Here is a 54,936-nt window from a genome sequence, read left to right on the forward strand (position 1 = left end):
GCGGTCCTGTCGCTGCGCAGCAATCAAGAGCTGCATCAGATGAACCTCACCCCGGTTCATGCCGAGTTGGAACGTCAGGGCGTTCGGATCCACTGATGGACACGATCCCCACGATCGATATCTCACCGCTGCATCGCCCGGGCGATCCACAATACGATCCGACGGTCCGGCAAATCATGGATGCTTTCACTGGTATCGGATTTCTGTCGATCACCGGCACCGGTGTAACTCAGGACACGATTGAACGTATGCGTACCTGTGTGCAGGACATCTTTGCCGTCGAGGAGCGCAGCAAGTGGAACCGTGCCATCACGCGCGAGAATTATCGCGGCTATATTCCGATGGGGTTCTTCACACCCAACGACGGCTCTGGGCAGGCCGACAAATACGAAGGGTATAAGCTGCATCATGAGACCCCTCGTGATGCGGCTGTCTGCGTTGAATGCCCGCTTTACGGCCCCAACTTGTGGCCCGACGAAGTGCCCGATGCGCGCGAGACCATCTTGGAATACTGGCGCCAACTGGACGAGGTTGCCGGGCTGATACTGGGCGCGCTGGAGATTGGTTTGGACCTCAGCCCAAACCTGCTGAGGGATGCATTCCGGGACCCGATGACCAACATGACGCTGTTGCACTATCCCCCGCAGCAACCGGATGAAGCTGGCTATGGCATTCATCCGCATAAAGACACCGACGCCCTGACCATCATCGCCCCCGACCCGGTCGGTGGGCTTGAGGTTCAGACACGTGATGGCACCTGGATCACACCCGACTGCCCGCAAGGCGGTTTTGTCGTCAACATCGGGGATATGCTTGAATTGTGGTCGGGGGGACTGTTGAAATCGACACCCCATCGCGTTGTCAATCGCTCGGGTCGGGAACGATACTCATTCCCTTATTTCGCCGTGCCTCGGCATGATGTGGTGGTTCAGCCACTGCTGCCTGCGCAACCTGGATTCAACCGCCCGTCCGTGCATTGTGGCCATTGGTCCGCAGAAATCTGGCGCACCAATTGGCCGGATGAGGATGCGACAAGCGACACCCCTGAATTGGGTACGCTCAGCGACTGAACCGGGAATTCACCAGAGGCATGAAGCGCTTGCATCGCAGGCTGTCATGCGCCAAGAACACGGCAAAGTGACGCCACAAGGGAATGCGACATGGCTTTACCGGTCAGGGATCAGCTCAGGTACTGGGGTATAGCCGCTGCACTTTTCGTCCTTGTCCTGTGGTTTCTGGGCGATGTCCTTCTGCCCTTCGTGATCGGCGGTGCCATCGCCTATTTTCTGGACCCTGTTGCGGACCGGCTGGAACGGCTGGGCCTGTCTCGCATGGCCGCAACCGGTATAATAACAGTCGCCGGCATCCTGGTTTTTGCCCTGATGATCCTGATGGTGGTGCCAGCGCTGATTACCCAGCTGCTGGACCTGATCGATATCATGCCAAGCCTGTTCCAACAGTTGCGGGCCTTTATCGAGGCGCAGTTCCCCGAAATCCTGGACCGCGAATCCCAGACCCACCAGATGCTGGTTTCGTTTGGTGAGACGCTGAAATCCAAAACAGGTGACGTGCTGCAATCGGTTCTGGCCTCGGTCGGGTCGGCCATCAACGTGGTCGTTCTGCTGGTCATCGTCCCGGTTGTCGCCGTTTACCTGCTGATGGACTGGGATCGCATGATCGCCCGGATCGGAGAGCTGCTGCCCCGCGATCACGCCCCCACCATCAAGCGTCTGGCCTCCGAAATCGATGATGTTCTGGCCTCGTTCGTACGCGGGATGGGCACCGTGTGTCTGATCCTTGGCACCTATTATGCGGTTGCTTTGATGGCGGTCGGTCTGCAATTCGGCCTGATTGTCGGCTTCATTGCCGGGCTGGTGACCTTTATCCCCTACCTCGGTGCGCTGATCGGGGGCGCATTGGCCATCGGGCTCGCGTTGTTTCAATTTTGGGGGGATTGGGCACATATCGGGCTGGTTGCCGGGATCTTTGCAATCGGACAGGTGGCCGAAGGCAACTTTCTGACCCCCAAGCTGGTCGGCAGCTCGGTCGGACTGCACCCTGTTTGGCTGTTGCTTGCCCTTTCGGTATTCGGCGCATTGTTTGGCTTTGTCGGCATGCTGATCGCCGTGCCTGTTGCCGCAGCCCTTGGCGTGCTGGCACGGTTTGGAACGACGCAATACCTGCAAAGCCGCCTTTACAACGGGCTTGAAGGTTCGCCCGCGGACACAGACGAATAAATGGCCACACAGCTAAGCTTTGAGCTGCCCTCAAAGACCGCACTCGGTCGCGAGGATTTCTTTGTCTCGCCCGCCAACGCGTTGGCCGTGGCGATGATCTCGGCCACGTCCTGGCCCGGCAACAAGCTGGTTCTCAGCGGACCGGCCGGATCGGGGAAAACCCATCTGGCCCATGTCTGGGCGGCCGAAACCGGCGGCCGGATCATCGGCGCGGCGGAGCTGCGACATCAGGATGTGCCGGAATTGGCGCAACGCCCCATCGCGGTCGAGGATGTGCCTGTTATCCGGGACAGTATCGAACAGCAAAAAACAATGTTTCATCTGCATAATCTGGTTCTGGCCGAAGGGCACGCGCTGTTGATGACGGGGCGCGCAGCGCCGAAGACTTGGCATCTGCCACTGCCTGATCTGCAAAGCCGGGTCGAAGGGGCCCATCACGTGGCGCTGGACAGCCCCGATGACGCGCTTTTGGGGGCGGTCTTGACCAAGCTCTTTCTGGATCGGCAACTCAACCCCGCACCAGATGTCATCGCCTATCTCGTCAAACATATGGATCGCAGTTTTGAGGCCGCCGCCTGGGTCGTTGATCGGCTGGATCACCTCGCGCTCAGCGAAAAACGGGACATTACGCGGGCTCTGGCCGTTCGCGTGCTCAGCGATGATCCCAATCCAACCGCCCACAACGATTGACCGAAGATCAGCGATTTCGCATCTTGTTGAGAAAAACGACTGGGGACTCGATGGAACAGATCGCCGCGACTGATGCGCAGGGTTACGGCCCGTTCGGAAAACCGCTTGTGGACGACCCCGGCGCGCGGGCCCTGTCGCGTGTCGGTGTGGTCGATATCGGATCGAACTCGGTTCGAATGGTCATCTTTGACGGCGCGGCGCGATCTCCGGCTTATTTCTACAATGAAAAAGTCATGTGCGAACTGGGGGCTGGCCTTTCGGAAACCGGGCGGCTCAACCCCCGAGGGCGCGAACGCGCCTTGGCTGCGTTGGACCGGTTTCAGCATCTGGCAAAGAATCTGGGCTTGCCCGCATTGCACGCGGTTGCGACTGCGGCGGTGCGCGAAGCCGAAGACGGGCCCGAATTCTGTGCGCAGGTCGAGGCCGAAACCGGCCTTAAGATCAATGTGATCAACGGCGCGGAAGAGGCCCGATTGTCCGCCCAAGGCGTGTTGCTCGGCTGGCCCGGCGCCTATGGCCTGATCTGTGATATCGGGGGATCATCGGTTGAACTGGCCGAGATTGGCGAGGGCGAGGTTGGCCGCCGCATGACCTCACCCCTCGGGCCGCTGAAACTGCGCGATATCAAAGGGGGGCGCAGGGCGCGCAAGGCGCATATCAAGCAGACCCTCGAAGAGATGCGTGATCAGATGGGGCCGCAACGCGACCGCCTGTTCCTGGTGGGCGGCAGTTGGCGGGCCTTTGCGCGGCTGGATATGTTGCGGCGCGGCTACCCATTGGTCGTTTTGCATGAATACCGCATGACGCACAAACAGGTGCGCGAGACGATCAAGTTCATTGAAAAAGGCGATCCGGAAAAGCTGCGCAGTTTGGCAGGCGTGTCAGGTTCGCGGATGGCATTGATCCCCTTTGCAATGGACGTGCTGGCCCGGCTGATCCGCACGTTCAAACCCAAGGACATTGCCATATCCAGCTATGGCATCCGCGAGGGGTTGCTGTACCAGCAAATGCCGCAACGCCTGCGCGACCGCGATCCGCTGATCGAAGCCAGCCGCTTTGCCGAGGCAAAAGACGCCCGTTTGCCCGGCTATGGCAAACACCTGTTCGATTTTGTTATGCCCCTGTTTCGGTCGGCCCCGCCGCAAAATGTGCGCCTGATCAAGGCCGCCTGCCTGCTGCATGACGTTAGCTGGCGTGCGCACCCGGACTACCGCGCCGAGGTCTGCTTTGAATACGTCACCCGCGCCAATATGAGCGGGCTGAAACACTCGGAACGCGTCTTTATCGGCCTCGCCCTACAGCATCGGTACCGCAACAAGCGGGAAGGAAACCGCTTTACTCCGCTTTATGAGCTGTTGGACGAAAAGGGTCAGAAACAGGCAGAAATTCTGGGCAAAGCCATGCGATTGGGCGCGATGTTGTGGATGCAAAACGACGCAACCATCGGCAAGCTGCGCTTTTTTCCCAAAAAACAGCAGTTGGAACTGATCCTGCCCAAATCCGCCAAACCCCTGTTTAATGAAGTGGCCGAGGCACGCCTCCGGTCACTTGCGAACGCTTTGAAATCAGAATCCCGGGTGATCATGCGGCGCTGAGCGTCGCTTAGATGTCCGTGACACCGTCTGCGGGGGCTTCGGGATCAGCCTTTTCCGGCAGCTCATCCGGTTGCTTCTTTCGCAGAATGATATCTCCGTTCGGCAGAATCTCAGGCGCTTCATAGGCGCTCCAGTCCTCGACCTGAGCTGCGATTTCCGCCAAAGCCGGGCCCATTTCCTGCAAAAATGATTGCATCGCCGGCCCTATCTGATCCGCCAGCCCCAGAAAATCGTCCAGGGCAGGCTCCATCTCTTTCCGCAGGCCTTCCATAAACAATTCAGCGCCACGTTCCATGAGGGACTTGCCCTCGCTGTCCTGCGCCACGGCGGGACCAGAGGCGGTGACACAAATCGCACTTATGAGCAAAAGTTTCCGCATATGGAAAATATAGGCGATGCGCGCGACGGTTGAAAGGTTACAGATCGATGTCCAGCGTTACCGGAAAATGATCCGACGCGGTCAGCAGGGCGCGCTGCAAATCAGGCATCTTGTTAATCTCGGCATCCCGCAAAGGATGCCATATCCGCCAGCGCGGGTTCAGATCGCGCAGATCACCGCTGATCATGATGTAATCCAGCAGTGCCTCAAGAAAGCGGCCTTGGTCTCGCTTTTCAAACCGCGCGGTCGAAGGCTGAGGCCCGTCGCCCTGATCGCGCGCCGCATGTGGATCATACAGTCCCGGCTGCATTGCAATCTCAACCGAGGACCGTCCGAAAAGGTCTTCGAATTCATCCAGTCCCGGCCCGTCGTTCAGATCGCCCATCAGCACCACGGGATCACCGTTGTGCAGATGATCCTCAACCCGCTGCGCCAGCCAGATCGCCTGTGCCAGTTGTTTGCGCCGGTTTGAAATCGACATGCGAATGGCCTCATCCCGCGATTTGGCGCCATGCGGGGCTTTGGACTTCAGATGCGCCCCAATCAGGCGCAGCCGCGTTCCAGAGGCGGTTTCAACCGCCAATTCCAGCGGCGGTTTCGAAAATTTGACGTGATCCTCAGTGGCATCCACATCCAGATCGATATGAAAGACGGAATCAAACCGCGGCGCCCGCGACCCGGATGCCTCTCCCACAGGATCATGTCGAACCGTCAGGGCCGAGGGATCGTAGATCAACCCTAACTCCTGATGCGTGTCATTGGGAAACCCCATCACCGCGTGGGACATGCGCAATTCAAACGCCTCGGCAAAGTGTTGCAAAGCGCGAACGGTGTTCTGAACCTTGCCTGTGTTCGGAGCCTCGACAATCAGAACCGCATCAGCGTCCAGCGCCGTCAAGACCGTGGCAATCGCCTCGACCTGTTGCGCCTTGGTCACGTTGTGCCGTCCGGACCAGCTGTCGTCGACGATCAATGTATCATTGCGGTCAAACAGATTGGCGAACCACTCGATATTGTAGGTCGCCAGACGCATCGGATCAGACCGTGGCGCCGTTGATTTCATCCCAGGCACGGTTGATGTCGATCATCTTCTTTTCGGCCAGCCGCACCGCCTCTTCCGGCACGCCACGTGCCATCATCGCGTCGGGATGCGTGTCCCGCACCAACTGCCGCCACACCTTGCGAATTTCCGGCAAGGGCATATCGCGGTCGACACCCAGCACCGTGTAGGGATCGTTTGGCGCATCCGGCACAAAGCGCGCACGCAGTGCCATGAACTGAGCATCTGTCTGGCCAAAGATCTGGCTGACCTCTTCCAGAAACTCGTTCTCGTTCGGATGATAAAACCCATCCGCCATCGCGATGTGGAACAGACCTTCCATCAAGTCGCACAGCGTCGTTGTGTCATCACCAAACATGCGCGAGATTTTTCGAGCATAATCCTGATAACCCGCCACATCCGTGCGCGCCATGTCAAAGACCCGTGCAGCACCGGCCTCATCTTCACGCGCGATCTGAAAGACCTCACGAAAGGCGGTGACCTCATCGCGGGTGACCTGACCATCCGCCTTGGCCATCTTGGCCCCCAGAGCAATGACAGCGATGGCAAAAGCGACCGAGCGCTGCGGCGGCGTGCGCAGTTTCTCAAAAACAGCCGTCAGGCTTTCGCCTTGGGCCAATGCGCTGATGGCGTCAGATATGCGTGTCCAGATCGACATGAGCGCACCCTAACGCGCCACGCCGCAACTGTCAGGTGCGACAGATCGCTTTCAGGCAAGAATTTTCTGCATCAGGATCAAATCCAGCCACTGACCCCTCTTGCGGCCCACTTCGGGCATGCGCCCGACCTCGGTAAACCCCAGCGCCTTGTGGAAGGAAACCGCCCCCAGATTGGCCGAAGATATCCCGGCAACCAGCACATGGACCTTATCCGCTTTCGCTGCGGCCTCCAGCCTCGTCATCAGTGCACGCCCCACGCCCTGCCCTTGTGCTGAGGGTTTCAAAAGGATTGAGTGCTCAACGGTCTGTGCATACCCCGGACCGTTTCGAAACGGCCCATAAGTGGCAAAGCCAACAACCTGCCCGCCTGTCTCGGCGACAAAGTAGCGCCCGGGTCTGCAGCCGATATCCTCGGCAACACTGGTTTCACCGCGTTCATCCGTTGTGAACGTGACCAGAGTGTCGCGCACGACCGCATTGATGATCGCGGCGACCGCGCTTGCATCCTCGGCCCGGGCCGGCCGTATCTTCATTCCAGAACTCGCATCCCGCTGGGCGTATCAAACTCGGCCCGCATGGCGGCGGCTCCGGTGTCAAAAACCACTGTGTCAATGGGGCCCAGGATACGCGCCAGCTCCAGCGCTTCGGGATGGTAGACAACCAACCGTCGCAACCTGCATCCGCTTGCTTGCAGCATATTCGCCGGATGCAGATCGCCCTGCCATTGGATCAGCGCCGGATACAGATTGTCGAATGGCAAACGCCCCGAGTCCGGGATCGCCATCCGCCACCGCAGCGCGCCGCGTTCCAGATCGACAGGGCGGACAGCTTCCTCGGGCATGGTGACCGAGGTGATGTCAGCCACCCGGCAAATCCAGTTGGTCAATCGGGCTGGGCCTTTGAACCGATCCAAATCAAACCACCTAGGCATGGCGGGATTGGGGGCTTCGGGATCGACGGCGATTGCCTCAAGATACAAGCCATCATCCAGCCCAAGCAGGCGGTTATATGTGCCGAACTTAGCATGTTTGCCGCCGGGTAGCAGCGAAACGCCCAAAGCCTGTTCGACATGCGCGGCGGCCTCTTCCAGCGTTTCGCCTGCGACAGCGATATGATCCAGCCTCATCTGCGTTCCTTCCAGCAAGTGGGTGCCATGACACTAACAAAGGACCCGATTTTGGTCTGGTCAAGATACCCTTCGTGGGAAATCGCGGCCTCAGCTGCGGGCGCCGCGGATCAGCTGCAAGATATCCTGGGCGGCCTCGGGGATATTGGTGCCTGGTCCAAAGATCGCCTTGACCCCGTGATCATAGAGGAACTGGTAATCCTGCTGCGGGATCACTCCGCCGCAAATCACAATGATATCTTCGGCACCGGCCTTCTTCAGTTCCTCGACCAGTTGTGGCGCAAGGGTCTTGTGACCTGCCGCCTGAGACGAAATCCCGACCACATGCACATCGTTGTCCACCGCATCCTGCGCGGCCTCGGCTGGCGTCTGGAACAGCGGGCCAACGTCCACGTCAAAGCCGATATCAGCAAAGGCCGTGGCGATCACTTTGGCACCGCGATCATGCCCGTCCTGCCCCATCTTGACCACCAGCAGACGCGGGCGGCGGCCTTCGGCTTCGGCAAATTCTTCGATGGATTTCTGGATCGCGGCAAAGCCTTCATCGCCTTCGTAAGCCGCGCCATAGACGCCAGCCAGAGTTTTGACCTCGGCGCGGTGGCGGCCGAATTCCTTTTCCATTGCCATGCTGATCTCTCCTACGGATGCGCGGGCGCGGGCGGCTTCGACCGCAGCGGCCAGCAGGTTTCCACCCTCACGGGCGGTCGTGGTCAGGTCGTCCAAGGCTTTCTGACATGCGGCCTCGTCGCGGGTTGCGCGGATGCGTTCCAGATGTGCAACCTGCGCCTCGCGCACGGCCACATTGTCGACGTCCAGAATGTCGATCGGGTCTTCGTGGTCCTTGCGGTATTTGTTGACCCCGACGATCACCTCGTCGCCCCGGTCGATCATCGCCTGGCGCCGCGCCGCGCTTTCTTCGATGCGCAGTTTGGGCATGCCGCTGGCGACGGCCTTGGTCATGCCGCCCATCTCTTCGACCTCTTCCATCAGGGCCCAAGCCTTTTCGATCAGCTCGTTGGTCAGGCTTTCGATGTAATATGACCCCGCCAGCGGATCGACCACATCGGTGACGCCGGTTTCTTCCTGCAATACCAGCTGCGTGTTGCGCGCGATACGGGCCGAGAAATCGGTGGGCAGCGCAATCGCCTCGTCCAGAGCGTTAGTGTGCAGCGATTGGGTCCCCCCCAGGACCGCGCTCATCGCCTCGTATGCGGTGCGGATGACGTTGTTGTACGGGTCTTGTTCCTGCAACGACACGCCCGAAGTCTGGCAATGCGTCCGCAGCATCTTGGAGCGCTCGGATTTCGCGCCAAACTCGGTCATCACACGGTGCCACAGGGTGCGTGCGGCGCGCAGTTTCGCGATTTCCATGAAGAAATTCATGCCGATGGCAAAGAAAAACGACAGGCGGCCTGCGAATTTGTCCACGTCCATCCCGGCCTGCGTCGCGGCACGTACATATTCACGGCCATCGGCCAGCGTATAGGCCAGCTCCTGCACCAGGTTCGCCCCGGCCTCTTGCATGTGATAGCCCGAAATCGAAATCGAATTGAACTTGGGCATCTCGTTCGAGGTGTAGTCGATAATGTCCGAAATGATCCGCATCGAAGGTTCAGGCGGATAAATGTACGTATTCCGCACCATAAACTCTTTCAGAATGTCGTTCTGAATGGTGCCGGACAGGACAGATTTGTCGTGCCCCTGTTCCTCACCCGCCACGATGAAATTCGCCAGAACCGGGATTACCGCGCCGTTCATGGTCATCGACACCGAAACCTTGTCCAGCGGGATACCGTCGAACAGGATCTTCATATCTTCAACGCTGTCGATGGCGACGCCCGCCTTGCCCACATCGCCGACAACGCGCGGATGGTCGCTGTCATAACCCCGGTGCGTCGCCAGATCGAAGGCGACCGATACGCCCTGCTGACCTGCAGCCAGATTGCGGCGGTAGAAGGCGTTGGACTCCTCAGCGGTCGAAAAGCCCGCATATTGACGGATCGTCCAGGGACGGCCCGCATACATCGTGGCCTTCACCCCGCGTGTGAAGGGGCCGAACCCCGGCAACGATCCCATATGTGGCAACTTAGCCGTATCGGCCTGCGTATAGAGCGGTTTGACGTCGATGCCTTCCAGCGTTTCCTTGGTCAGATCTTGCAACGGACGACCGCGCAGCTCTTTCTCGGCCAGTGCCTGCCAGTCTTTGGTATCGGTCATGGCGAATTCCTTTTCTCAATTCGGATCGCGGACAGACGGTGCCGCCGCGCTATATGGCTCCGCCCTGCCCGAGCATTCGGGCCAAAGCAGGAAATTTTGAGTGATGCGTGCATTTCGGTGGTCGCATTCGCGCGCGCAAAGGCTATATTCATTGGAACAGGAGGCCCCATGACACGCACGCTTGCCCTTGTTTTCTCGGCACTTATCCCGCTGGCCGCATTTGCCGCCGACGGTTCGGCCCCGGCCGATGACGCCTTTGTGCGCCCAGCAGGGGAAAGCGATTTGAACGATTTCCTGTGGGTCAATCGTCCCATCATCGTGTTTGCCGACACACCCGCCGATCCCCGGTTCCAGCAACAGATCGACATGCTGGTCGAGGGCGAAGCTGCAATGCGGGACCGCGATGTGTTGGTTCTGACCGACACCGACCCTGCAGCACGATCCCCGATCCGGTCGCAATTGCGGCCACGTGGGTTCCAGATGGTGTTTGTTGACAAGGACGGCGTGGTCAAACTGCGCAAGCCTTCCCCCTGGAGCGTGCGCGAGATTGGCCGCTCGATCGACAAAACCCCCCTGCGCGAGCGCGAAATTCGCGAACGGCGCGAGGGTGGTTGAGTGCTTTCGCCACGCCCCTTGGCCTCGGTACTTGCCGAAGCCATGGAACGGTATGGCAAAAGCGCGGACATGATCATTCAAACTCGATGATCACATCATCCACGGCGAGGCTGTCGCCGGGCCCTGCGTTGATCTTGGCGACAACCCCTTTTTTCTCGGCGCGCAGGATGTTTTCCATCTTCATCGCCTCGACCGTGCAAAGCGCCTGACCTTCCTGCACCTCTTGCCCAACTTCCACATCGATCTTCACGATCAGGCCGGGCATCGGGCAGAGCAGCATCTTCGACGTATCGGGCGGCAGCTTCTCGGGCATCAGCTTGGCCAGCTCAGCCTGAGTTGGCGTGCGCACATGTACTTTCAGATCTGCTCCACGGTTACGGATGCGGAAACCGCCCGAAACTTTCCCGACCTTCAGCACCAGCGGGCTGCCATCGACGTTCAGAACGGCCAGTTGATCCCCCGGCGTCCAATCGGATGTCACACGACAAGCCGTACCGTCATCAAAAGTCACGGTCGAGCCGTTGGGATCGGCATCTGTCGTCAACGCGAACTCTTGCCCTTGCAACGTCACGACCCAGTCGGTGCCAACCTTGCGTTCATGGTTGTCCATTCGGCCCGACACGCGGGTACGCCGGATCTCGGCCACGCGGTGCATCGCCGCGCACGAGGCCGCAATGCGGCGCAGATCGGCATCAGGCAGTGTGACGCCTTCGAAACCGTCAGGATATTCCTCGGCGATAAACGCTGTCGTCATGTCTCCGCTGACAAATTTCGGATGATCCATCACCGCCGACAGGAACGGCAGGTTATGCCCGATACCCTCGACCTCGAAACTGTCCAGGGCCACGCGCATCGCCTCGATCGCGGCCTCACGGGTCGGCGCCCAGGTGCAGAGTTTCGCGATCATCGGGTCGTAGTACATGCTGATCTCGCCGCCCTCGTAGACACCGGTGTCATTGCGCACAGCTGCTTCGCCTTCGGGTGCATCGCCCTGCCATTTACCATTGACCAGCATCGGACCTGCAGCCGTTTCCTGCGGCGGACGATAGCGGGTCAGGCGGCCAATCGATGGCAGAAAGCCGCGATACGGGTCTTCGGCATACAGACGGTTTTCGATGGCCCAGCCTGTCAGGGTCACATCATCCTGTGTGATGGTCAGCTTTTCGCCATTGGCCACGCGGATCATCTGTTCAACCAGATCGACACCGGTGATCAGTTCAGTCACCGGGTGTTCCACCTGCAGGCGGGTGTTCATCTCCAGGAAGTAGAAGTTCTTGTCGCCGTCGACGATGAACTCAACCGTGCCCGCGCTGGCGTAATCCACCGCCTTGGCAAGTGCCACGGCCTGTTCCCCCATCGCCTTGCGGGTTTCGGGGTCTAGGAAGGGCGAAGGGGCCTCTTCCACAACCTTCTGGTTCCGGCGCTGGATCGAGCATTCGCGTTCGCCCAGATAGACGCCATTGCCGTGGCTGTCGCAGAGGACTTGAATTTCGATGTGGCGCGGCTGCGTCACGAATTTCTCGATAAAGATCCGGTCATCGCCGAAAGAATTCGCGGCTTCGTTCTTGGACGATTGGAAACCCTCGCGCGCCTCCTGGTCGTTCCACGCGATGCGCATGCCCTTACCACCGCCACCGGCGCTGGCCTTGATCATCACCGGATAGCCGATCTCGTTCGAGATCTTCACGGCCTCTTCGGCGTCTTCGATCAGACCCATATAGCCGGGCACAGTCGACACACCCGCATCCTGAGCGATCTTCTTCGAGGTGATCTTGTCGCCCATCGCCTCAATCGCGCCTTTGGGCGGGCCGACAAAGGCCACGCCTTCGGCCTCTAGCGCCTCGGCGAATTTGGCGTTTTCCGACAGAAAGCCGTAACCCGGATGCACCGCCTGCGCGCCACTTTGGCGGATGGCCTCCATCACCTTGTCGATCACGATATAGGACTGGTTCGCTGGGGGCGGACCGATATGAACCGCCTCATCGGCCATGGACACATGCAACGCGTTCCTGTCTGCGTCCGAATAGATGGCAACAGTGCCGATACCCATTTTGCGGGCGGTCTTGATGACCCGGCAGGCAATCTCGCCCCGGTTGGCGATCAGGATCTTATTGAACATGCGATGTCCTTTGGCTTTGTGTTCGGGAAACGCAAAACGCCGCCGCAGGGCGTTGACCCCACGACAGCGTGATGCGTGATGACGGGCAGGACGTCGCGCGCCCTGCGGAATAGGTATTAGTTACAGTTGTTCTGGGTCTTGCAATACAGCACGTTGCCCGCTGCGCCGACCGCAGCTCCGACCAACGGATCGGCGTTGAGGACCGCGGCACCGATCGCGCCTGCGCCGCCGCCCAGCACGGCCTGTTCGCCCGTGTTGCCGCCACAGGCCGCAAGGCCCGCACAAGTTGCAGTTGCAAGGATAAGGTTTGAGATTCGCATATCAGCTGCCTCTTCGTGTTTCTTGATGCATTGGGCAGCAGATGCGGGAAACAGGCCGTGTTATTCAATAACCGACCGAAGGAATTTTCGTTTTGCGCAGGTTTTCGCCATTTCACGCATGCTTTATGCGCAAAGAAAAACGCGGACAGGACCATGTGGGGAACACAAACCTGCCCGCGGAAGGAAGGGGTACGGAATAGTAGGTGCTTGTGCGACGCAGGCAAAGTAGAGCCGCACGGCCCAGCCACCTTGCAACGCACAATTATGGCCGCCAACCACAGATTGTTTCCCGCCGCATTTCCGGCTGAAACCCGCCAATCAGGCGAAATCCCGCGCAAAATTGCGCCTATAGGCAGTTTGTCCAAATCAGTTGAGCCAGGCAGGGTCTCTGTCACATTACCGTTACAAAAAGCAGCAGCCGTGCCGTTTTTTTGAGCACCCTGATCACGGCGCCCCCTCTCGGGTGTCGAAAAAAAGCGCCCTTCTGACAACGTCTTGGCAGCCCGGCTCACCGGCCTGTGAAAACGCGCCGCATTTTTGACAAATTTGCTTGAGGATTCGCGTGAAAAATCTCCCGAACTGGTGATTTCCCTGCTGAACGCTTGCGTGGAACGGTGCCTCTGCACACTCGCAACCAAGGATATATCCCCATGACATTGAAGGATAAAACTGCTAGCCTGCTTGCTGCCAGCACGCTTTGTGTGACCGGCACGCAGGCCTTGGCGCAAGACGCGCAAACCCAGGCCGAACTCGATGCGCTGCGCGCCCGGGTCGAAGCCCTGGAAACTCAAAAACAGGGATCCGGCACCGGTGATCTGCAAATCGGCAGTACCACGCTCGACGTATACGGGTATGTCAAAGCCGACTTTTTCTACGATTTCGAATTTGATCAGGGCGACACCGCTTTTGTGAACGTCATCGGTGAGCCCTCGGCTGCAACGGACGGCACATTCGGCGCGACCGTGCGCCAATCCCGCATCGGCTTGAACACCACGACCCCGACGGGTCTGGGTGACATCCGCGGACAGCTTGAGGTCGATCTGTTCGCGTCCGGCGGCTCGGCAGAATTCCGTCTGCGCCACGCGAATATCCGCATCGGAGACGCCTGGCTGATCGGTCAGTTCTGGACCAACTTCCAGCCGCTCGCCACCTATCCGACCACCGTTGAATTCAACGGCCCTGTAGGTATCCCGTTTGCGCGGGTGCCGCAGGTTCGCTACACCAACACGTTCGGCGCCAACACAACCTTTGCGGTCGCGGTCGAAGAGAATGTCAGCGGATCGAACTCGGATGATCCCGTTCTTACGGCTTCGGCGGAATACAATGACGGCAAATATCTTGCCCGCATCTCGGCTCTGTATGGTAAAGCCGAAAGCGGTGGGGTCGAGGTTGACCAGACCGGCTTTACCCTGTCCGGTTCGATCCGCCCCTGGCAAGGGGGCCTCTTCCAGGTCAACTACGTCAACGGTGAGGCCATCGGCCCCTATCTGATCGGTTTGGGTGACGCCATCGTCGGCGGACAGGCCAACGACGTGGACGGCTATACCATCGAGTTCCGTCAGGACATTACGCCAAAATGGAATGTTGGTATCGCGTATGGTCGCGAGGATTATGACCTGCCGACCTCGACCGGGACCTTGTCGTTCACCGAGCTTGAGACCATTCACGTCAACGCCTTCTACAAGGCGACCGACAATCTCACGCTCAGCGCCGAGTACATCTTTGGCGAACGCAACGACGAACCGACCGGTCGTACATTCGACGGCAATCGCGTTCAGTTGGCTGCCCAGTTGAACTTCTAATGCCGCAACACGGCCTCGCCCGGCAAAGGGCGGGGTCGATGCACCACAAGGGTGCACGGTCTGTGCGGCATCGGTCAGCACGTCTATCTCACCCCATCGAAAATATCAGGAAACGACTGACGCGCCGTATCGACATCGATCACCAGCAACGCGTCATAGCTGGCGGCGTCAAAGGGATCCTCAGCCGCGATCACTTCGCGCCCGAACAACCAGCTGAGCCGCCCTGCATCCAGATTGCCCCTCTCAAAGGGTTGGTCTGCAAAATTCTGCCACAGCGCCTCCATGAACGCGGCATCCGCGCGCTTGTCCGCTGGTTTGCGGTCGCGAAACCGCTCGCGCTGTGTGATCGGCGTGACGCCCTTGGGATTGGCACGCCGGATGGTAAATTGAAAATCCGTACCCGGCAGACGGCCTGGAAAACCGCGATGTTTCAACATTGTGGCCACCTTTTAGAACGGAAGGGCCATTGCGAATTCCCGCACCCCTTTCGGGCCAAAGTGATCATGCGAACCTCCAAAGTCGTTACGTTGTTCTGAGATGCATTGAGGTCATGACACGGCGTGATCATGGTCAAAGCCCCTCCCAGATACATTCGGATTGCTCCAGACGGTAGGCTTCAAAAAACTGAGTGGCGTCGGGTGCGGAATCGCCAAACTCAATTGGACGATCCGCAAAAGAGATAACGACCCGCGCAGGTTCAAGTTCGTGCCGGGCGACGTATGGCACCGCCAGGACATTGCACAGATGCGCCATATCCACGACGGCGATGTCATACGTGATCCGACCAACGGTCGAGCCGATCTTGGGCGCGATGAACCGAAACCGCACCCAAAGCTCTCCGGGATTATTGTCCAGCAGAACATTGCTCAGCTCAACCGGCTGGCCCGAGGGAACGGGCAACAGGGTCTCTGCCCGGGCAGGCACAGTTAAACCAGACGCAATCGCAAGTGTCAGGGCGATGCAAGAGGCATATCGGCTTGGTCCGAACATGAGGTTCTGGTCCTTTGGCTTGGCAAGGTAAGCGGGCATAAGAACCGCCCGCCCTACCCGATCACAGAGGGATATTGTCGTGCTTTTTCCAAGGGTTCTTCAGCTGCTTGTTGCGCAAGCTGGCAAAAGCCCGGGACACACGGCGGCGGGTTGATTGCGGCATGATCACCTCATCGATAAAGCCACGCTCTGCTGCGACGAAGGGATTGGCAAAGCGATCCTCGTAATCTTGCGTGTGCTGCGCGATCTTTTCCGCATCGCCCAAATCCGCACGATGGATGATCTCGGTCGCCCCTTTGGCGCCCATCACGGCAATCTCGGCAGTGGGCCAGGCATAGTTGAAATCACCACGCAGGTGTTTCGAGGCCATCACGTCATACGCTCCGCCATAGGCTTTGCGCGTGATCACGGTCACCTTGGGCACAGTTGCCTCGCCATATGCAAACAGCAGCTTGGCGCCGTGCTTGATGACGCCGCCATATTCCTGAGAGGTGCCTGGCAGGAATCCCGGCACATCGACAAGTGTCAGGATCGGAATTTCAAAACAGTCGCAGAAGCGCACGAACCGCGCGGCCTTACGGCTGCTGTCGATATCCAGACACCCCGCCAGAACCATCGGCTGATTGGCCACAACGCCAACGGTCTGGCCTTCAAGCCGGATGAATCCGGTGATGATGTTCTTGGCATAATCTTCCTGAATCTCGTAGAAATCGCCCTCATCCGCGACCTTGGTGATCAATTCCTTCATGTCGTAAGGCGTATTGGGATTGTCGGGGATCAGCGTATCCAGCGAAGTCTCGGTGCGATCCGGCTCGTCAAAAAACGGGCGCACGGGCGGTTTTTCGCGGTTGTTGAGCGGCAGGAAATCCACCAGACGCCGCACTTCGGCCAAGGCTTCGACATCGTTTTCAAACGCCCCATCGGCGACCGACGACTTTTTGGTGTGGGTTGATGCACCGCCAAGCTCTTCTGCTGTGACTACCTCGTTCGTGACTGTCTTGACGACGTCTGGGCCGGTCACGAACATGTACGAGGTGTCTTTGACCATAAAGATGAAGTCGGTCATTGCAGGGCTGTACACCGCGCCACCCGCGCAGGGGCCCATGACAACGCTGATCTGAGGCACCACGCCTGACGCCATGATGTTGCGTTGGAACACCTCGGCATAGCCCGCCAATGACGCAACACCTTCCTGAATGCGGGCGCCGCCCGAGTCGTTGATGCCGATCACCGGTGCGCCGTTCTGCATCGCCATATCCATGATCTTGCAGATCTTCTGCGCATGCGTTTCCGACAGCGACCCGCCAAACACGGTGAAATCCTGGCTGAATACATAGACCATCCGCCCGTTGATGGCGCCCCATCCGGTGACCACACCATCACCCGCAGGTTTCTGGTTTTCCATCCCGAAATCGGTGCAGCGATGGCTGACGAACATGTCGAACTCTTCAAAGCTGCCTTCGTCCACCAGCAGTTCAATGCGTTCGCGGGCTGTCAGCTTGCCACGGGCATGTTGCGCATCAATCCGCTTCTGGCCACCACCCAGACGCGCATTGTTGCGACGATCTTCAAGCTCGGAAAGGATGTCTTTCATGACGTAAATCCCCTGTAAAATCTGGCGAGACCATACCGATAGGACGCGCAAGTCCAAAGCAGTTTTCGGCAAATTTGCAAATCTTTGGCAATACAAAGCCGGAAAACTGTAAATTTGCTAATTTCAATCTGACATCAAATCAGAAATGGCATCTCCCGTAACCTTGCTGTAAGTGCGAACCATGCAGTTCAGTTCCGCGACAACCCATCGGTCTCCGCCGACCATAGCGACGCTTGTTTTGCTGTCTGGTCTCTCAGCCCTGAGCATGAACCTGTTTCTGCCCAGTCTGCCCAATATGGCCCTGCATTTCGAGACAGACTATCGCGTTATGCAACTGTCTATCGCTCTGTATTTGCTTGTGAATGCAGTGTTGCAAATCCTGATTGGCCCCCTTGCCGACAAAGCGGGGCGGCGCCCGGTATTGCTGTCGGGCCTTGCACTGTTTCTGCTGGCCACGCTCGGTTGCATATACGCGCCAACGGCCGAGATTTTCCTCGCCTTCCGCATGAGCCAGGCCGTGATCGTCGTTGGAATCGTGCTCAGCCGCGCAGCTGTGCGCGACATGTATGATCAGGATCAGGCGGCATCGATGCTCGGCTATGTGACCATGGGCATGGCCGTGGTGCCAATGATCGGCCCCGCAATTGGCGGGCTGCTTGAGGAAAGCTTTGGCTGGAAGGCCAATTTCTGGGTGCCCTTTGCGCTGGGTGCACTTGCCCTGGGGCTGACCTATCGGGATTTCGGCGAAACCGCCGCAAAAAGCGGAAAAACGCTTATACAGCAGTTCCGGGAATACCCCGAGCTTCTGACATCGCCCCGGTTTTGGGGTTACTCCATGTCCTCGGCCCTGTCGTCTGGTGCGTTCTTTGCCTATCTGGGCGGCGCACCTTTCATCGGTACAGAACTGTTCGGCATGAGCGCAGCCGAGATCGGCTTTTACTTCGGCGCACCGGCCATCGGGTATTTTTTTGGAAACTTCATCAGCGGCAGGTTCTCGGTGCGGTTTGGGGTAAATCGAATGGTGTTCTGGGGCTGCTGCCTGAACGCCGTTGGGGTCATCCTGTCTGCCTTGTTGTTCATGGCCGACTTGGGCACAGCGCTCAGCTTTTTCGGCTTCATGACCTTTGTCGGCCTCGGCAATGGCATGTCAGTCCCGAATGCAACGGCGGGCGCGTTGTCAGTACGGCCCCATCTTGCGGGCACAGCCTCGGGCCTGAGCGGGGCCTTGATGCTGGGCGGAGGTGCCGCGCTCAGCGCATTGGCGGGCGCTCTGCTGACCCATGAAACAGGTGCGATGCCCCTTCTGTGGTTGATGCTGACAACGGCGGTTCTGGCCGTTTGTGCCATTACATCGGTCATCTGGCGCGAGAAGCAGTTGGGCTTATAGTTTCCTTGCGTCGAAGGGTTTGCAAAGTTAGCTTGCCCAAACAGTAAAACTGCAAAGAAGCGCCATGCCCACTCAAAAACTCTATGCCGGAGCAAAACTGCGCGAGATGCGCACACGTCTGACCCTGACGCAAAAGGACTTTGCTGGGAAGCTGGGCGTTTCACTGCCGTATCTGAACCAGATGGAGAACAATAACAGGCCGATCTCGACCACCGTAGTTCTGGCGCTGGCGCAGGAATTCGGGATGGACGTGACCGAACTCAGCACCGGCGACAGCGAAAGGCTGGTTTCAGACATGCGCGAGGCTTTGGCTGATCCGCTCTTTGCCGAGTCCATTCCCCCGCTTGCCGATCTGCGCCTGACCGCATCGAACGCCCCTGCCCTGGCCCGCGCCTTTATCGAACTGCACAGAACCTATCGGCAGACCCATGAACGTCTGGCGTCGCTGGACGAGGCCCTGGGCCGGGAAGACGCGCGCATTCAGGCCTCTCCCTGGGAAGAAGTGCGGGATTTCTTTCACTATTGCGACAATTACATCGACGCAGTCGACCGCGCCGCTGAACGCTTTGCCTCGCGCGCGGACGAAGCTGGCAGTATCCGGCAAGCTGCGCTGGACAGCCTTGTAGATCGCGGCATTCAAGTGAAGTTTGACGCCTCGCAAACGCTTCGCAGATACGATGCTGATACCAAGGTCCTGTATCTGTCCTCGCTTGCCACGTCGCAGACCCAGGTGTTTCAACTGCTGTTGCAGGTTGCGCTGATCAGTCAGGAGAAGCTTCTTGAGGCGACTCTGGATTTTGCCAAATTCCAAAGCGAGGAGGCACGTTCAATTGCCAAGATTGGCTTGGCCAACTATTTCGCCGGCGCCTCGCTGATGCCTTACGGGTCGTTTTTGACAGCGGCTCAGGAGGTTCGGCACGATCTGGAACTGCTCAGCAACCGGTTCGGGGCCTCGATTGAACAAATCGCACACCGCCTTTCCACGTTGCAAAGGCCCGGTGCCAAGGGCATCCCGTTCTTTTTTGTCCGCGTGGATCAGGCGGGTACGATCACCAAAAGGCACTCGGCCACGCGGCTGCAATTCGCCCGTTTTGGTGGCGCCTGCCCCCTTTGGAACGTCCACCGTGCGTTCGAAACTCCGGGCCATTTCTTGCAGCAACTGGCCGAAACGCCCGATGGCGTGCGCTATATCTCTCTGGCGCGCGATGTTTCCAAATCGGGCGGGTCATTTGGCGCACCCGTGCGCCGCTATGCGATCGCGCTGGGATGTGAGGTGCGCCATGCCGAGGCATTGGTCTATGCAGACAACCTCGACATCAACAACGCGGCCGCATACGAGCCTATCGGCATCTCCTGCCGTATTTGCGAGCGCCAGAATTGCCACCAGCGCTCGGTTCCGCCGCTTGAACGGCGGCTGTCGATTGACGCGCATACCAGGGGCACTCTGCCGTATGAGGTCACCTGACCCAATACCGGCGCCCCGCCTTTTGGGGTTACGCCTTTGACAGGATCGCCCAGATCTCATCCTTGAGCGATGCGCGCTTTTTCCGCAGCTCGACCTCGGCCAGTTCTTCCATCGGCGATACATTGGTCTCTGCGCGGTGAACCGTCCGGTTAACCTCGTGATATTCGTCCGCAAGCCGCGCAAAATGCGCGTCTGATTGCTTTAACTGGCTCATCAAGTCCACCTTGTCCGGAAACTCCTCGGCCAGTTCATGCGGGGTATGAGACATCCTGTTCGCTCCTTTGTTTGGCGTTATACCCCATTGATAAAGGTGCCTGTTAGGTGTCACTTTGACCCGGATCAAATCGATCTCTGATCCAGGTGCAATTCAACCGAAAACCGAACGCTAGCGCTGCTGCGTTTCCCATTCGGGGTGAACCCAGGGGCGATCATTTGCGCGCGGCAGCGGGTCTTTGCCCAGCAGATAATCGGACACTTTTTCGCCCACCATGATCGACGGCGCGTTCAGGTTACCATTGGTGATCTGCGGAAAGACCGAGCTGTCCGCCACGCGCAACCCGTCAACACCGATTACCCGGCCTTGTGGGTCAACAACCGCGTTTCGGTCATCCGCCCGACCCATGCGGCAGGTTCCGCAGGGGTGATAGGCGCTTTCGGCGTGTTCAGCGATAAAACCGTTCAATTCTTCATCCGACTGAACCGTCGCACCGGGTTGAATTTCCTTGCCAGCGAACGGCTTGAAGGCGTCTTGCCCAAAGATTTCACGGGTCAACCGGATACAGGTTCGGAAATCCTCCCAATCCTTGTCATGGCTCATGTAGTTGAAGCGAATGACGGGCGCGTCTTTGGCATTTTTGGACCGAAGCGTCACAGACCCACGCGAGGGAGACCGCATCGGGCCCACATGGGCCTGAAACCCGTGGCCTTCGGCGGCGGCCTGCCCGTCATAGCGCACCGCGATCGGTAGAAAGTGATATTGAATGTCCGGGTATTCGACACCCGGTTGCGACCGGATGAATGCCGCGCTTTCAAACTGGTTCGATGCCCCCAGACCCTTTTTGGTAAAAAGCCACTGAGCACCGATCAGACCTTTGCTGAACAGGTTCCAGTGTTTGTATAACGTGATCGGCTGGAGCGAGGCCTGTTGGATATAAAGCTCAAGGTGATCTTGCAGGTTCGCCCCGACACCGGGCCGGTCGGCGATGATCTCAATTCCATGCTCGGCCAGATGCGCGGCCGGACCTATGCCCGACAGCATCAACAGTTTGGGAGAGTTGATTGAGGACGCGGCGAGCACGACTTCGCGCCGGGCGCGGATGATTTCGGGCTTGCCGCCGCGGATCAGTTCAACGCCGACGGCGCGGCCATTTTCGAACATAACGCGAGAGGCAAGTCCACGCACAATGTCGCAATTGTCGCGTTTCAAAGCAGGTTTCAGATAGGCATTTGCGGCAGACCAGCGGCGACCTTTCCAGACCGTCTGCTCCATCGGGCCAAAGCCTTCCTGCTTTTCGCCGTTATAGTCGCCTGTGACTTCATATCCCGCCTGTTGGCCCGCATCGACAAAAGCCTGAAACAACGGGTTCTCGCGTGGTCCGCGCGAGACATGCAGCGGTCCGTCGGTGCCGCGCCATGTCGGATCACCGCCGTGACCCCCGTCATGCCAGGTCTCCATCCGTTTGTAATAGGGCAGCACATCCGCATAGGACCAACCGTCTGCGCCCATCTCGGCCCAGGTGTCGAAATCGCGCGCGTGGCCCCGCACATAGACCATGCCATTGATCGAGGACGATCCGCCGATCACCTTGCCTCGGGGACAGGCGAGTTGACGGTTGTTCAGATGCGGTTCAGGCTCGGACCGGTACCCCCAATCGTACATCGGCATGTTCATCGGATAGCTCAACGCCGCCGGCATCTGAATAAAGGGGCCAGCGTCAGAGCCGCCATGTTCGATCACGAGGACCGAGGCCCCCGCCTCGCTTAGGCGGTAGGCCATCGCGCACCCGGCGGACCCTGCGCCTACGACGACAAAATCTGCTTCCATTCTCGTAACTCCGTTCCCGCACAAGTCAGGTTTTTCTTCGAAAACCCAATCGCCTCCGGCGGGAGTATTTTCAAAAAGATGAAGGGCTATTCGCCCCGCGGAAACCGTTGGTTTTCCTCGACGTCATTCAGATCCATGTGATTGCGCATGTAACGTTCCGACGCCTTTTGCAGCGGCTGGTAATCCCAAGGGTAATACCCGCCCTGCCGCAATGCCTCGTACACGACCCAGCGTCGGGCCTGGCTGGCGCGGACATCGGCGTCAAATCGATCAAGATCCCATCTGGCCTGAGATTTTGACTGCAGGCTTTGCAGCGTCCCCTGATGCGCGGGGTTTTCTGCCAGGTTGTTCAACTCGTTTGGATCCGCTTCGAGGTCGAACAGCTGATCGGGGTCCAGCGCGCAGCGATTGTATTTCCACTTACCATAGCGCAGCGAGACCAGCGGCGCATAAGAGGCTTCGGCTGCGTATTCCATGGGCACAGGCGCGGTCCGCTCGTCTCCTTGCGCCAGAGGCACCAGGTTTTCGCCATCGGTCCAAGGTGCGATTTCCGCCATGTCGACACCGGCCAGCGCGCCCAGGGTTGGCGTCACGTCGATCGTTGAAACCGGCGTGTCGATGCGCCCCGCCGGCAGGTCGGGCGCCGAGATCATCAACGGAACCCGGGCAGACCCTTCGTAGAAATTCATTTTGAACCACAACCCACGCTCGCCCAGCATGTCGCCGTGATCCGAGACAAAGAGGATGATCGCCTCTTGCCGGGTGGTCTCCAGCACGTCGAGGATCTCGCCGATCTTGTCATCCAGATACGAGATATTGGCGAAATAGGCGCGGCGGGATTTGCGAATATCGTCTTGCGAGATGTCAAAGCTGCGCCAGTCATTCGCATCGAAAATGCGTTTGGAATGCGGGTCCTGATTGTCATAACCCAGATCGGCGACCTCGGGCAGCAGATGCGCGCTATCCTCGTACAGATCCCAGTATTTGCGCCGGGCAACATAGGGGTCATGCGGATGGGTGAAACTGACCGTCATGCTCCAGGGGCGGTTGTCGTTGCCGCGCGCCAGATCGTAAAGCTTGGCCTTGGCGTGATGGGCGACCTCGTCATCATATTCCATCTGGTTGGAAATTACGGCAACGCCCGCGCCGGTGACAGAGCCCATGTTGTGATACCACCAGTCAATGCGCTCACCCGGTTTGCGATAGTCGGGCGTCCAGCCGAAATCAGCCGGATAAATGTCGGTGGTCAGGCGATCTTCGAACCCGTGCAACTGATCTGGCCCGACAAAGTGCATCTTGCCTGACAGGCAGGTGTAATAGCCTGCCCGGCGCAAATGGTGCGCATAGGTAGGGATGTCGCTGCGAAATTCGGCTGCGTTGTCGTAGACACCCGTGCGCGAAGGCAATTGACCGGACATGAAGCTTGCCCGACCCGGCGCACAAAGTGGCGAGGCGGTATAGGCATTGGTAAACCGGGTCGACCGCGCGGCCAGTTTCTTCAGATTGGGCGCGTGCAGCCAATCTGCGGGACCATCGGGAAAGAGAGTACCGTTCAATTGATCCACCATCAGGATCAGAATATTTGGCTTGCTCATTTCTCAGCCTCTATCAATGTCTCAAGCAAGCGCAGGGCGTGGCTGACCGCGCGCTGCGGATCATCCGGCGCGCTGAGGGCCGCGCGGATATACAAACCGTCAATCAGGGCGATCATGTCTTCGGCCGTTTCCGCAGGATCATTGACCAGAGGGCGCAGCCCATCGATCAGGTTCGAGCGTATGCGCGCCTGATAGATCTGCCACAGGCGCAAGGCATCCTGGTTGGTCTGTGCCATCACATAAAACGTCATCCAGGCGGCGATCACATCGGGTGAGAAACAGGACGGTGCAAAACAGGCGCGTATGATGGCCTGGGGCCGTTCGGCTATGGGGGCGTCTTTTAACTGATCTCTTGCCTCTTGCCCGAAATCCGTCAGGATCTGGCGCATGGCGGCCAGAAATATCTGATCTTTCCCGCCAAAATAATGATGCGCCAACGCGCTGGACATGCCTGCACGTTTGGCGATCTGGCTTACGGTGACATCAAGGGATTTCTGAATCCCAAGTTCTTCGATTGTCGCTTTGACAATCGCATCCCGCCGGATCGGCTCCATTCCGAGTTTCGGCATAATTGCCCCCTCAACGCTAGCACGTTTGGGAACGCTAAGTGGTTTTTATTGACTCGTCAATTAATAACGTTTTTCGACAGGCAAAACAGGGCTTTCAGAACCCGGAGGCGGCGTCGGCTGGGTACTGCGCGCCCGCGTCAGCATGGCCTCGCGCCAAGTGATGAAGCTGACGGCAGCCACAATCAGGGTTCCGCCCGCTACCACCCAGGCATCGACCTTTTCGTGGAACATCAAAGCCCCTAAAAGCGTCGCCCAGATCAGTTGCAGGAATGAGACGGGTTGAGTCACCGTCACGGGCGCCGCCTGCAACGCCAGCGTCATGAAATAGTGCCCAGCCGTGGCAAAACTGGCGACCACGAACAGCAAGCCGACGTCGCGCATATTTGGGGGTTCCCAGACTGCAATGGCGAAGGGCGTCAGAAACAAGGTCACCCAGATCGACAAATGGGCCACCACCGCAGAGGGCCGTATGTCGCGCACCATGACCTTGGCCAGCAGGTAGGACCCGCCCAGCGCCAAGGCCACACCCAGCATCGCGATATGACCGGCGGTGACCTCGCGAAATCCGGGCCGCAGGATGATCAGCACGCCGATCATCGCGACAACGATGGCAGCGACCCGGCGAAAGGCCAGTTTTTCGCCCAGAAACAGAACCGCTCCGAGGGTCACGTAAATCGGGGTCATGTAGTTCATCGCAGTGACCTCGGCCAAAGGGATGCGGGTCATCGCGAAAAACCACAGAATGATGGCCACGCCGTGGACCACGCCGCGCAAGCCGAACAGCGTCACATTGCGCCGTGTCAGCGGCGTATCCAGGATCGAGCGTATGGCGGGCAATAAAAAGACCAGGCCCAGCACATAGCGGATAAAGGCGGCCTGAACCGGGTTCATTGAGTCGCCCAGCGCCTTTATCAGCGCGTTCATCGTGACAAAGCAAAAACTGGCGGCCAGCATCCAGAAGACGCCCGCTTTGACTTTTGGATGATCCTGAGTCCGCGACATGGTGTTTTGAACACCTTATTCGACCGCGCCACAACCCTTCACATGTAAACGAATATGTGTGCAGCGATCGAAATCGCGATCAGGAGCTTACGGGTTCGCCTTTGCTGGGGGTTACGATCCGGAAACAGGCAAACGCAGACCACAGGCTGACAAGAGAGATGAAGGCAATCGCCAATGACACCTCGTGCATATGCGCAACCGCAGCCAGGATGCCAGACAGCACCACAGCGGCTACACGGCAAATGCTTTTGACCGCTGCGGCGCCCTGAACGCGCTGATCCTTGGGGGCCACGTCCAGAAAATACAGTTTACGCGCGCTGCTGACCCCGGTCACGGCAACGGTCACTACAAACAGGGCAATCGCGTGAAGATGGATGGCGTGATCAATTTTGAGATAATGAAAGCTCAGCAACACCGCGCCTGTGATGGCCACCATCGTTGTGCCTGCCACCATTACCGCGCGATGGGATTTCATGTTGACCACCTGCCACAAGGGCGCCGACACCAGATAGCCCGAAGCCGAGGACACGATCATCGCAGTCAAACCTTTGGTCGACGCGTGATGCGCCTCGGCTGCGATCAGGGCGAAAAATGGAACGGAAAGAGAGACGACAACCAAAGGTAGACGCATGGTCATGTAGCGCCGGAACCAGGGCTGTTCGAACATGACGACGATCCCTGAGAAAATCTCTTTAAAGGTGCGTCGCTGCGTCGGTTTTGCCTCGGCCGATGCGCGGTCGCTTTTGGAGATTTCCAGCATCGCCAATATCGACAGCCCTGACATAAGGAAGAACGCAACCGAAGTGGCGATCACAGTGGAATGGCGTGAAAACGGCGGGTTTTCCTTTGTGATTTCGTGGATCAGCAAGGCGATACCGATGGCCGCCAGGCCGCCAGCGCCAAGTTGCAGGTAATTCAGCAACATCCGGGACTTTGACTTCACGTGATCTCCCAGAAGGTCCGTGAACATCAAGGACTGGCTTTCCTCGATCAGGCCAATTAGAAAAAACGCCGCGACAAAGGCGATAGCAATCAGCGGAACAACACCTGTGGCGGCGATCAGCATCGCCATCAGCAAGCAGCCGCCAATTGCAAACTCGGTCAGTGCGATCGCCCGTTTCTTTTGTTGTTTCGCAGCAATCGGTTGCGCCAGAAACACATCCGAAATCATGCCACCAAACATCCGGATCGAAACCAGCGAGCCCGCAAGGAACATGGGCATTTCCAGGGAAACCGCCAGAAACGGCAGCACAATCGACGGGCTGCCCAGGGTCCACGCAATCTGGGACAGAATGCTCTGCCCCGCCAGAACCGGGACATTTCGCTTTGCCTGTACAGTCGGTTGTTTTGCCATGCGCGCTTTTGGTTTTATGTCACCGTTTTCCTGAATGTACCCAGTTCCACCCAATCGGCCAAGCCGGTGCGCATATTATCAAAATGAAAAACCCGGCACAGTGGCCGGGTTTTGCTGAATTTTTGATGTATGACGTCAAAGTTGCGCCATGACCTCATCGGTTGCTTCGAAATTCGTGGTAACGCGCTGCACGTCATCATCGTCTTCCAGCGCATCGACCAGTTTCATCAGCTTTTGCATGTCTTCCAAACCCAGCTCGGTCGTTGTGGTGGGTTTCCAGACCAGTTTGGTCGATTCCGATTCACCCAGCGCACCTTCCAATGCGTTGGAGACATCGTTCAGATCACTGTCCGCGCACCAGATGATGTGGCCATCGTCCGAGCTTTCGACATCTTCGGCGCCAGCCTCGATCGCGGCTTCGAAAATCGTGTCGGCATCGCCCGCGTCCACAGGATAGACGACCTCGCCCTTACGGTCGAACATGAACCCGACCGAGCCGGTCTCACCCAGATTGCCGCCATTTTTGGAAAAGGTTGAACGCACGGTGGAGGCGGTGCGGTTGCGGTTGTCGGTCATTGTCTCGACAATTACGGCGACACCGTTGGGGCCGTAGCCTTCATACCGGATTTCTTCGTAATCGTCGCCTTCGCCGGCCACGGATTTCTTGATCGCGCGGTCGATCACATCCTTAGGGACCGAATTCGACTTGGCTTCTTTGACGGCCAGACGCAGGCGCGGGTTCTTGTCGGGATCGGGGTCGCCCATCTTGGCCGCCACGGTGATCTCTTTCGACAGCTTGGAAAACAGTTTGGACCGCGCGGCGTCCTGACGTCCCTTGCGGTGCTGGATATTGGCCCATTTTGAGTGGCCTGCCATGGTGCGTCCTCGTCATCAATGTTTGCGTATTCGGCGCTCATATAGACGTTTGATGGGGGCAGGATCAAGAGACCGGCTTGCCCGACCCGGATGCACCGTTATGGTGAGCGCATGACGACGGATCAAATTATTCTCTTTGCGCTTTTTATTTGTGTTTTCGGAATGCTGCTTTGGGGCCGCTTCCGTTATGACCTGGTGGCCTTTGCGGCGCTGATGATCGGGGTCGTGCTGGGCGTGGTGCCCGTGGACGATGCTTTTGCCGGGTTCGGCCATCCGGCGACCATCATCGTGGCGCTGGTTCTTGTGGTCTCGGCCGGGTTGGTTCGGTCCGGGGCGGTGTTTATGATCACCCGCACTCTGGTCGACGCTTCGCGGGGCCTTGGGGCCCATATCGCGCTGATGGGCGGGATTGGCGCGGTTCTTTCAGCGTTTATGAACAACGTGGCGGCGCTGGCGCTGCTGATGCCTGTTGATATTCAGACTGCGCGCAAGGCGGGGCGATCGGTGGGCCTGTCACTCATGCCGCTGAGCTTTGCCACAATTCTGGGCGGTATGGCCACGCTGATCGGGACGCCGCCCAACATCATTATCGCGTCCATCAGGGCCGAGACGCTGGGCGAGCCGTTTCATATGTTCGACTTTGCCCCTGTGGGCGGGATTGCGGCCATTGCGGGTCTGGCGTTCGTCGCGCTGGTCGGATGGCGCCTGATCCCCAATCGCGGCGCGCAAGAGGAGACCACCGAAGTTCTGGCGGAATACATCGCCGAGCTGACAATCCCCCCGGGCTCTGCCCATATCGGAAAAAGGGTCAGCGAGCTATATGAGGCAGCCGAGAAATCCGACGTGGCCATCATCGGCCTGATCCGTGACGGCAAGCGCCGCTATGGCCGGTCAACCCACGCCACGCTGCGCGAAGGCGACGCGCTGGTGCTCGAAGCCCGCCCTGAAGCGCTGGACGAGTTTCGCGCCGCCCTGACGCTGGATTTTTCGGACACGCGACGGCAGGAGGTTCTGACCGCCGAGGGCGACGGGTTAGAAGTGGTCGAGGTTGTCGTGCCCGAAAGCGCCCGCATCACCGGACGCACGGCGCAGGGGCTGGGGCTCGCGTGGCGGCAAAGCACCGTCCTGATGGGCATTTCCCGTCAGGGCCGCCGCATCACGGAACAGGTCCGCAAGACCGAGGTTGAGCCCGGAGACATTCTGCTGCTGCTCTGCCCACGGGATCGCGGGGCGGATGTTACCGAATGGCTTGGATGCCTGCCGCTGGCCGAGCGCGGCCTGAACGTCACGGCCAATGACAAGGCCTGGTTGGCGATTGGTCTGTTCGCAGCAGCCGTTCTGGCTGCCAGTGTCGGGCTGATCTATCTGCCGATTGCTTTGGGGTTGGTGGTGATCGCCTATGTCCTGACCAAGATCATGCCGATTGCCGATATCTACAATCACATCGAATGGCCCGTGGTGGTTTTGCTGGGCTCGATGATACCGCTGGGCAGCGCGCTCGAAAGCTCGGGCGGGACAGAGTTGATCGCAAACGCGTTGATCCAATTGACCAATGGATTGCCGGCCTGGGCCATTCTGACAGTTCTGATGATCGTCACCATGACCTTATCGGATGTGCTGAACAACACGGCCACGGCCATTGTGGCGGCACCGGTTGGTATTCAGATGGCGCGCACGCTTGAGGTGTCGCCCGATCCGTTTCTGATGACGGTGGCCGTGGCGGCCTCGGCCGCGTTCCTCACACCCATCGGTCACAAGAACAACACATTGGTGCTGGGCCCCGGTGGCTACCGGTTCGGCGATTATTGGCGCATGGGTCTGCCGCTGGAAATCCTGATCATCGCGGTTTCCATCCCCGCCATCCTTGTGTTCTGGCCGCTTTGATGGGTATCTGCCGCGCATGAAACCTTTTCTGATCCTGCAACTGCGCCCTGAAACCGACGCATCGGACGCCGAATATGCGGCGATTCTGGACAAAACCGGCCTTTCGCCCGAAGAAACCCACCGCATTCGCCTGGATTGCGAGGATCTGCCCGACGGTCTGCAGGTGCGCGACTATGCCGGCGTGATTGTCGGCGGCGGGCCCGGATGTGTCAGCGATGACCCTGTGACCAAGCCCGCACTGGACGCCCGGATCGAAGGGGCGGTCATGGGCCTGATGCCGCAAATCACTGAACAGGATCACCCGTACATGGGATGCTGCTATGGCCTGGGTGTCTTGGCGGCGCATTTGGGCGGGGCCGTCAGCAAAGACCAATACAGCGAGCCGGTGGGCCCATCCTCGTGCCGCCTGACCGAAGCGGGCGAGACCGATCCGTTGACCCAAGGTCTTTTGCCCGAATTCCAAGCCTTCGTTGGCCACAAAGAAGCGGTTCAAGCCTTGCCCGAAGGTTGCGTGCATCTGGTCACTTCCGCCCCCTGCCCGTTTCAGATGATCCGATACGGGCAGAACGTCTATGCCACGCAGTTTCACCCCGAGGCGGATGCCAAGGACTTTGAGCAGCGCATCAACATCTACAAGGACCACGGGTATTTTCCGCCTGAGAACGCGCAATCCCTGATTGATCTTTGCAACGCAGCAGAGGTCACCCAACCCGGCGAGATCCTGCGCCGTTTTGCCGAACGGTACCGATGACCCAACGGCGCGGTTGCTTGCGCCTCTGACCCTCGCTTAGTCTGGTCCGAACGGCTTTGGGAGGAGTTGTTCTTGGATCTTCTAGTAAGTGTCGGCCTGCCGGTCTCTCTGGCGATCATCATGTTGTCGCTTGGCATCGGGCTGGAGATCGCCGATTTCCGCCGTGTCTTCAGCAGACGACGCGCCTTTGCCATCGGCGCATTGTGTCAGGTATTGCTGCTGCCGGTGGTCGCATTTGTCACCGTCAAGCTCTTCGCCTTGCCGCCGGGAATTGCCGTGGGGTTCATGATCCTCAGCTTTTGCCCTGGCGGAGTGACCAGCAACATTCTGTCGAAACTGGCCAAGGGGGATGTGGCGCTGTCGGTCAGCCTGACGGCGGTCATCAGCCTGTTGTCCATTGTCACCGTTCCGGTTCTGGCGGCGTGGTCGATTGGCCATTTCATGGCCGAAGACGCGCCCGAAGTGTCGATCACAGGGCTCGCCATTGCCTTGTTCCTGATCACAACGCTTCCGGTGGCAATCGGCGTTGGACTTCGCAGATTTGCAACCGGGTTTGCAAACCGGATTGAGGCCGGTCTGTCGACGCTGGCCACGGTCCTGTTCATTCTGGTGGTGGTGGCGGCCCTGGCCGCGAACTGGCAGCTTTTTGTCAACAACCTGAGCATCATGGGAACCGGGCTGATCACCTTGAACATCGCGCTTTTACTGATCGGGCTGACCTTGGCCCGCGCAGCAAGTCTGTCGTGGGATGAAAGCAAAACGATCTCTATCGAAACCGGCATCCAGAACTCCACCCTCGGCATTACACTTGCCGCGCTCATCACAGGCACCGAAAGTGGGTTCAGCCCGCTGGCCCTGCCTTCGGCAGTCTACGGGATCACGATGTATGCGGTGGTCCTGCCATTCCTCATCTGGTTCCGCAGGCGCTGAAAGGACATGTCATGACCAAAGACACTGCGGATGCGATTATTGTAGGGTCCGGGCTGGCCGGGTTGGCCGCCGCAGCCGAGCTGGGCGACCGGGGCAAATCCGTAATTATCCTGGACCAGGAGCCGGAACACTTCATGGGTGGTCAGGCGTTCTGGAGCCTTGGCGGATTGTTCATGGTTGATACCCCGGAACAGCGCCGCATGGGCATTCGCGACAGCCACGATCTGGCTTTGCGCGACTGGATGGACAGTGCGCAGTTTGATCGCGACGAAGACGCCTGGCCCCGAAAATGGGCCGAAGCTTACGTCGAGTTTGCAGCAGGCGAGATGCGGCCATGGTTGCACCAGATGGGTTTGCGCTGGTTCCCTGTGGTCGGCTGGGCCGAGCGGGGCGGATCTTTTGCCAATGGGCACGGGAACTCTGTGCCGCGCTTTCACATCACCTGGGGAACTGGCCCGGGTGTGCTGGAACACTTTTTGCGCCGGGTCAAAGAGCATGTCGATGCCGGCCTGATCCAGACCCGCTTTCGCCATCAGGTCAGTCACATCATCATGCAAAATGGCGCGACCAAGGGGGTATCGGGCGAGGTTCTGGCCGACGACACCACCCAGCGCGGTGGAAAAACAAGCCGCGACGAAGTTGGCGAGTTCGAAGTCTACGCCCCGTCCGTCATCGTGACATCGGGCGGGATTGGCGGTAATTTCGAGCTGGTCCGCAAAAGCTGGCCGCGCGACCGTCTGGGTGCACCGCCCAAGGACATGGTGGCAGGCGTGCCGTTTCATGTGGACGGGCGAATGATTCCCATTGCGGAAAAGGCCGGCGGCCACGTCATCAATGGCGACCGCATGTGGCACTACACCGAAGGCGTGCGCAACTGGGACCCGATCTGGCCGAACCACGGCATCCGCATCCTGCCCGGGCCAAGTTCGATGTGGTTCGATGCGCGTGGCAACCGGATGCGGCCCCCTTGCCTGCCGGGCTTCGACACTTTGGGTACGCTGCGCGAAATCCTGAAAACCGGCTATGACTACAGCTGGTTCGTGCTGACGCAGAAAGTCATCAAAAAAGAATTCGCCCTGTCAGGGTCGGAACAGAACCCCGATTTCACGTCAGGCAGTTGGAAAGAAGTAATCAAACAGCGCATTCTGGCCGGATCCCGCGCCACCGATGCGGTCGAGGCGTTCAAGGAAAAGGGCGCGGATTTCATCGTCGCCAATACTCTGACTGAGCTTGTGAACGGTATGAACCATCTGGGCGATGGGCTGATTGATGAGGCGCATCTGCGCGCTCAGATCCAGGCACGGGATTCTCAGGTGGACAACCCGTTCTCAAAAGATGCACAGATGATGGCTATTCTGGCCGCCCGCAATTATCGCGGGGACAGGCTGATCCGCACGGCCAAGCCTCATAAGTTCCTTGATCCGGCGAACGGCCCGCTCGTCGCGGTCAAACTGCATGTCCTGACCCGCAAGACACTGGGCGGGCTGCACACCAACCTTGACGGTCAGATGCTGGATGCCAACGGTCAATCGGTGCCAGGCCTGTTTGCGGCGGGTGAGGTCGCCGGATTCGGCGGCGGCGGCTATCACGGCTACAACGCGCTGGAAGGCACGTTCCTTGGAGGCTGCATCTTTTCCGGTCGCAATGCCGGGCGATCGCGCGCAATCGCCTAAAGGCGTTTGTTACGGCGCGGACCGGATGAATTTCAGCACAGGCGCGCCCGTTTCGTCCAGAAACACAAGGCTGTCGCCGGCAATTGAGAAATTCGTCACCTGCTGCAAGGCCTCAAAGAACTGTCTTTCGACCTCCTCCATCGGGGGCGGGCATGCCATCAAAGTGGCCGCCATATTGTCCGGGAATGTCAAACTATCCCCGGAGATTTCGGCCTGACCCGAAAACCGGTTGCAGCCGCCGCTGCCACCAAAGGTTCCACCATCGGTGAACTCGATCTCGGGCGGACGGTCCGTTGCAAGCGCGTCACCATCAATCCCAATTGCGGTCCATTTCGTGTTTTCCAACCCTGCCGGTTGAACCCCGGACGCCTGCACCAGCACAAGATCGACCGTGTTGCCACCGCCATGGGTCAAAACCGGGTACGCCGTGTCCGTGGTCATCAGCAACTTGTCCCCGTTGAACATCGACGCTCGCACCACATAGCGCATGCCCTCTTCGATCAACGCATCGTCATAGCTGAGCTCAAACGGTGCAGGCACACCGGTCAACGCATACCGTTTCGAGGCCAGCGTAACCGATGGTGCGTCCGCGCGCGAAACATCCTGTAGCTCAACGTAAAGGGTTGCGCCCGGCAGAACGGCAATCCGTTCGCGATAAGTTGCGGTCCCTTCGATGGTACCGGCAATCGATGCGCCCGCCATCGCGACCGACATCAGGGTTGCGACCAGCAATTTCTGTTTGGCATCAGACATCAGCGTTTTCCCCGCTTGAAGTATCACTTTGATAAAAGATCGTGCCACAATCGTAGTTTACAAGATGAGCCATCAGCAAGCGGCGATTCTGCGCCGATGCTAGAGCGGCCAGATCAAAGGTATCAGCAGGGAGGCCAGTAACCCGACGGTCAGGTTCAGCGGCACACCCACCCTGAGAAAGTCGGTAAACCGATATCCGCCGGGCCCATAGACCATCATATTTGTCTGATATCCAATGGGCGTGGCAAACGACGCCGAAGCCGCGACCATAACCGCGACGACCAGAGGGCGCGGGTCCACACCAACAGCACCCGCAAGACCAATTGCAATGGGCGTCACGACAACGGCTACCGCGTTGTTCGACACCAGCTCGGTCAGAACCGAGGTCAGCAGGTAGACCGCCCAAACGATCAGGAAGGGCGGCAAGGCGCTCAGTCCCGGGGCGACAGCCTCGACGATCAGGGAAACCGCACCGGATTCGTCCAGGGCCGCACCGATGGCAAGCATCGCGAAGATCAAAGCCAGCAGGCGGCCTTCGACAAAGGAAAACGCCTCATCCGCGTCGATGCAACGGGTGATCAGGACGATGGCCACGGCCACGATGGACAACAGCAGGATCGGCGCGATACCCAGCGCAGCCAGGGCAACAATGCCAACCAGTGCTCCGATGGCAATTGGGGCATGGCTACGGCGAAAGGCCCGAGCCGAGGGCTGAGCGACGTCGACCATGTCCATATCCGCCGCCAGTTTCTGAATATCGGCTGGCGCGCCTTCCAGCAGCAGAGTGTCACCGACCCGAACCACCAGATCATCCAACTGACGCCCGATATTCTGGTTCCGGCGGTGGACGGCCAGCACATAAACACCGTAACGGCGACGCAATCGCATCGCACCCAATGTGCGACCGACCATGCGACATCCTGGCGTGATCAGCACCTCAACCGTCTTGGTCTCGACCGCCGAAACCTGATCGACGCGCTTGAGCTCTTTGTTGCTCTGCAGGCTCAGCAATTCGGTCATCTCGGTTCGCAGAACCACCCGATCGCCTACGTTGAGTGTGACCCCTTTGAGGTTGCGACGCAGCGAGTCATCCCCGCGAATCACGTCAATCAAACGCACGCCGGGTCGTTTGAACAGTTGCACGCCGGTCACCTCGCGCCCGATCAGGTTACTTTCAGGGGGCACAACCGCTTCAGTGAAGAACTTCATCTTGGATCGGTCGCTGAGCATGGATGCCATGCTGTCCCGGTCCGGCAACAGGCGCGGAGCGATAAAACGCAGATAGACCATGCCATAGATCACCAGTGCGATCCCAAGCGGCGTCACCTCGAAAATCGTAAAGGGCGCCATGCCTTGCGCGCGCGCCACACCATCGACCAACAGGTTCGTCGAGGTTCCGATCAATGTCAGCGTTCCGCCCAGAATGGCCGCATAGCTGAGCGGGATGAGCAGTTTTGACGCCGAAACGTTCAACGTGCGCGCGATCTGGACAAAGACCGGGATCATCACAACCACCACAGGTGTGTTGGACACCACGGCCGAGGCCACGATCACAAAAACCATGAGCAGCCCGATGGCGATGCGCGGGTTCACTTGTGCCTGGCTTTGCGCTGTGGCGGTAAACGCATCCAACGCCCCGGTGCGGACCAGCGCCCCCATGATGATGAACATCGCCCCGATGGTCCACGGGGCGGGATTGGACAAAACGGTCAGCGCGTTTTGATACGGCAGGATGCCCGTCACCAGCATCAGGGACACACCGCCAATGGCGACAACCTCGGTCGGATAGACCTCGCGCAGGAACAGCAGGAACATGCCCGCGACGATCATCAGCGCCAGGATCGCGCTGCCGGTATCTGTCAGTTGAAGGAATTGCATTGGTGGTATTCTGTCCGAACCCTGATCTGGCACCCGCGCCTCGAATGCAGTTTCCCGCATTGGTGGCGGCAGGGCAAGCCCGACATGATCACGCGGGTCCGGCCTGCTCCAACCTGCCGCCGACACGTACCATGCGAACGGATTTGGCACGCCCGTCCCGATCATCGGTTTCGACAAACACGCCGCTCAGGGTCGCCTCGCCATTGGCGGGGGTAAAGCGCGCCTTGGGCATTCCGGTGATAAACCGGCGCATCGGCTCCTGCTTGTCCATGCCGATGACGGAGTCATAGTCGCCGCACATGCCGGCATCGGTCAGATAGCCTGTCCCACTCGGCAAGACCTGTGCATCCGCCGTAGGCACATGGGTGTGCGTCCCAACCACAAGGCTTGCGCGCCCGTCGCAGTAATGGCCCATCGCCATCTTTTCAGAAGTGGCCTCGCAATGCATGTCAACAAGGATCGCCTGCGCCTGACCACCGCGGGGATGCGATTTCAAAACCGGCTCGATCGCCGAAAACGGATCGTCGAACGGGCGTTTCATGAACACCTGCCCCAGCACCTGCACCACCAGTACTTTGCGCCCGCCCGGCGCGTTGAACAACCGGTGCCCCCGACCCGGCGCACCCTTGGCAAAGTTCAAAGGTCTCACGATGCGCGGCTCGGATTCGATGAATTGCAGCATGTCTTTCTGGTCAAACGCATGATCACCCAGCGTCACGCAATCCGCGCCTGAGCTAAGCAAAAGCTTGGCGTGATCGCCTGAAAGGCCCATTCCGTTCGATGCATTCTCGCCATTGACCACAACAAAATCCAGCCTCCACTCGTCGCGCAGACGCGGGAGATGTTGTTGAATGGCCGCGCGCCCTGCGCGACCCATGACGTCACCAAGAAACAGAATTCTCATCCAACCTGTCCTAAGTGTGGCGCATCATAAGCACAAGCGGTTAAAATGCAGCTGACGACGACCTGAATTTCCGAAGGAGAGATTTCATGCCCCGCTATTTCCTGCTCACTCTGGGCCTTGCAGCGCTGGCCGCTTGTGACGACACAACGGCACAGGACGCAAGCACCCAGCTTGCCAACCCCGCAGCAACATTCTGTGTCGACAGCGGCAACACGTATGAAATCCGGGACGGAGACGGCGGACAGACCGGTGTGTGTATCCTAAACGACGGGCGCGAGGTCGATGCCTGGGACTATTTCCGCGAAAATAATGCAGGCTGAACAGGGTTATCCGAAAGTCAGCACGCGGCTTTCTGTGATCACCATGTCCAGTGGTTGGTCAGTGGGTTCCAGAGGCAAATCTTCGGCCTCTTGGGCGTCGAAGGCAAATCCGATCGCCAGGGTCGGACGCTTTGCGCGCAAACCCTCCAGCGTTCGGTCATAGAACCCACCACCATAGCCAAGCCTGCCGCCCCTGGCGTCAAAGGCCACCAGCGGTACAATCAGAATTTCCGGGTCGAAATAGTCGTCGATCTGGGGCACTTTCGCGCCGAAAGGTCCGTCTTTCAGCGCGCCTTCCGGTGTCCATCGAGAGAACTTCAAGGGCTGCCCGGCGGCCTGGATCATCGGCACGCCCACGGGTCCGTAAGCCGAGGCTTCGGCCATTGCGGGCAAGGGATCAATCTCGGTTCGGATGGGCATGTAGCCCGACAGCGGCACCCCGCGATGACCCGCCAGCACTTCGGACAGACGCCCAGCGGCACCCGGATGAGCGGTGTCAAAGGCGGTTTTCCGGCGGGCAAAGGCGGCCTTACGGGCGGCTACCTTGATTTCAGTCAGATCAGTCACAAGAGCACCACGCTGCCAAGCCCCAGGAAAATGAAGAACCCCATGACATCGGTCGTCGTTGTCACAAACGTCCCCGATGCCAACGCCGGGTCAGCCCCAAGCCGATCCAGCACCACCGGTACTACGGTTCCAAAAAATCCGGCGATGATCATGTTTGCAATCAGCGCCGTGCCAATCACGACCCCCAGCATCGGAGAATTGAACCACATCATCCCCACGACACCCAAAACGATGGCGAAACACATGCCGTTGAGCATCCCTACCAACAATTCCCGCCGAATAACCCGCGCGACGTTCGATCCGGTCAAATCGCGTGTGGCCAGGGCCCGGACGGCCACCGTCAGCGATTGCGTGCCCGCGTTCCCCCCCATCGACGCGACGATCGGCATCAGAATGGCCAGCGCGACCAATTGATCGATGGCCTCTTCGAATTGCGAGATGACAAGCGAGGCGCAGATGGCCGCGCACAAGTTAACCGCCAACCACGGCAAGCGACGCTTGCTGGTCGCGGCGACACTGTCGGACAAAGAGCTCTCGTCGCTTACACCTGCCAGCCGCATCATGTCTTCTTCGTATTCCTCGTCCAGCACCACCATGGCATCATCGATGGTGATGACGCCGACAAGGCGGCCATCGGCATCAACAACCGGTGCCGAAATCAAATGATACTGGTTGAACGCATAGGCGACGTCTTCTTCGTCCTGATCCACCGGGATGATGTGAAACTCTTCTTCGGTGATGTCCTTCAGCTCAACCTCTCGTCTTGAGGCCATCAGCTTGCCCAGCATCACCTGCGCCAGAGGTTTCAGGCGCGGGTCGACCAATACAACGTGATAAAACTGCTCGGGCAACTCGTCATTGGCGCGCATGAAATCGATCGCCTCGCCGACGGTCCAGTGCTCGGGCGCCATGACAACCTCGCGCTGCATGAGACGACCGGCCGAGTTTTCCGGGTAAGACAGCGCCTGTTCCGCCGCGATCCGTTCAGAATCCTCCAGCGCGTCCAGAATGGTTTCCTGCTGTGGCTCTTCGAGGTCTTCAAGCAGGTCGACAACGTCGTCGCTTTCCATCTCGCGAACGGCGTCGGCCAGAACATCGGGCTTCAGAACACTGATGACCTCTTCGCGGACCGCCTCTTCCAGTTCCGAAAGGATGTCGCCGTCGAACTCTTTGTCATACAGCCGGATCAGGCGGGTCCGGTCATAGGGGTTGATCTGTTCCAGAAGGTCGGCGATGTCCGCCGCGTGCAGCGGCTCCATCAGCTCGATCAGCTTGGCCCGATCCTCCACGTCCACCGCAAACAGGATTGCCGCAACGGTTTTGCGGTCCAGCGCATAGGCATCTTCATCCTGCGACGGCTCGGTTTTGACCTCGTCAGTGGCTGTGGTCATGCGCTGCCCTCTTTCCGCGATGATTGGCCCCTAAATAGAAGAAGCAGCTACCGGAAAACAATGACAATGCTCGGATTTACCCACATCTTTCGCCAGCCTATGCTGTGATGCAGCACAAATTCGCGCGGGGAACAGGGCACATGTCGCAAAAGACGCTTATGAAAGGGCGCGTTCTGAGCTTTGACAGCTCGCCTTTCGATGGCGATCCGGGCGCAGCCGTGACAGTGCACGAAGCGGTTGTGATCCAGGATGGTATGATCAAGGCGGTGGGTACCTCTGCGGACCTGAGCCAGGCGCATCCCGAGGCAAAGGTTCGCGATCATGGGCCGCATCTGATCATGGCCGGATTTGTCGATCCACATGTGCATTATCCGCAAACCGCGATGATCGCCAGTTGGGGCAAACGGCTGATTGACTGGCTGAACACCTATACGTTCCCCGAAGAGATGCGTTTTGGCGATCCGGGCTATGCTGCCGAGATTGCCAACCGGTATCTGGGCCTGACAGCGTCCCATGGCACCACTACGATGTGCAGTTTCTGCACGATTCACCCGGAAAGTGTGGATGCGTTCTTTTCTGCGGCTCAAGCGCGGGGCCAACGTGTCGTGGCGGGCAAAACCTGCATGGATCGCAACGCCCCGGACGGGCTGCGTGACACGGCGCATTCGGCTTATGACAAGTCGCAGGCCCTGCTTAAAAAATGGCATGGCGTCGGCCGGTTGTCCTATGCCATCACGCCGCGATTTTCGCCAACCTCTACGCCTGAACAGCTTGAGGCACTGGGCGCGCTTTGGGCGGCACATCCTGACTGTCTGATGCAGACCCATCTGTGCGAACAAACGGATGAGATTGAATGGGTCCGGTCGTTGTTTCCTGATGCGAGGGACTATCTGGACACTTACGAAAAGTTTGGCCTGCTGGGCGCGAACGGCCTCTATGGTCATGTCATCCACCTTGAGCCGCGCGAGCGGGACCGCCTGCGCGAGGTTGACGCCGCTCTGATCCATTGCCCCACATCCAACACCTTCATCGGCTCGGGTCTGTTCGATATGGAGGGGCTGATGCGGGCCGGGCACAGGGTGGGACTGGCGACCGATACCGGGGGCGGGTCGAGTTTCTCGATGCTGCGCACGATGGCGGCGGCTTACGAAATCGGCCAGTTGCGCGGGGCTCCGCTGCACCCGGCACAACTGCTTTGGCTGGGTACGGTCGGCTCGGCGCGTACGCTTCGGATGGACGACGCTATCGGCAATATCGCACCGGGTATGGAGGCTGATCTGGTCGTGCTCGACCTCGCCTCGACCCCGGATATCGCCCAGCGAGAGGCCCGGGCGGAGGACCTTTGGGAAGCGGTGTTTCCCACGATCATGATGGGCGACGACCGCGCCGTGGCAGATGTTTGGATCGGTGGCAAACCGGCCGGGCAATGACCCCCTAGTCGCGCAAGCGCCGCGCAAGCGTATTCTGGCGCTCGATCACTTTTGGCATGTCGATGGTTGTTACACGCCCGTCGCGTACAATCTGACGCCCATCGACGAATAGATGTTTGACCCGCGTCGGCCCCGCAAGCAGCAACGCCGCCGGATCCCAGCTGCCGGCACTGTCGATGCCGCTTATGTCCCAGATGGCAAGATCAGCGCGTTTGCCTGGCATCAGCCGCCCGCAATCCGGGCGGTTCAGAACATCGGCCCCGCCGCGCGTGGCGATCTCAAGCGCTTCGCGGGCCGACATCGCATCGGCCCCGTTCACAACCCGCTGCAACAACAGCGTCTGACGCGCCTCTTCGAACAGGCTGCCACTGTCGTTACTGGCAGAGCCATCGGCCCCCAGCCCGACACGCACGCCGCTGTCCCGCATCGCACGCACCGGCGCAATGCCCGAGCCCAACCGGCAGTTTGAACAGGGGCAATGGGCCACGCCGGTTCCTGTTCGGGCAAACAGGTTGATCTCGTTCGCGTCCAGTTTGACACAATGGGCGTGCCAGACATCAGCCCCGGTCCAGCCCAGTTCCTCGGCGTATTGTCCGGGGCGGCACCCGAACTGGGCCCGAGAATAAGCGATATCCTCGTCATTCTCTGCCAGATGGGTATGCAGCATGACCCCCTTGTCCCGCGCCAGCACCGCCGCGTCGCGCATCAGCTCACGACTGACAGAAAACGGCGAGCATGGGGCCAGGCCAACCCGGCACATCGACCCGTCGGAGGTGTCGTGAAACCGGTCAACCACACGGATCATGTCATCAAGGATGCGCGCCTCTTGTTCGACAAGACTGTCCGGCGGCAACCCGCCATCGCTTTCGCCTATGCTCATGGCGCCGCGGGTCGGATGAAACCGCAACCCCAGCTCGGCCGCCGCCGCGATGGTGTCGTCCAGTCGCGCGCCATTGGGGTAAAGGTACAGGTGATCCGAGCTGAGCGTGCAGCCCGAAAGGGCCAATTCGGCCAACCCAATCTGCGCCGAAGTGAACATCTCATCCGGGCCGAACCGGGCCCATATCGGATAGAGCGTTTGCAGCCAACCAAACAGCAAGGCGTCCTGACATCCCGGCACGGCCCGAGTCAGCGTCTGGTAAAGATGATGATGGGTGTTCACCAATCCCGGCGTAACGACACAGCCAGCCGCGTCGTGAACCTCGCCCGAGGTGGTAAGCCCCTGCCCAAGCTGCGCAATTTGGCCGTCCCGGATCAGGATATCAGCGTTCACAAGCTCTTGCCGCGCGTCATCCATCGTCAGGATCACGTCGGCGTTTCGAATCAATATTTCGGACATATCACACACCCCTGCAAATGCCCGCCTCATGCATCAGAGTGTGTTGCGCCGGTGGAAAACGGGCTCAAGAACCGGCCTTGATCAGGTTAGATCGCGCGCGCGCCGGTTTCAACAGGGATCAATACGCGCGCAATATTTCCAGCGCTGCGGCGTGAATTTCCGGGTTTGCCGCGGCCAAGGCACGCCCGCCATTATGTGCCGGATTGCCTTGCCAATCGGTGACGACACCACCGGCCGCGTGGATCAGGGCAATAGGGGCCTGAATGTCATAGGCATTCAGACCAGCCTCGATCACCAGATCGACCTGCCCTGACGCCAGAAGCGCATAGGCGTAACAATCCATTCCATATCGCGTCAGCTTGGCGTTTTTGGCCACTGCCCGAAAAGCCTCGCCGTCTTGCGGTGTTCCTACCTCGGGGAATGTGGTGAAAACGATCGCATCGCTCAAGGATTGCGTCGATCGGGTGGCCATCTGCGTGGTCCCCATCGGACCAGTCACATGCGCCTTGCCATCAACGCCCACAAAGCGCTCTCCGATATAAGGTTGATCAATGACGCCCAGAAACGGACCAGAGTCGTTTCCCAAGGCGATCAAAACGCCCCAGGTCGGTGTTCCGCTGATAAAACCGCGCGTTCCGTCAATGGGATCGAGAACCCAGGTGCGTCCGCTTGTGCCCGCGCTCGGGCCGAATTCCTCACCCAGGATGCTGTCTTCGGGGCGGCGTTCCGCCAATACGGCACGCATCGCCTTTTCGGCCTCACGGTCGGCAATGGTCACCGGGTCAAACCCTGCGTCCAGTTTGTTGTCCGCTTCCAGATTGGGTTGTCTGAAAAAAGGAAGAATGGCCGCCCGCGCCGCGTCGGCCATTTCTTCTGCTATTTCAAGGTCGCTATATGGGGAGTCCTGCATGGTTTACCCGTGCTGTGCCGACACCCCGTTGTCAAGCGTGTTCTGTCAGGCGACGTCGCTCAGGACCCGCGCCAGTTCGAACAGACGACGGCGTTGATTCTCAGGGATGGCATAGTAGGACCGAACCAGATCCAGCGCCTCTTTATCCCCCATCAGATCGGCAGGCACCGACTTTTTCTCTGCTTCGCTCTTTTCCGATTCTTCAAGGCCCTCGAAGAAGAAGCTGACCGGTACATCCAATGCCTCGGCAATGTCCCAAAGACGAGACGCGCTGATCCGGTTTGCACCTGTTTCATATTTCTGGATTTGTTGAAACTTGATGCCAACCTGCTGCGCCAGCTGCTGTTGGGTCATACCAATCAGCCAGCGACGGTGCCGTACGCGCTTGCCCACATGGACATCGACGTGATGGGTCATATGTCTTCTCCTTTGTAACTCAAACAACCATCCGGAAAGTCGGCAAACCAACCATACCCGCGAATCCTAGCGTGTCGGTGATTAAGACCCCCCTAACTCGGAACATGCCCCCCGAACGGCACTGACCAACAATATTGCTGCATTCAGATTTTTTTTCAAGCGGGTTGTATTCCTGATTACGAATAGTTGTTTACGGTTGTGCAAAATTTCAAATCACAACCGCTTATCCCTTGTTCGGAAACAGTTTCGGCTGGCATCGCGGTGACTTGCCCCTTCCTAGAGATTCGAATTGACAATCCAGGGGCAGCCCCCGCCAATGCGCTCAGATCATCAGGGGGCCGCCATGCTGGCATATCGCAAACAATCCGCAGAGACCGGCGCAGAGCTGTGCGAGATCGATCTTCCCGAGCCGTCAGACGGTCAGATACGCGTGAAAATCAGGGCCTGCGGCCTCAACTTTGCGGACCTGCTGATGCAGAAGGGAACCTATCAGGACACACCACCGCTGCCATTTACACTCGGCATGGAAATCGCCGGGGTCGTCGATAAGGTCGGCAACGGTGTTACCAGCGTCAAACCCGGTGACCGGGTCGCATTGTATTCCGGTCAGGGCGGTCTGGCCGAGTTTGGCGTTTTTGACGCGGACCGGGTGATTGCGATCCCTGATTCCATGTCATTCGAAGACGCCGCAGCGATCCAGATCGCCCATGGCACCAGCCACATTGCCCTGCAGCACCGCGCCCGGCTGCAACCCGGTGAGACGCTTCTTGTGACAGGGGCCGCTGGTGGCGTCGGACTGACCGCTGTGGAAATCGGCAAGCTAATGGGCGCCACCGTGATCGCCCAGGCGCGCGGGGCCGAGAAACTGGCCGTCGCACAAAAGGCAGGCGCAGATCATCTGATCGACGCAAGCGAAGATCTGCGCGCGCGCGTGCTGTCTCTGGGCGGCGCGGATGTGGTCTATGACGCGATCGGGGGCGACGTTTTCAAGGCTGCCTTTCGTGCTACGAACCCCGAGGGCCGTTTGCTGCCCATCGGATTTGCCGGAGGTGACATACCGCAGATTCCGGCGAACCATTTGCTGGTCAAGAACCTCAGCGTGATTGGCGTCTACATCGGAGGGTATCTGACCTTTGCGCCCCGCATTATTCGCGAAAGCTTTGACACCCTGTTCCGCTGGCATTCCGAGGGCCGCATCAAACCTCATATCAGCCACACGCTGCCCTTGCGCGACGCCGCGCAAGGATTGCAACTGCTGAAAGACAGGAAGTCGACCGGCAAAGTTGTCATCACGCCTTAGGCGCTATCCGGCCACAGCCCGCAAAGGTGCACCGCCGAGCATCTGGAAATTCTGCCGGACAAGGCCAATCAACGCGTTGACCACAGGATCTTTCTGACCCTCCTGCCCGTAAAGATTGATGAAATGCTCTGGCAGTTCGGGCAGTAACCCACCCGAGTCAATTTGCTCAAGATGCGCTGCCTCGGTCCCGTCCAGCATCGCGTGCACGGCCAAATCAGCGCTGACCGTCGCTTCGATGGTGCGGTCATTTTCTGTCTCAACCGACAATTCCCAGGGAACGCCTGCCGCGTCGAGCGCCGCTATGACCTGCGGGCGGAACATGCAACGCCGACCCAGCGCCAGGGGAATCGGATTCTTGCGCCAAGCTGACCCGCCCGGGGCCCCGATCCACTTCAGGGGCAGTTCCGCAACCGTTTCGGCCCCCTCCGCCCGGGTCGCCTCGGTCGTCAGGATCAGGTCACACTCGCCACGCTGGAACATTTCCTTCAGCTGCACTGTGTAGGACGAAACCAGTTGAACGCGCACTCTTGGGAATTCCGCATTGAAACGCTTCAGAACACGCGGGATGGCCGGATAGACGATGTCATGCGGCACCCCCAGAACCACCTCTCCTTCAAAGGCTTGGTCGGTTAGTTTTGAAATCACTTCGTCATTCAACGCGATCATCCGACGCGCGTACCCAAGCAGTTGCTCGCCCGAGGCGGTCAAGGCAATTGTCCGACCGCTGCGGTCCAGCAGTTCGAGGCCCAGCAATTCTTCCAAACGCTTGAGCTGCATGGAAACGGCCGATTGCGTCAGGTGCAGAAACCCTGCCGCTCGGGTTACGCCGCCATGGTCGGCGACCGCCACAAAAGACCGCAAAGTCGTGATGTCCAGATTTCGCATGTTCAACATTCCTTATGGATCACGTCAAAAACATTCATTTTTAAAATATGTCACATCATGCCACATACATCAAGGTCGGTGATTTAAATTCATCAAAGCATCACGAAACAGAGAAAGGGAAGCAGCCATGACCCATATCGCTCTTTCACGACCCAAAGCATCCAACCGGTCAATTGGCCTGGGCGGCATTTGGCACCTTGTCGGCATTGCCCGGCAACGCCGCGCCCTGGGACGTCTGGAAGATCACATCCTGGACGACATCGGTGTGAGCCGCGAAAAAGCCCGGGAAGAGGCTGCCCGTCCGCTCTGGGATGCGCCCGCTAACTGGTTCAAACAGAACCATTAACGCAAAATAATCCCCGTTTTGGCCGCCTGACCGGGCGGCCTGACGATTTCAGCCTCGAAATATCGCGTTTTAGACGTAAAACCCTTGAAACGCGGGCCTGACTCTCCGATATTTGCTGGGAAACCAGCCCGCATTCGCGGGTTGCGAACAGATGAATGAAGGGAGATCCTTTTAATGGCACAATTCGACACGATCCGGACAGCAGCCGGCGCGCGCTCTGCCGAGATTGATGAGGGCCTGCGCGCCCATATGAACAAGGTCTACGGCACAATGTCCGTCGGCATGCTGATTACATTTGCAGCAGCCTGGGCCATTTCCGGATTGGCCACCACAAGCGATCCGTCGGCGGCGGCTGCGCAGATGAGCAACGGTACGATGCTGACCGGTCTCGGTGCATCGCTGTTCACCTCACCGCTTCGTTGGGTGATCATGTTTGCCCCGCTGCTGTTTGTGTTCGGTTTTAGCGCTGGCATCAATCGCATGTCTGCGGCAGCAGCACAGCTGGTGTTCTACGTATTTGCCGCTGTCATGGGCGTTTCGATCAGCTGGATCTTTCTGGTCTTCACAGGCCAGTCGATCATGCAGGTCTTCCTGATCACAGCGATCGCGTTCGCCGGTCTGTCGCTTTATGGCTACACGACCAAGAAAGACCTGTCCGCAATGGGCACGTTCCTGATCATGGGCCTGATTGGCCTGTTCGTCGCGATGATCGTCAACATTTTCCTGCAGTCGCCTGCAATGATGTTCGCTATCTCGGCGATTGGTGTTCTGATCTTCGCCGGTCTGACCGCATACGATACGCAGAACATCAAGACCACCTATCTGCAGATGGCGCATTCGGGTGATCAGGAATGGTTGGGCAAAGCCGCGATCATGGGCGCGCTGAGCCTGTATCTGGACTTTATCAACATGTTCATGTTCCTGCTGCAGCTGTTCGGCAACCGCGAATAACGCAAACAGGCAATAAGCTTCAAAGGGCGGTTCGACATTCGAGCCGCCCTTTTTCTTTGTTGCGCACCCATCGCCAGACAACAAAAAACCCCCGCCGAATTGGCAGGGGTTTTTGTCTTAACAGAATTTCCAGCAAGCTTTAGCTGCAGTTCAAAGGAACGGCAAAGCCGGAGCTGTTTGCAGATGAGCCCTTGCGGTACACATCACCTGCTGGCAGGCAACCGGTGAAACGCTCGGTCTCGGACCCAAAGACTGTTCCGACCGAGGTTGGCACCTTGGTTGTGCTGTTGGGTGTCCGCAACACGCCGAAGAGTTGGCCATTGACGCTCACGGTGCTCAGGAACAACGTATTGGCGCTGCCGGACAGCTGAACCGCGGATGTGTCGGAACGTCCGCCATTGTCGATGGCAACACCGGCCAGCTTCTCAAGCTCGACCTTGTCCGAGGTCACCTGAACGGTCGGCAACTCGGCCAGCTCGGCTGGAACGTTGGTCGCGGGAGGCAGGAATGCGGCCGCCCCTTCGACGTCAGAAACAGTCCGTGGTTCACCATCGATTCCGGTGAAACCCACGCCTTCGCGGTTATAAATGTCCTCGCAAGCCGACAGGGTCGTAGCTGCGAGAGCGGTCAAGATGATTTTTTTCATGGCGGTCAACATTTTGGAACGATTACCTCAAGCGTAGCGGCAGGTCGCGCCAAAAAGCAAGCCACAGGCCAAACGAATGCCCACAGGCGTGATGCGCCACTGCAACGGCGCATTTGAGTGTCCAGATCAAGGTATTGGAAGTTTGACGATAAAAAATAGGGACTTCAAACAAAAAAGACCCCGCATTTGCAGGGTCTTTTTGAAACTTCGATACACGAAGGAAAGATTACTTGATCTTGCCTTCTTTGTACTCGACATGCTTGCGAGCGACCGGGTCGTACTTACGAATGGTCATTTTCTCGGTCATGGTGCGAGCGTTTTTCTTGGTCACGTAGAAGTGGCCCGTGCCCGCGGTCGAGTTCAGACGGATCTTGATTGTCGTCGGCTTCGCCATGGTTTTCTCCTGCGTCCGAAAAGGCAGGGCCCTTCGGTTGAATTCCTATGAGCGTGCGCTTTTACGCGTTGCACCGCCCATGTCAAGGCCAATCGCGACTGGCTTGCGCAGGTTTCCATCCGCGCCTTAGCCGGGCAAGGTTGCAGCCCCCATATAGGTGTGAATCTGATCCCGCTCGGCCTTTGATAGGCCAAGGGCGGTGGCCAGTTGCATCAGATACGTCGCCTCACGTTCGTTATCCAGCCGAATCGCAGCGAGGGATGTCGCATAGATCTGGGTTTTCAATGCAGCCCCTGCATCCGCGGCCAACCCCATGACGTCGATCGGAGCCTCCATCTGCTCAAGAACAAAAGCGCGTTCTTCTTCGCTGATATCATCGCCAAGCTCGCCGATGATGGTCTGCTTTTCTTGCGCATCCAGTTCACCGTCCGCTTTGGCAGCCTGGATCATCGCACGCAGCATCAGCTTGGCCTGTTGCTCCATCGCGGCCCCGGCTGGCGTGCCGCCGAAGACGGCCTCCATCATGTCTGCCGATTGCTTGCCGCCGGTTTTCGCGGCCCCCTGCATGGCATTCAACAGACCGCCCAGACCCGCGGCACCTGCAGCGCCGCCGCCCAAGCCCATTTTGCCAATCATGTCCTGCAGGCCAGAGGCACCACCCGGCATCCCGAACTGCTCGGCCATTTTACCCAATTGATCCATGCCAAAACCACCACCCGCGCCCTGCATCATGTCCTGCAAGCCTGCCATACCGCCCATTTCCTTGTACTTTTCCAGCCCTTTTGCAGCGGCGAAACCCACGGCGACCGAGGCCAATGTCTTCATGAAACTCATAACAATCCTCCCAACTTCGAAATCCAATTGAAGACAGGTTAACAGGTGACGGTGATTTTAGACACCGGCGGCGCAGGATTGCCTAGCTGGTCGGCGAAATACGCGCGGAGGGCCTGTAAGCCGGATCTTGTTCCGGGGTTGCCCCCTTTGATGACCATTCCTCTAGGCCGTGCATTGCTGCACGGCTCAAGCTGCCAACCCGGTCCCTCTCGGCCAAGACAGGCTTAGCGGCGGTATCGGCTGACGCCGACCGGCCCGCGCGGGGACCCTATTTGGCATTGCTCCCGGTGGGGCTTGCCGTGCCGCCCCTGTCGCCAGAGGCGCGGTGGGCTCTTACCCCACCGTTTCACCCTTACCTGTGACCGAGGTCGCAGGCGGTCTGATTTCTGTGGCGCTTTCCGTCGGGTTACCCCGCCCGGGCGTTACCCGGCACCGTTGTCTTGTGGAGTCCGGACTTTCCTCTCGGGTCTTGCGACCCCAGCGGCCATCCGGCCCTCCGCGCGACGGCTTGGGTAGGCTGAGAGGCAGGCGCCGTCAAGGGTGGATCATGTCCACAAGGCGGTATGCCCAAGCGCCGAGAAATCTTCGGGAGCAAGCGGCCCCTGCCCCCAAGGCCGGTATCTGAGCCGAACTGCGGAAAGCAGCGTTTCATCATCGGTATCGGCGGTAAATCCGACCTCTTGGGCCAATGTTCGGAACAATGCGATCGGGGCATTCTGAGGCCCATCGTCGGAACCGCCTTGTCTTGCAAATCCCTGTCGTGCCAGGCGTGACCAATCAAAACGCGGCCCTGGATCGGTTTTGCGTCCTGGCGCCATGTCGGAATGGCCAATGATACGTTCGGGCGAAATGGACCAGCGTTGTATGATGGTGGGCAACAGGCTTTCCAATACGGCCATTTGCGGTTCGGCAAACGGGTGGTTGCCGCGATTGTCCAGTTCGATCCCGATTGAACGCGAATTGATATCGGTTCGTCCGCGCCATTCCCCGGCCCCGGCATGCCATGCCCGGTCCTCTTCCCGGACCATCTGCCAGAGCGTCCCATCTGCGCCGATCAGATAATGCGCCGACACCTCATGCGCGGGATCACACAGCCGGTCCAGCGCGGCAGCAGCGCTGTCCATTGCGGTGTAGTGCAGGACAATCAGCGAAGGTTTCAACCCATCCCGGCGCGGGCCGAAATTGGGTGATGGGTGCCAGATCGGGCTCAGGTCAGTTGCTGACGGCACTGCGGAACGGGCTGGGATCCCAGCCGCATGCGTATCCGTCGCCATCCGGGTCCAAGCCCTTGCGGTCGCGCTGTGGGCCACCATTGGCCAGAAACTCGATCTGCGCCTGATCCGGCGATGCAAATTGTGAGCAGTTGCGCTGCGCCTTAGCCTGCAGGTTGAAGCCCGCTCGGCTGTAAAGCTGCGTGCCAACCGGGTTCGACGTGCTCAGCGCGTATTGCACGATATTGGGCTGACCATCCGCGCCACGCTGAGGCACGGCGGTGGGTGCGACAACCTCATAGGTCTGGCGGTTTTGCTCGATCCGGGCGGCGTCACCTTCGATGCTGCGGCGGTTGGATACGGCCTCAAAATCCTGCTCGTCCGAAATCGCGGTGTTGCTGGACAGCGGAACCGCTGTCACCGGCTGTGTCTGCCCCGATGAGGTGCTGGCCAAAGCAGCCGCTGTCTGATCCGCGATGTCCTGAGCGCTGCCGCCGGTTGTCGGCGCATAGAAACCCGCGTCGCCCTGATCCGACAACGTCTCGGTCGAAATGGCATCAGGCGGCAGCAGCGGATTGCCTGCGATGCCCTGCCCCGCCAACTGCGCCTCGCGCTGCGCCTGATATTGGGGGGTGTTGAACCCCGTCCCCGAAATCGGCGTGACGTTGTCGCAGGCGGCAATCAATCCCAAGGCCGGGATCAGAAGCATCTTGCGCATTCGGCTGCTCCACTTTGTGTTGTCTTACCGACCCAGATTTACCACCATTTCGACGGCTTGGCCACAAACCCTGCGGCGTTTTCCAGGGCATAGGCCGTGTTGAGCAGATCGCCCTCGTCCCAGGGACGGCCGATCAGCTGCAAACCCAACGGAAGGCCTTGTTTATCGAGCCCCGCGGGTACCGATATGCCGGGTAAACCAGCCAGGTTCACAGTCACCGTGAAGACGTCGTTCAAGTACATTTGAACAGGGTCAGCCTCAGTCATTTCTCCCAGACCGAAGGATGCCGAGGGCGTTGCCGGGGTCAGGATCGCGTCGATCCCGGCGGCGAAGACATCTTCGAAGTCTTTCTTGATCAGAGTGCGAACGCGACGCGCGCGGTTGTAATATGCGTCGTAGAAGCCCGCCGACAGCACATACGTACCGATCATGACGCGGCGCTGAACCTCGTGGCCAAAGCCTTCGGCGCGGGTCTTTTCGTACATCTCGGTGATGCCGTCGCCCTGCGCCAGCTGCGCGCGACGCCCGTACCGGACGCCATCATAGCGGGCCAGGTTCGAGGACGCTTCGGCAGGTGCGATCACATAATACGCGGGCAGCGCGTATTTGGTGTGCGGCAATGAGATATCGACGATCTCGGCCCCCGCGTCTTTCAGCATTTCGGCGCCGTCAGACCACAGCTTTTCAATTTCGGCGGGCATGCCATCCATCCGGTATTCCTTGGGGATACCGATTTTCTTGCCCTTGATGTCGCCGGTCAGCATCGCCTCGAAATTCGGGACGGCCAGTTCGGTGCTGGTGGAATCCTTGGGGTCGTGACCACACATGGTTTCCAGCATGATCGCCGCGTCACGCACGTTTTTGGTCATCGGTCCGGCCTGATCCAGCGAGGATGCAAAGGCCACGATGCCCCAACGCGAACAGCGCCCATAGGTGGGCTTGATGCCGGTGATACCGACAAAGGCAGCGGGTTGACGAATCGAGCCGCCGGTGTCGGTACCGGTTGCGGCCAGGCACAGATCAGCAGCCACGGCCGAAGCTGACCCGCCCGAGGACCCACCCGGCGTCAGTTGCGCGTCGTCATTGCCGCGCCGCCAGGGGCTGACCGCGTTGCCGTAAACCGAGGTTTCGTTGGACGAACCCATGGCGAATTCGTCCATGTTCAGCTTGCCCAGCATCACGGCGCCTGCGTCGGCCAGTTGCTGAGAGACGGTGGATTCGTATTCGGGCTTGAACCCGTCGAGAATTTTCGAAGCCGCCTGTGACGGCACACCCTTGGTGCAGAACAGGTCTTTGATGCCGATCGGCAGGCCGCACATCGACGGCGCATCGCCCGCCTTGATCCGCTCATCCGCTGCCTTGGCACGCTCCAACGCGATCTCGGGCGTTTTGTGGACAAACGCGTTCAGCGCGTCTGCGTCGTCGATGGCTTTCAGGCAGGATTCGGTCAACTCGACCGAGGTCACATCACCCTTGCGCAGCGCGTCGCGGGCCTCGGCCAGACTCAGTTTGTTCAGATCGCTCATGACTTACTCCACCACTTTGGGAACAGCGAAGAACCCTTCGCGCGCGTCGGGGGCATTGGACAGGACCTTGTCCTGCTGGTTGCCATCCGTGACGGCGTCCTGCCGGCGCTTCAGGCGCATCGGCTCGACCGAGACCATCGGCTCGACACCGTCGACATCGACCTCATTGAGTTGCTCGATAAACCCCAGGATTGTGTTGAATTCCGAGGCCAGCGCAGGCAGCGCGTCATCCTCGACCTTGATCCGGGCCAGTTTGGCCACCTTGGCGGCGGTGCTTTGGTCAATCGACATCGGTTTCCCTCATAAGCGTTAGAGGGCATTTACCTGTCCGTTGCCGCAGTCGCAAGTCCACCCGGACAATCACCGGGTTCAATCGTCCGGCATTGGTTCATGCTGCCGAAAAAATGGCTGCTGTACCTCGGGTGGCAAGCCGCTAGGATGGGGCCAGACACCACCCCAACGGAGCATGAGATGAGCGCGCAATTGCAAACCGTTCTGGACGCAATCGATGCGGCCAACGCCCAGGATCCGAACCTGGAATACGGCCAGCCCGAATCCCTGTTATACGGGCAGCGCATGAGCGAAGAGCTGCACCGCCTGTTCCCTGGTGCCTCAGAGGCTTTGCAGATCGCCGCACGCGGACAGCATGTTGAACGGTGGAAGCTGAAGCGCAGCGAATACCCTGAGGGCCGCGCCGGATATCTGGCCTGGCGCAAGGCGCAAGGCGTGTACCATGCCGACGTCGTCATGGGTTTGATGAAAGATGCGGGATATGCCCAAGGTCAGATCGATGCCGCGGGTCGGATGTTGCGCAAGGAGGGCATCAAGCGTGACCCGGATGTGCAGGCGCTTGAGGACGTGATCTGCTTTGTGTTTCTGAAATGGTATTTTCAACCCTTCGCCGCCAAGCATTCGGCCGAGAAAATCCAACGCATCGTTGAAAAGACCGCACGCAAGATGTCCCAAGACGGTCGCGCCCGTGCGCTGAGCGAGTTCGAGCTGCCCGAGGCGCTGGCCGCCGCCTTTCAGAACTGAATTTTCGGGGAAAGAGACGTCATGGACGACCTGAAGCTTTTGATCGACATCCATATCGGAGGCGACCGGCAAGGGCCCGGCAGCGATGATATGACACGCCGCGCTATCGGATTGGCGGGCCTGATCGGGCGCGATGGGCTGAAGATCGCGGATATCGGCTGTGGCACCGGTGCGGCCAGCCTTGTTCTGGCCCGCGAATTGCAAGCGCATGTAAGCGCCGTTGATTTGCTGCCGGATTTCCTGACCGTGCTGGAGCAGCGCGCAGCGGAGGCCGGATTGTCGCAACAGATCGAAACCATTGCCGCTTCGATGGATGCGTTGCCCTTCGACGAAAACGCGCTGGACGTCATCTGGGCCGAGGGGGCGATCTATAACATCGGCTTTGAAAACGGCGTGCAGACCTGGCGGAAGTTCCTGAAACCGGGCGGCATACTGGCTGTGTCCGAGCTGACATGGCTGACGCAAGACAGGCCTGAGGAACTGACCCGGCACTGGAACCGCGAATACCCCGAGGTTGCCCTGCCCTCGCAAAAAATCGCGCAGCTTGAAACGCATGGATTTGAACTGCTGGGGTATTTCCCGCTGCCACCCGAATGCTGGCGCGATGGGTATTACGGCCCGATTCAGGATCGGTTAGAGGGGTTTCTGGCCCGTCACGATCATTCGGATCAGGCCAAGGCGCTGGCCAAAGCGGAGCAGGCCGAGATCGATCTGTATGAACGCTACGCAGATTATGTCAGCTACGGCTTCTATATCGCCCGAAAACGCTCAGGGTGACCCAGACGCGTGCATCATTGCGCGGCGGTACACCTCGATCATCCAGCCCAGCATGATGGCGTTCAGAATGTGCCACATGAAATGCGTCCCCAGCGGGATTTGCGCGCAAAACGGTTCATCCACCGCCCGGAACAGAATCGAAGCGATCAGGATGCCAGCACCGATGGCCAACCCCCTCGCCGTTTCCGGCACGCGATTGCGCAGCAAGACCGCGTAGATCAGGATCAGCAGCGGAACAGGCGCGTAGCCTGCCGAGCTGCCCAGACCTGGGATCTGCTGGAACAGCGGAAGGGTAGCAGCGGCATAGGGAACGAACAGCAAGGTCACGCCCAGCGCTGGCCATTGCTTCATCCCCCAGACATCGCGGTTGATCGCAAAGATATAGACCAGAATGAAAAACAGGATCGGAGTGGTATCCGCGATTGCCGCCCAGATCTGTGCGTGCGTATGAAACAGGTAACTGCCGACACCGATCATCGCCAGGATGAGCACCAGCGCTCGCGCCATGGGCAGCGACTGCCCTTTCAGGCGCTGCCACATGATGAAGGCCGAGATCAAAAAGGCAGCGTTTGTGATCGCGTTGATCGGCTCGGCCCAATATTCGGGCGTCACCCTCTCGCAGTAGCCATCGATATGCAGTGTCCAGTCCATGGATTTTTACATAACGGATGCTAGGCTGGGACCAAGCGCTTTTTCAGGAGGACAATTCATGAATATCATATGGCTGGGTCACGGCAGCTTTCGCATCGAAACCGCGGGGCAGGTTTTGTTGATCGATCCCTGGCTGACCGGCAACCCGTCTTTACCAGAGGACCAGCACGATGATGCCGTCGCAGGGACCACGCATATTCTGTTGACTCATACACATTTCGATCATGTGGTCGACATCCTGCCGCTTGCCAAACACCTGAAGGTTCCGGTGGTCGGTCAGTACGATCTGATGGGATATTGGGCCGAGGCAGAGGATATCGAAACAGTCGGGTTCAACAAAGGCGGAACCGTCGATCTGAATGGCGTCAAAGTCAGCATGGTCCCAGCTTCTCACAGCTCAACCTTTTCCACGCCGGACGGATTGCGAACGGGGGGGACCGAGGTTGGGTTCATGATCCAATCCGAAGGCCACATGGTCTATGTGTCCGGCGACACCGATATCATGGCGGATATGGAGTGGATGGGCGATTTCTATAAACCGGATATCGGCATCCTGTCTGCCGGTGGCCATTTCACCATGGACATGAAGGGGGCAGCCTATGCCGCCAAGCGGTATTTTAACTTCAAGACGGTCATCCCCTGCCATTACAAAACATTCCCGATACTGGAACAGTCGGCACAGGCTTTGATCGATGGCTTGCCGGGCGTCGATGTCATCGAGCCCGAGGTCATGAAAGCGATCACTCTCTGATGCCCGCATCGGATTTTTCAGATCAGGAATATCAGCACCGTCTGGCCACCACACGGGCGGCGATGGACC

The 54,936-nt window shown here is 59.0% G+C and carries 57 protein-coding genes and 1 other RNA gene (2 of these 58 running past the window's edge); 22 read left to right on the forward strand and 36 right to left on the reverse strand.

Going from position 1 to position 54,936, the window contains the following annotated elements:
* The 5 genes from ACR0AG_RS06635 to ACR0AG_RS06655 form a co-directional block, all read left to right on the forward strand.
* Positions 1 to 96: the 3' portion of an FAD-dependent oxidoreductase gene (locus ACR0AG_RS06635; protein WP_480837485.1), read on the forward strand. Its footprint begins 1,269 nt before the window's first position; 96 of the gene's 1,365 nt are visible here — the last part of the coding sequence; the start codon falls outside the window, past its left edge; the stop codon is at positions 94 to 96.
* Complete coding sequence (locus ACR0AG_RS06640) at positions 96 to 1,070, forward strand: isopenicillin N synthase family dioxygenase (RefSeq protein ID WP_480837486.1); 975 nt, start codon at positions 96 to 98, stop codon at positions 1,068 to 1,070. Before ACR0AG_RS06635 ends, ACR0AG_RS06640 begins: the two co-directional genes overlap by 1 nt.
* A gap of 90 nt (positions 1,071 to 1,160) precedes the next feature.
* A complete protein-coding gene (locus ACR0AG_RS06645) occupies positions 1,161 to 2,237 on the forward strand; it encodes an AI-2E family transporter (RefSeq protein WP_480837487.1) in 1,077 nt (358 codons plus the stop codon).
* A complete protein-coding gene (locus tag ACR0AG_RS06650) occupies positions 2,238 to 2,927 on the forward strand; it encodes a P-loop NTPase family protein (protein WP_480837488.1) in 690 nt (229 codons plus the stop codon). It abuts the gene before it with no gap.
* A gap of 50 nt (positions 2,928 to 2,977) precedes the next feature.
* Positions 2,978 to 4,522, forward strand: coding sequence for a Ppx/GppA family phosphatase (locus ACR0AG_RS06655; RefSeq protein WP_480837489.1), 1,545 nt, complete (start codon positions 2,978 to 2,980; stop codon positions 4,520 to 4,522).
* A gap of 7 nt (positions 4,523 to 4,529) precedes the next feature.
* Here the strand turns inward: ACR0AG_RS06655 and ACR0AG_RS06660 are convergent, their stop codons facing one another.
* The 6 genes from ACR0AG_RS06660 to scpA all read right to left on the reverse strand — a co-directional run bounded on the left by ACR0AG_RS06660 (position 4,530) and on the right by scpA (position 9,963).
* Positions 4,530 to 4,901 (reverse strand): hypothetical protein, encoded by a 372-nt coding sequence (locus tag ACR0AG_RS06660; protein WP_480837490.1) that lies wholly within the window; start codon positions 4,899 to 4,901, stop codon positions 4,530 to 4,532.
* Between the two features lie 37 nt (positions 4,902 to 4,938).
* The gene (locus ACR0AG_RS06665; protein ID WP_480837750.1) at positions 4,939 to 5,934 is read right to left on the reverse strand and encodes an endonuclease/exonuclease/phosphatase family protein; all 996 of its coding nucleotides are present in this window, start codon (positions 5,932 to 5,934) and stop codon (positions 4,939 to 4,941) included.
* 4 nt (positions 5,935 to 5,938) lie between these two features.
* Positions 5,939 to 6,619: a TerB family tellurite resistance protein gene (locus ACR0AG_RS06670; RefSeq protein WP_480837491.1), complete on the reverse strand. Its 681-nt coding sequence runs from the start codon at positions 6,617 to 6,619 to the stop codon at positions 5,939 to 5,941.
* Between the two features lie 51 nt (positions 6,620 to 6,670).
* Entirely contained in the window at positions 6,671 to 7,153 is a 483-nt protein-coding gene (locus tag ACR0AG_RS06675; RefSeq protein WP_480837492.1) for an N-acetyltransferase family protein, read from the reverse strand.
* Entirely contained in the window at positions 7,150 to 7,746 is a 597-nt protein-coding gene (locus ACR0AG_RS06680; protein WP_480837493.1) for a VOC family protein, read from the reverse strand. Before ACR0AG_RS06680 ends, ACR0AG_RS06675 begins: the two co-directional genes overlap by 4 nt.
* Before the next feature lie 90 nt (positions 7,747 to 7,836).
* Positions 7,837 to 9,963: a methylmalonyl-CoA mutase gene (gene scpA / locus ACR0AG_RS06685; RefSeq protein ID WP_480837494.1), complete on the reverse strand. Its 2,127-nt coding sequence runs from the start codon at positions 9,961 to 9,963 to the stop codon at positions 7,837 to 7,839.
* Positions 9,964 to 10,131: 168 nt separating this feature from the next.
* Between scpA and ACR0AG_RS06690 the strand changes: the two genes are divergently transcribed.
* Positions 10,132 to 10,578 (forward strand): DUF4174 domain-containing protein, encoded by a 447-nt coding sequence (locus tag ACR0AG_RS06690; RefSeq protein WP_480837495.1) that lies wholly within the window; start codon positions 10,132 to 10,134, stop codon positions 10,576 to 10,578.
* Positions 10,579 to 10,651: 73 nt separating this feature from the next.
* Here the strand turns inward: ACR0AG_RS06690 and ACR0AG_RS06695 are convergent, their stop codons facing one another.
* Both ACR0AG_RS06695 and ACR0AG_RS06700 read right to left on the reverse strand, forming a co-directional pair.
* Positions 10,652 to 12,697 (reverse strand): acetyl-CoA carboxylase biotin carboxylase subunit, encoded by a 2,046-nt coding sequence (locus ACR0AG_RS06695; RefSeq protein ID WP_480837496.1) that lies wholly within the window; start codon positions 12,695 to 12,697, stop codon positions 10,652 to 10,654.
* A gap of 116 nt (positions 12,698 to 12,813) precedes the next feature.
* Entirely contained in the window at positions 12,814 to 13,017 is a 204-nt protein-coding gene (locus ACR0AG_RS06700; protein ID WP_480837497.1) for a hypothetical protein, read from the reverse strand.
* Positions 13,018 to 13,667: 650 nt separating this feature from the next.
* On the opposite strand from ACR0AG_RS06700, the gene ACR0AG_RS06705 reads away from it, so the two are divergent.
* Entirely contained in the window at positions 13,668 to 14,819 is a 1,152-nt protein-coding gene (locus ACR0AG_RS06705; protein ID WP_480837498.1) for a DcaP family trimeric outer membrane transporter, read from the forward strand.
* An 83-nt stretch (positions 14,820 to 14,902) separates the two neighbouring features.
* Here the strand turns inward: ACR0AG_RS06705 and ACR0AG_RS06710 are convergent, their stop codons facing one another.
* The 3 genes from ACR0AG_RS06710 to ACR0AG_RS06720 all read right to left on the reverse strand — a co-directional run bounded on the left by ACR0AG_RS06710 (position 14,903) and on the right by ACR0AG_RS06720 (position 17,403).
* On the reverse strand, positions 14,903 to 15,256 hold the full coding sequence (locus ACR0AG_RS06710) for a hypothetical protein (protein WP_480837499.1): 354 nt from the start codon (positions 15,254 to 15,256) through the stop codon (positions 14,903 to 14,905).
* Between the two features lie 133 nt (positions 15,257 to 15,389).
* Positions 15,390 to 15,848 carry a DUF6497 family protein gene (locus ACR0AG_RS06715; RefSeq protein ID WP_480837500.1) on the reverse strand — a complete coding sequence of 153 codons (459 nt, stop codon included), beginning with the start codon at positions 15,846 to 15,848 and terminating at the stop codon, positions 15,390 to 15,392.
* 22 nt (positions 15,849 to 15,870) lie between these two features.
* Positions 15,871 to 17,403, reverse strand: coding sequence for an acyl-CoA carboxylase subunit beta (locus ACR0AG_RS06720; protein WP_480837501.1), 1,533 nt, complete (start codon positions 17,401 to 17,403; stop codon positions 15,871 to 15,873).
* A gap of 181 nt (positions 17,404 to 17,584) precedes the next feature.
* Here ACR0AG_RS06720 and ACR0AG_RS06725 point away from each other — a divergent pair, with 181 nt between their 5' ends.
* Positions 17,585 to 18,790, forward strand: a complete 1,206-nt coding sequence (locus ACR0AG_RS06725) for a multidrug effflux MFS transporter (protein ID WP_480837502.1) — start codon at positions 17,585 to 17,587, stop codon at positions 18,788 to 18,790.
* 64 nt (positions 18,791 to 18,854) lie between these two features.
* Positions 18,855 to 20,255, forward strand: a complete 1,401-nt coding sequence (locus ACR0AG_RS06730; protein WP_480837503.1) for a helix-turn-helix domain-containing protein — start codon at positions 18,855 to 18,857, stop codon at positions 20,253 to 20,255.
* Between the two features lie 28 nt (positions 20,256 to 20,283).
* Here ACR0AG_RS06730 and ACR0AG_RS06735 read toward each other — a convergent pair whose 3' ends face one another.
* The 7 genes from ACR0AG_RS06735 to ACR0AG_RS06765 all read right to left on the reverse strand — a co-directional run bounded on the left by ACR0AG_RS06735 (position 20,284) and on the right by ACR0AG_RS06765 (position 27,695).
* Positions 20,284 to 20,523, reverse strand: coding sequence for an HP1242/YdcH family protein (locus ACR0AG_RS06735; RefSeq protein WP_480837504.1), 240 nt, complete (start codon positions 20,521 to 20,523; stop codon positions 20,284 to 20,286).
* 117 nt (positions 20,524 to 20,640) lie between these two features.
* On the reverse strand, positions 20,641 to 22,299 hold the full coding sequence (gene betA / locus ACR0AG_RS06740) for a choline dehydrogenase (protein ID WP_480837505.1): 1,659 nt from the start codon (positions 22,297 to 22,299) through the stop codon (positions 20,641 to 20,643).
* An 86-nt stretch (positions 22,300 to 22,385) separates the two neighbouring features.
* A complete protein-coding gene (gene betC, locus ACR0AG_RS06745) occupies positions 22,386 to 23,894 on the reverse strand; it encodes a choline-sulfatase (protein ID WP_480837506.1) in 1,509 nt (502 codons plus the stop codon).
* Complete coding sequence (gene betI / locus ACR0AG_RS06750) at positions 23,891 to 24,463, reverse strand: choline-binding transcriptional repressor BetI (protein ID WP_480837507.1); 573 nt, start codon at positions 24,461 to 24,463, stop codon at positions 23,891 to 23,893. Before betI ends, betC begins: the two co-directional genes overlap by 4 nt.
* 60 nt (positions 24,464 to 24,523) lie before the next feature.
* A complete protein-coding gene (locus ACR0AG_RS06755; RefSeq protein WP_480837508.1) occupies positions 24,524 to 25,465 on the reverse strand; it encodes a DMT family transporter in 942 nt (313 codons plus the stop codon).
* Positions 25,466 to 25,544: 79 nt separating this feature from the next.
* Positions 25,545 to 26,819 carry a permease gene (locus tag ACR0AG_RS06760; protein ID WP_480837509.1) on the reverse strand — a complete coding sequence of 425 codons (1,275 nt, stop codon included), beginning with the start codon at positions 26,817 to 26,819 and terminating at the stop codon, positions 25,545 to 25,547.
* Between the two features lie 135 nt (positions 26,820 to 26,954).
* Entirely contained in the window at positions 26,955 to 27,695 is a 741-nt protein-coding gene (locus tag ACR0AG_RS06765; RefSeq protein WP_480837510.1) for a YebC/PmpR family DNA-binding transcriptional regulator, read from the reverse strand.
* A 111-nt stretch (positions 27,696 to 27,806) separates the two neighbouring features.
* Here ACR0AG_RS06765 and ACR0AG_RS06770 point away from each other — a divergent pair, with 111 nt between their 5' ends.
* From ACR0AG_RS06770 to ACR0AG_RS06785, 4 genes are all read left to right on the forward strand, one after another.
* On the forward strand, positions 27,807 to 29,579 hold the full coding sequence (locus tag ACR0AG_RS06770; protein WP_480837511.1) for an SLC13 family permease: 1,773 nt from the start codon (positions 27,807 to 27,809) through the stop codon (positions 29,577 to 29,579).
* 16 nt (positions 29,580 to 29,595) lie between these two features.
* On the forward strand, positions 29,596 to 30,330 hold the full coding sequence (locus ACR0AG_RS06775) for a glutamine amidotransferase (RefSeq protein WP_480837512.1): 735 nt from the start codon (positions 29,596 to 29,598) through the stop codon (positions 30,328 to 30,330).
* Between the two features lie 72 nt (positions 30,331 to 30,402).
* The gene (locus ACR0AG_RS06780) at positions 30,403 to 31,260 is read left to right on the forward strand and encodes a bile acid:sodium symporter family protein (protein WP_480837513.1); all 858 of its coding nucleotides are present in this window, start codon (positions 30,403 to 30,405) and stop codon (positions 31,258 to 31,260) included.
* 11 nt (positions 31,261 to 31,271) lie between these two features.
* Positions 31,272 to 32,933, forward strand: coding sequence for an FAD-binding dehydrogenase (locus ACR0AG_RS06785; protein ID WP_480837514.1), 1,662 nt, complete (start codon positions 31,272 to 31,274; stop codon positions 32,931 to 32,933).
* Positions 32,934 to 32,942: 9 nt separating this feature from the next.
* Here the strand turns inward: ACR0AG_RS06785 and ACR0AG_RS06790 are convergent, their stop codons facing one another.
* The 3 genes from ACR0AG_RS06790 to ACR0AG_RS06800 all read right to left on the reverse strand — a co-directional run bounded on the left by ACR0AG_RS06790 (position 32,943) and on the right by ACR0AG_RS06800 (position 36,468).
* Positions 32,943 to 33,686, reverse strand: coding sequence for a YbaY family lipoprotein (locus ACR0AG_RS06790; RefSeq protein ID WP_480837515.1), 744 nt, complete (start codon positions 33,684 to 33,686; stop codon positions 32,943 to 32,945).
* Between the two features lie 99 nt (positions 33,687 to 33,785).
* Positions 33,786 to 35,564, reverse strand: coding sequence for an SLC13 family permease (locus ACR0AG_RS06795; RefSeq protein WP_480837751.1), 1,779 nt, complete (start codon positions 35,562 to 35,564; stop codon positions 33,786 to 33,788).
* A gap of 88 nt (positions 35,565 to 35,652) precedes the next feature.
* Complete coding sequence (locus tag ACR0AG_RS06800) at positions 35,653 to 36,468, reverse strand: TIGR00282 family metallophosphoesterase (RefSeq protein ID WP_480837516.1); 816 nt, start codon at positions 36,466 to 36,468, stop codon at positions 35,653 to 35,655.
* An 86-nt stretch (positions 36,469 to 36,554) separates the two neighbouring features.
* On the opposite strand from ACR0AG_RS06800, the gene ACR0AG_RS06805 reads away from it, so the two are divergent.
* The gene (locus ACR0AG_RS06805) at positions 36,555 to 36,788 is read left to right on the forward strand and encodes a putative hemolysin (RefSeq protein WP_480837517.1); all 234 of its coding nucleotides are present in this window, start codon (positions 36,555 to 36,557) and stop codon (positions 36,786 to 36,788) included.
* A 6-nt stretch (positions 36,789 to 36,794) separates the two neighbouring features.
* Here ACR0AG_RS06805 and ACR0AG_RS06810 read toward each other — a convergent pair whose 3' ends face one another.
* Both ACR0AG_RS06810 and mgtE read right to left on the reverse strand, forming a co-directional pair.
* A complete protein-coding gene (locus ACR0AG_RS06810; protein WP_480837518.1) occupies positions 36,795 to 37,355 on the reverse strand; it encodes a 5-formyltetrahydrofolate cyclo-ligase in 561 nt (186 codons plus the stop codon).
* Positions 37,352 to 38,746, reverse strand: a complete 1,395-nt coding sequence (gene mgtE / locus ACR0AG_RS06815) for a magnesium transporter (RefSeq protein ID WP_480837519.1) — start codon at positions 38,744 to 38,746, stop codon at positions 37,352 to 37,354. The genes ACR0AG_RS06810 and mgtE overlap by 4 nt, the downstream gene beginning before the upstream one ends.
* 140 nt (positions 38,747 to 38,886) lie before the next feature.
* Here mgtE and guaD point away from each other — a divergent pair, with 140 nt between their 5' ends.
* Complete coding sequence (gene guaD / locus ACR0AG_RS06820; RefSeq protein WP_480837520.1) at positions 38,887 to 40,176, forward strand: guanine deaminase; 1,290 nt, start codon at positions 38,887 to 38,889, stop codon at positions 40,174 to 40,176.
* A gap of 4 nt (positions 40,177 to 40,180) precedes the next feature.
* Here the strand turns inward: guaD and ACR0AG_RS06825 are convergent, their stop codons facing one another.
* From ACR0AG_RS06825 to ACR0AG_RS06835, 3 genes are all read right to left on the reverse strand, one after another.
* Positions 40,181 to 41,515 (reverse strand): 8-oxoguanine deaminase, encoded by a 1,335-nt coding sequence (locus ACR0AG_RS06825; RefSeq protein ID WP_480837521.1) that lies wholly within the window; start codon positions 41,513 to 41,515, stop codon positions 40,181 to 40,183.
* A gap of 118 nt (positions 41,516 to 41,633) precedes the next feature.
* A complete protein-coding gene (gene hisN / locus ACR0AG_RS06830; protein ID WP_480837522.1) occupies positions 41,634 to 42,425 on the reverse strand; it encodes a histidinol-phosphatase in 792 nt (263 codons plus the stop codon).
* Between the two features lie 45 nt (positions 42,426 to 42,470).
* Entirely contained in the window at positions 42,471 to 42,842 is a 372-nt protein-coding gene (locus ACR0AG_RS06835) for a helix-turn-helix domain-containing protein (protein WP_480837523.1), read from the reverse strand.
* Between the two features lie 343 nt (positions 42,843 to 43,185).
* On the opposite strand from ACR0AG_RS06835, the gene ACR0AG_RS06840 reads away from it, so the two are divergent.
* Entirely contained in the window at positions 43,186 to 44,142 is a 957-nt protein-coding gene (locus tag ACR0AG_RS06840) for an NADPH:quinone oxidoreductase family protein (protein ID WP_480837524.1), read from the forward strand.
* A gap of 3 nt (positions 44,143 to 44,145) precedes the next feature.
* Here ACR0AG_RS06840 and ACR0AG_RS06845 read toward each other — a convergent pair whose 3' ends face one another.
* Positions 44,146 to 45,027 (reverse strand): LysR family transcriptional regulator, encoded by an 882-nt coding sequence (locus tag ACR0AG_RS06845; RefSeq protein WP_480837525.1) that lies wholly within the window; start codon positions 45,025 to 45,027, stop codon positions 44,146 to 44,148.
* Between the two features lie 127 nt (positions 45,028 to 45,154).
* Between ACR0AG_RS06845 and ACR0AG_RS06850 the strand changes: the two genes are divergently transcribed.
* Both ACR0AG_RS06850 and ACR0AG_RS06855 read left to right on the forward strand, forming a co-directional pair.
* Positions 45,155 to 45,373, forward strand: a complete 219-nt coding sequence (locus ACR0AG_RS06850; RefSeq protein ID WP_480837526.1) for a DUF1127 domain-containing protein — start codon at positions 45,155 to 45,157, stop codon at positions 45,371 to 45,373.
* A gap of 174 nt (positions 45,374 to 45,547) precedes the next feature.
* Positions 45,548 to 46,324 carry a Bax inhibitor-1/YccA family protein gene (locus ACR0AG_RS06855; protein WP_480837527.1) on the forward strand — a complete coding sequence of 259 codons (777 nt, stop codon included), beginning with the start codon at positions 45,548 to 45,550 and terminating at the stop codon, positions 46,322 to 46,324.
* A gap of 139 nt (positions 46,325 to 46,463) precedes the next feature.
* Here ACR0AG_RS06855 and ACR0AG_RS06860 read toward each other — a convergent pair whose 3' ends face one another.
* The 8 genes from ACR0AG_RS06860 to gatC form a co-directional block, all read right to left on the reverse strand.
* Complete coding sequence (locus ACR0AG_RS06860) at positions 46,464 to 46,970, reverse strand: hypothetical protein (RefSeq protein ID WP_480837528.1); 507 nt, start codon at positions 46,968 to 46,970, stop codon at positions 46,464 to 46,466.
* A 226-nt stretch (positions 46,971 to 47,196) separates the two neighbouring features.
* Positions 47,197 to 47,364, reverse strand: coding sequence for a 50S ribosomal protein L33 (gene rpmG, locus ACR0AG_RS06865; RefSeq protein WP_010441901.1), 168 nt, complete (start codon positions 47,362 to 47,364; stop codon positions 47,197 to 47,199).
* Between the two features lie 126 nt (positions 47,365 to 47,490).
* Entirely contained in the window at positions 47,491 to 48,198 is a 708-nt protein-coding gene (locus tag ACR0AG_RS06870) for a DUF533 domain-containing protein (RefSeq protein WP_480837529.1), read from the reverse strand.
* 100 nt (positions 48,199 to 48,298) lie between these two features.
* An RNA gene (gene rnpB, locus ACR0AG_RS06875) (RNase P RNA component class A) lies at positions 48,299 to 48,698 on the reverse strand.
* Positions 48,699 to 48,743: 45 nt separating this feature from the next.
* Positions 48,744 to 49,472: an N-acetylmuramoyl-L-alanine amidase gene (locus tag ACR0AG_RS06880; RefSeq protein ID WP_480837530.1), complete on the reverse strand. Its 729-nt coding sequence runs from the start codon at positions 49,470 to 49,472 to the stop codon at positions 48,744 to 48,746.
* The gene (locus ACR0AG_RS06885) at positions 49,411 to 50,127 is read right to left on the reverse strand and encodes a hypothetical protein (protein WP_480837531.1); all 717 of its coding nucleotides are present in this window, start codon (positions 50,125 to 50,127) and stop codon (positions 49,411 to 49,413) included. Before ACR0AG_RS06885 ends, ACR0AG_RS06880 begins: the two co-directional genes overlap by 62 nt.
* Before the next feature lie 38 nt (positions 50,128 to 50,165).
* Entirely contained in the window at positions 50,166 to 51,653 is a 1,488-nt protein-coding gene (gatA, locus tag ACR0AG_RS06890) for an Asp-tRNA(Asn)/Glu-tRNA(Gln) amidotransferase subunit GatA (RefSeq protein WP_480837532.1), read from the reverse strand.
* A gap of 3 nt (positions 51,654 to 51,656) precedes the next feature.
* Positions 51,657 to 51,944, reverse strand: a complete 288-nt coding sequence (gene gatC / locus ACR0AG_RS06895) for an Asp-tRNA(Asn)/Glu-tRNA(Gln) amidotransferase subunit GatC (RefSeq protein WP_480837533.1) — start codon at positions 51,942 to 51,944, stop codon at positions 51,657 to 51,659.
* Between the two features lie 180 nt (positions 51,945 to 52,124).
* Between gatC and ACR0AG_RS06900 the strand changes: the two genes are divergently transcribed.
* Positions 52,125 to 52,688 (forward strand): DUF4202 domain-containing protein, encoded by a 564-nt coding sequence (locus ACR0AG_RS06900; protein ID WP_480837534.1) that lies wholly within the window; start codon positions 52,125 to 52,127, stop codon positions 52,686 to 52,688.
* 21 nt (positions 52,689 to 52,709) lie between these two features.
* Entirely contained in the window at positions 52,710 to 53,465 is a 756-nt protein-coding gene (locus ACR0AG_RS06905) for a class I SAM-dependent methyltransferase (protein WP_480837535.1), read from the forward strand.
* Here ACR0AG_RS06905 and ACR0AG_RS06910 read toward each other — a convergent pair.
* Positions 53,457 to 54,116: a ceramidase domain-containing protein gene (locus ACR0AG_RS06910; protein ID WP_480837536.1), complete on the reverse strand. Its 660-nt coding sequence runs from the start codon at positions 54,114 to 54,116 to the stop codon at positions 53,457 to 53,459. The genes ACR0AG_RS06905 and ACR0AG_RS06910 overlap by 9 nt on opposite strands.
* Before the next feature lie 58 nt (positions 54,117 to 54,174).
* Here ACR0AG_RS06910 and ACR0AG_RS06915 point away from each other — a divergent pair, with 58 nt between their 5' ends.
* Positions 54,175 to 54,867 (forward strand): metal-dependent hydrolase, encoded by a 693-nt coding sequence (locus tag ACR0AG_RS06915; protein ID WP_480837537.1) that lies wholly within the window; start codon positions 54,175 to 54,177, stop codon positions 54,865 to 54,867.
* On the forward strand, positions 54,867 to 54,936 hold the 5' end (the start) of the coding sequence (locus ACR0AG_RS06920; protein ID WP_480837538.1) for a M24 family metallopeptidase. The gene runs 1,103 nt beyond the window's last position; 70 of the gene's 1,173 nt are visible here — the first part of the coding sequence; its start codon is at positions 54,867 to 54,869; its stop codon lies beyond the right edge, outside the window. Before ACR0AG_RS06915 ends, ACR0AG_RS06920 begins: the two co-directional genes overlap by 1 nt.

The organism is Ruegeria sp. H6 (assembly GCF_056532975.1).

What these genes read in the sequence shown, in the direction of transcription:
- ACR0AG_RS06825 (WP_480837521.1), bottom strand. Translation starts at nt 41,515, where the DNA reads ATGTCCGAAATATTGATTCGAAACGCCGACGTGATCCTGACGATGGAT.
- ACR0AG_RS06805 (WP_480837517.1), top strand. Translation starts at nt 36,555, where the DNA reads ATGCCCCGCTATTTCCTGCTCACTCTGGGCCTTGCAGCGCTGGCCGCT.
- ACR0AG_RS06905 (WP_480837535.1), top strand. Translation starts at nt 52,710, where the DNA reads ATGGACGACCTGAAGCTTTTGATCGACATCCATATCGGAGGCGACCGG.
- betA (WP_480837505.1), bottom strand. Translation starts at nt 22,299, where the DNA reads ATGGAAGCAGATTTTGTCGTCGTAGGCGCAGGGTCCGCCGGGTGCGCG.
- betC (WP_480837506.1), bottom strand. Translation starts at nt 23,894, where the DNA reads ATGAGCAAGCCAAATATTCTGATCCTGATGGTGGATCAATTGAACGGT.
- ACR0AG_RS06770 (WP_480837511.1), top strand. Translation starts at nt 27,807, where the DNA reads ATGACGACGGATCAAATTATTCTCTTTGCGCTTTTTATTTGTGTTTTC.
- gatC (WP_480837533.1), bottom strand. Translation starts at nt 51,944, where the DNA reads ATGTCGATTGACCAAAGCACCGCCGCCAAGGTGGCCAAACTGGCCCGG.
- ACR0AG_RS06735 (WP_480837504.1), bottom strand. Translation starts at nt 20,523, where the DNA reads ATGTCTCATACCCCGCATGAACTGGCCGAGGAGTTTCCGGACAAGGTG.
- ACR0AG_RS06725 (WP_480837502.1), top strand. Translation starts at nt 17,585, where the DNA reads ATGCAGTTCAGTTCCGCGACAACCCATCGGTCTCCGCCGACCATAGCG.
- ACR0AG_RS06675 (WP_480837492.1), bottom strand. Translation starts at nt 7,153, where the DNA reads ATGAAGATACGGCCGGCCCGGGCCGAGGATGCAAGCGCGGTCGCCGCG.
- rpmG (WP_010441901.1), bottom strand. Translation starts at nt 47,364, where the DNA reads ATGGCGAAGCCGACGACAATCAAGATCCGTCTGAACTCGACCGCGGGC.
- ACR0AG_RS06870 (WP_480837529.1), bottom strand. Translation starts at nt 48,198, where the DNA reads ATGAGTTTCATGAAGACATTGGCCTCGGTCGCCGTGGGTTTCGCCGCT.
- ACR0AG_RS06760 (WP_480837509.1), bottom strand. Translation starts at nt 26,819, where the DNA reads ATGGCAAAACAACCGACTGTACAGGCAAAGCGAAATGTCCCGGTTCTG.
- mgtE (WP_480837519.1), bottom strand. Translation starts at nt 38,746, where the DNA reads ATGACCACAGCCACTGACGAGGTCAAAACCGAGCCGTCGCAGGATGAA.
- ACR0AG_RS06640 (WP_480837486.1), top strand. Translation starts at nt 96, where the DNA reads ATGGACACGATCCCCACGATCGATATCTCACCGCTGCATCGCCCGGGC.
- ACR0AG_RS06785 (WP_480837514.1), top strand. Translation starts at nt 31,272, where the DNA reads ATGACCAAAGACACTGCGGATGCGATTATTGTAGGGTCCGGGCTGGCC.
- ACR0AG_RS06840 (WP_480837524.1), top strand. Translation starts at nt 43,186, where the DNA reads ATGCTGGCATATCGCAAACAATCCGCAGAGACCGGCGCAGAGCTGTGC.
- ACR0AG_RS06680 (WP_480837493.1), bottom strand. Translation starts at nt 7,746, where the DNA reads ATGAGGCTGGATCATATCGCTGTCGCAGGCGAAACGCTGGAAGAGGCC.
- ACR0AG_RS06775 (WP_480837512.1), top strand. Translation starts at nt 29,596, where the DNA reads ATGAAACCTTTTCTGATCCTGCAACTGCGCCCTGAAACCGACGCATCG.
- ACR0AG_RS06660 (WP_480837490.1), bottom strand. Translation starts at nt 4,901, where the DNA reads ATGCGGAAACTTTTGCTCATAAGTGCGATTTGTGTCACCGCCTCTGGT.
- ACR0AG_RS06860 (WP_480837528.1), bottom strand. Translation starts at nt 46,970, where the DNA reads ATGAAAAAAATCATCTTGACCGCTCTCGCAGCTACGACCCTGTCGGCT.
- ACR0AG_RS06765 (WP_480837510.1), bottom strand. Translation starts at nt 27,695, where the DNA reads ATGGCAGGCCACTCAAAATGGGCCAATATCCAGCACCGCAAGGGACGT.
- ACR0AG_RS06730 (WP_480837503.1), top strand. Translation starts at nt 18,855, where the DNA reads ATGCCCACTCAAAAACTCTATGCCGGAGCAAAACTGCGCGAGATGCGC.
- ACR0AG_RS06720 (WP_480837501.1), bottom strand. Translation starts at nt 17,403, where the DNA reads ATGAAAGACATCCTTTCCGAGCTTGAAGATCGTCGCAACAATGCGCGT.
- ACR0AG_RS06700 (WP_480837497.1), bottom strand. Translation starts at nt 13,017, where the DNA reads ATGCGAATCTCAAACCTTATCCTTGCAACTGCAACTTGTGCGGGCCTT.
- hisN (WP_480837522.1), bottom strand. Translation starts at nt 42,425, where the DNA reads ATGCAGGACTCCCCATATAGCGACCTTGAAATAGCAGAAGAAATGGCC.
- ACR0AG_RS06800 (WP_480837516.1), bottom strand. Translation starts at nt 36,468, where the DNA reads ATGAGAATTCTGTTTCTTGGTGACGTCATGGGTCGCGCAGGGCGCGCG.
- ACR0AG_RS06880 (WP_480837530.1), bottom strand. Translation starts at nt 49,472, where the DNA reads ATGGCGACGGATACGCATGCGGCTGGGATCCCAGCCCGTTCCGCAGTG.
- ACR0AG_RS06645 (WP_480837487.1), top strand. Translation starts at nt 1,161, where the DNA reads ATGGCTTTACCGGTCAGGGATCAGCTCAGGTACTGGGGTATAGCCGCT.
- ACR0AG_RS06855 (WP_480837527.1), top strand. Translation starts at nt 45,548, where the DNA reads ATGGCACAATTCGACACGATCCGGACAGCAGCCGGCGCGCGCTCTGCC.
- ACR0AG_RS06910 (WP_480837536.1), bottom strand. Translation starts at nt 54,116, where the DNA reads ATGGACTGGACACTGCATATCGATGGCTACTGCGAGAGGGTGACGCCC.
- ACR0AG_RS06885 (WP_480837531.1), bottom strand. Translation starts at nt 50,127, where the DNA reads ATGCGCAAGATGCTTCTGATCCCGGCCTTGGGATTGATTGCCGCCTGC.
- ACR0AG_RS06710 (WP_480837499.1), bottom strand. Translation starts at nt 15,256, where the DNA reads ATGTTGAAACATCGCGGTTTTCCAGGCCGTCTGCCGGGTACGGATTTT.
- ACR0AG_RS06665 (WP_480837750.1), bottom strand. Translation starts at nt 5,934, where the DNA reads ATGCGTCTGGCGACCTACAATATCGAGTGGTTCGCCAATCTGTTTGAC.
- ACR0AG_RS06650 (WP_480837488.1), top strand. Translation starts at nt 2,238, where the DNA reads ATGGCCACACAGCTAAGCTTTGAGCTGCCCTCAAAGACCGCACTCGGT.
- gatA (WP_480837532.1), bottom strand. Translation starts at nt 51,653, where the DNA reads ATGAGCGATCTGAACAAACTGAGTCTGGCCGAGGCCCGCGACGCGCTG.
- ACR0AG_RS06845 (WP_480837525.1), bottom strand. Translation starts at nt 45,027, where the DNA reads ATGCGAAATCTGGACATCACGACTTTGCGGTCTTTTGTGGCGGTCGCC.
- ACR0AG_RS06655 (WP_480837489.1), top strand. Translation starts at nt 2,978, where the DNA reads ATGGAACAGATCGCCGCGACTGATGCGCAGGGTTACGGCCCGTTCGGA.
- ACR0AG_RS06670 (WP_480837491.1), bottom strand. Translation starts at nt 6,619, where the DNA reads ATGTCGATCTGGACACGCATATCTGACGCCATCAGCGCATTGGCCCAA.
- ACR0AG_RS06695 (WP_480837496.1), bottom strand. Translation starts at nt 12,697, where the DNA reads ATGTTCAATAAGATCCTGATCGCCAACCGGGGCGAGATTGCCTGCCGG.
- scpA (WP_480837494.1), bottom strand. Translation starts at nt 9,963, where the DNA reads ATGACCGATACCAAAGACTGGCAGGCACTGGCCGAGAAAGAGCTGCGC.
- ACR0AG_RS06790 (WP_480837515.1), bottom strand. Translation starts at nt 33,686, where the DNA reads ATGTCTGATGCCAAACAGAAATTGCTGGTCGCAACCCTGATGTCGGTC.
- ACR0AG_RS06755 (WP_480837508.1), bottom strand. Translation starts at nt 25,465, where the DNA reads ATGTCGCGGACTCAGGATCATCCAAAAGTCAAAGCGGGCGTCTTCTGG.
- ACR0AG_RS06835 (WP_480837523.1), bottom strand. Translation starts at nt 42,842, where the DNA reads ATGACCCATCACGTCGATGTCCATGTGGGCAAGCGCGTACGGCACCGT.
- ACR0AG_RS06690 (WP_480837495.1), top strand. Translation starts at nt 10,132, where the DNA reads ATGACACGCACGCTTGCCCTTGTTTTCTCGGCACTTATCCCGCTGGCC.
- ACR0AG_RS06715 (WP_480837500.1), bottom strand. Translation starts at nt 15,848, where the DNA reads ATGCCCGCTTACCTTGCCAAGCCAAAGGACCAGAACCTCATGTTCGGA.
- betI (WP_480837507.1), bottom strand. Translation starts at nt 24,463, where the DNA reads ATGCCGAAACTCGGAATGGAGCCGATCCGGCGGGATGCGATTGTCAAA.
- ACR0AG_RS06705 (WP_480837498.1), top strand. Translation starts at nt 13,668, where the DNA reads ATGACATTGAAGGATAAAACTGCTAGCCTGCTTGCTGCCAGCACGCTT.
- ACR0AG_RS06900 (WP_480837534.1), top strand. Translation starts at nt 52,125, where the DNA reads ATGAGCGCGCAATTGCAAACCGTTCTGGACGCAATCGATGCGGCCAAC.
- ACR0AG_RS06850 (WP_480837526.1), top strand. Translation starts at nt 45,155, where the DNA reads ATGACCCATATCGCTCTTTCACGACCCAAAGCATCCAACCGGTCAATT.
- ACR0AG_RS06795 (WP_480837751.1), bottom strand. Translation starts at nt 35,564, where the DNA reads ATGCAATTCCTTCAACTGACAGATACCGGCAGCGCGATCCTGGCGCTG.
- ACR0AG_RS06915 (WP_480837537.1), top strand. Translation starts at nt 54,175, where the DNA reads ATGAATATCATATGGCTGGGTCACGGCAGCTTTCGCATCGAAACCGCG.
- guaD (WP_480837520.1), top strand. Translation starts at nt 38,887, where the DNA reads ATGTCGCAAAAGACGCTTATGAAAGGGCGCGTTCTGAGCTTTGACAGC.